Source organism: Streptomyces sp. NPDC045431, assembly GCF_040646655.1.
In the GTDB taxonomy this organism is placed as follows: Bacteria; Actinomycetota; Actinomycetes; order Streptomycetales; family Streptomycetaceae; genus Streptomyces.
The window spans coordinates 672,271-728,530 of record NZ_JBEZAQ010000002.1 but is presented as its reverse complement, the minus strand read 5'-3'; the positions used below and the strand labels follow the sequence as shown (position 1 = coordinate 728,530).

Here is a 56,260-nt window from a genome sequence, read left to right as displayed (position 1 = left end):
CGTTGGGCGCGGGTTGAAGACGCTGCGGTCGTGGGCGCCGGACCGCTATCCGGAACGCGTGCCCCTGGAGCTTCGTCGGCTGCTGGAGGTGCTGGGGTCGGCGGTGGACTGCATCCAGTACGAGCGTTTGCAGCGAAACAGCACGGAGGCGATGGCGTTGGTAGATCGGGCGGCCCGGTCGGCGATGCGTGGCCGAAAGGTGCGTGGTGACGTTTGTGAGACCACGTGCGCTGAGGTGGTTGAGACCTATCTACGCGGGCAGACGATCCGGTTTGGGTCCGTCGCGTAGGCCGGATGACTCGGTTTGTGTCAGATCCGTGAAGTCGCAGGTAGACCCGCCTCACGCCGACTTAGGTGACCCTAACCGTACGGTTAACGGAAGGTTAACTACCGGTGTTCAGGTGACGCTCGTCACAGCAACCATGAGGGGGCCTCACATGTCCCCGTCGTCACTTTCTGGTGGCTTGATCATGACCGTCAGTGGCATATGCCCACGTCAGCGGCTAGTTACCGGGGGTAGGCGGCAACCCTTCGTTGACTGAGCTGCCTTTGCTGGCGTGAGGGACAAGAAGATCCACAACATGGCCTACAAGTCGCCTGAGTGATTACATGTGGAGCGCGTCGTCCGGGGGGGTCACCCAGGGCGGAGCTGCATCGATTGCGCGGGGCCGACGAGGTCCGGAATTCGGGGAGAGTGCGCCATGGCAGTTGTGTCTGAGGTGAACAGGACCGGGCGGATACCGATCTTGGAACCCAAGGACCTCAGCCGGCTGGCGCCGTTCGTGCGCACGAAAGAGGACGTGCCGCATGAGGGTGCGCTTCCGGATCTTTACGGTGAGGAGGTCGAGCGGGCCCTTGAGGAGGCGATCGAGTCCGGCCGCCTCCGCTGGCTAGTGAACCTGAAGACTGGTGAGACCGTCCTCGGTGTCCGAACCGAACATTCGAACGTGTGATTGGTTTGTGACTCACTCCTTCTGCTTGTGGCACAAGTAGGCGCACAAGATGACCAACTCCTGGTTTATAGTTCCGAACATCGCTGCACAGATGCGGGTCCGCCAGGAGCGGGACAGATGGAGAGCAAGCCGCTTGAGCAGGTAGGGCGGCATCGGAAGGGGAGCGCCGTGGCTACCGAACAGCCTGGGCCAAGCTGTAACCGGCTAGTGGGCCATGACGACAACGGCCGGGAGATCGTCTGCGGGAAGCCTGTACCAGGCCACCCGCTTCATATCGAGATCAACGGGGCCAGGGCACTCGACCTGATCCTGTGTGCCGACCACAAGGCCGAGTGGTACGCCCACAATGAGCCGTTCTTCGGGCGTGCTCAGGCTGCCAAGGTTGCTCTCCAGAAGCTGTTCGAGGACCACCGTGGAGACCTCTTCACGACGGCGGAGATCCGCAACTACCTGCGGGACGTCCTGAAGAACCGGGATGAGCTGCTCAGGGATAAGGCTGAGCGTGACCTCGTGACGACTCTTCAGGACAAGGGCAAGCTCTCCTTCGCTGTCGAGGACCTCTTCAAGGAGGTGCGCCGCCGTGAGGAGGAGCTGGAGTCTCCTTCCGAGTGGGAGGAGGTCACCCCCTCCAAGGTGAGGAACTACCTCAATGCCGCGCTGGACAACAAGGACGAGCGTCTGTCGGGTGCGGAGTTCCGTCTGATTGCCGGCATGCCTCAGACGGGCATGCCGGGGCAGCCGCTGATGGAGCTGTATGCGCGGCTTCGTCGAGAAGACCTTGAGCGGTCGGACGCGGACGACACGGCGGTGAGCAAGTGACGGCGTTATTACGTCGCCGCGGGTGCGGCTCACCGGAACGAGGTTGAGCGAACTCAAGAGGGGCTGGTTACTCGGATTGCCGAGGCCGGCCCCTCTTGCCTTTCAGTGAGAGCAAGGAGCGCAGCGGATGAGTGAGTACTTCACGGAGCGGACTTCCGCGTTCGACAGGACGGTCCGCCACGGGGCGGATGCGTGGCACCGGTTGGACCGTGAGGAGACGGCTGCGCGCCGAGAGCGGAGTGGGCGGCGTCGGGCGGAGGCTCGCCGGCGGAACTCGTACAACGGTCCCGTGGTGACCGAGGTGAAGGTCTGGCCCGAGGTCATGAAGGCGGCCCTGAAGGCTGCTGGCGGGGATTCCAGCCGGCTGCGAATCGTCAGCGACACGGAGGTCTGGGTCGTCTGAGCTGGGTAAATATTTGAACGACAACTTGTGGAACAAGTTGTTCATCTAGTAGGCTCGGGGTGTCCCCGGAAGCGTTGGGCAACGCGGACGGGACACACTCCGGGCCTTCTTGCTTGGCGGGCACCAAGCGCTGAGGGCCTTCCTGACTCCACTGAAGGAAGGCGCAGATGGGCGCTCAGCTCGCTCTCGTCGAGAACGGCCAGATACAGCCGATCGCCGTTGCTGGTGCCTTCCTCCTGACGAAGAACGGCCGCACCCGCGAGGAGTACAGGCGCGACCTGCGCCACTACCTCACCTGGTGCTCCGAGTACCAGATGGACCCCTTCAACCAGAGGAGGGCCCAGATGGACGCCTTCAAGAACTGGCTCCTCGACCACTACAGCAACGGTGCGGTGAACCGTCACCTGTCTGTCGTGTCGGGCCTGTTCAAGTACGCCATGGCCGAGCTGGAGGACATCGTCTTCCGTAACCCGGCTGCCCTGGTCAAGCGTCAGCCCGTCTCGAACATCTCGCAGGCCACTGGCCTGACCTTCGAGGAGTCCGAGCAACTGCTGCGCGGAGCCGAGGCGTACAGCCTGCGGTGCTCGGCCGTGGTCCACGTCCTTCTGCTGACCGGTATGCGCGTCAGCGAGTTGGTCAACGCCAACATCGAGGACCTGGGCGAGGAGCGCGGCCACAAGGTCCTGCGCATCACCCGCAAGGGCGGTCGCTCGCAGACCATCGTCCTCCCGCCGAGCGCATGGACGGCCCTAATGGCGTACCTCGGCGACCGCACCAGTGGACCGCTGATCATCACCAGCACCGGCCGGCGGATCACCCGCCAGGGGATCTGGGACATGATCAAGCGCCTCTGCCGACGTGCTGGGATCCGGGCGATCCGTACACACGACCTCCGCCACACCTGCGCGACTCTCGCGTTGGAGAGCGGCAAGTCCCTGGAAACCGTGCAGGACCTGCTCGGTCACGCCGACCCGCGCACCACCCGCCGGTACGACCGCGCACGCAACAACCTCGACAACTCCCCGAGCTACGCACTCGACGAGCAGCTCCTCGCAGTTGCCGCCCGCCGTCAAGCAGAGGCAGCGCTGGACGAGGCAGTCGAGGTCCTGGTCGACGAGGCCCTCCGCGAGGTGCTGGCCACCGCGGAACTCGTCGCCGCCTGATCCGTGAGAGGAGAGAGCATGCCCGACGTTACACCGGACGCAATCCGGCTCTTCCGGGAGGAGTACCCCAGTTCGGGGAACTGCCCGGCCAAGGCGATCGACGATGCGTCCCAGCATCACGTCTGGGAGCGGACCCAGTACGGCAACGTCTCGTGCGCCGACTGCTTCGTCCCCCACCCCGAGGAGCCCTTGGAGCGGCTGAGCCACTCCGACTTGGATTTTCTCCAGAGCGTCTGTGACGCCATCGGGCCCCTGTACGGCGGGCGCTTCAACGCTGCTCGTGGGATGCAGGAGTTCCACGGCATCGAGCTGTTCGACGACGCGGAGGGGGAGGACCTCACCTTCTACCTCGTGGCCCGCAACGCCCTGCCGGCGCTGATCCACGCCTACCGCAACCTGCTTGCCGAAACGCAGCAGCGCGCTGACCAGACGGTCAGCCCAGCTCCTCTGCGGGAGGCCGCGTGATAGCCCTGCCGGACACCTTCATGGGCTTCGACCTGGAGACCACGGGCGTCTCTGTCGAGCAGGACCGCATTGTCACGGCCGCCATGGTCGAGGTCCTGCATGGCGCCCCTAGGCGCTCGCGCGAGTGGCTCGTCGACCCTGGCGTCGAGATCCCTGCGGAGGCCACCAAGGTCCACAAGATCACCACCGAGCGGGCGCGACGAGATGGCATGAACACCATCCGAGCCACCGCGCAGATCGCCGGCCAGATCTGGGGCGCGCTGTCCGCCGGCATACCCCTGGTCATCATGAACGCGCCCTACGACCTCACCCTCCTGGACCGCGAGTGTCGGCGCAATGACGTCACGCCCGTCACCGAGATGCTCGCCTCCGCCCCGGACGGGGTCGTCCTGGACCCTTACGTCCTGGACCGCAGGGTCGATCCGTTCCGGCCCGGCAAGCGGACGCTGGAGAGTCTCGCTGCCTACTACGGCGTGACCCTGAAGGGCGCTCACGAGGCCGGCGCCGACGCCCTGGCCGCCGTGCAGGTCACACAGGAGATCCTGCGCACAGCCGAGGACGAGCGGGCGTTCAACCGCAGCACTTACCACCACGAGGTCCACGGTCGCAGCCTCGGCGAGCTGTACGCCCAGCAGCGGCTGTGGTTCGCCGCCCAGTCCGCCGGCTACCAGGACTGGTTGCGCCGCACCAAGAACCCCTCGGCCGTCGTCAACGGCGAGTGGCCCATCATCCCCATGAAGGAGCCTGCACGTGCCTGACCCTGCCCAGCTCGACTTCCAGGGCGCGGTCGCCCAGTTCCACGAAGCGTTCGACGTCGTCAACGACATCGTCACCCCGGAGAAGTTCCGGGAGTTGTTGGAGCGCCGCGTCACGCTGATCAGTGAGGAGGCCAAGGAGGTCGCCGAGGCCATCGACGCCGTCCATCACGCGATCGGCAACACCGACTACACCGGTTACCCGGTGGGCTTGGTGGAGCACCTCGCTAAGGAGTTGGCCGACCTGCTGTACGTCATCTTCGGGACGGCGGACCTGCTCGGCATCCCCCTGGACAAGGCGTTCGCCGAGGTCCACGAGAGCAACATGTCGAAACTGGGGGAGGACGGACAGCCGGTTCTCCGCGAGGACGGGAAGGTTCTGAAGGGCCCCAACTACCGTGAGGCCGACATGACTGAAGTGGGCATCGACAGTCTTACGCACTACCTCGGCTTGCAAGTCGCCGTATAACACAATTCATAGGGCCCCACTTAGCATTGAGGACGTGAGTCCTTAACGCTGAAGGCGGTCCGAATGCTTCACAGTATGCTCGCAGAGGCGGCCTCAGGCGGCGGTGTCAATTTCGACAATCCGCTGATCCTGGGGCCGCTTGCTGCATTCGTCTTCGCTATCTTCGTCAGCGAAGTCGTCGTTCCCGGAAAGACGTATCGCCGGGAGGTCGACGAGAACGCGCGGCTGCGAGACCTTGTGGAGCAGGTCATCCCGCTCGCCGAGTCGATGACCGCGACCGCGCAGGAGATGGTAACGGCGACCTCCCGCGTCACCGACGTGATGGACAGAGTCGTCACCACGCTGGCCGACCCCCGCCGCGAAGGCTGAAAGGGGCGACCGTGGCCCTCTGGAACACCAAGCGTCCCCAGCACAACTCGATCGACCTCGCGGACGCCTCAGCGCGCATGACCAAGGCAGCCCTCGCACTGCGTCTCACCGCTGTCAAGGCCAGGCACGCCACCGCCGACGCACGGCGCTTCACCGACCGAGTCGAATCCCAGATCGTGAACCAGCAGGGAGCAGCATGACCACCCGTAAGACCACCAAGGCCGAGGAAGCGCCGCGCCACCACTGCGACAACCATCCCGAGCGCACGGCGGCCCTGAGCACCACCAGCGGCGGCGCACACAACCAGATCCACCTGTGCCAGGACTGCGCTCGCGCAGCCGGGAGGCTGTGATGCAGGTGTCCACGTGCGTCTGGTGGCAGGGCCGGCACGTCCAGGCCGGCCGCTTCTGCCCGCACAAGCCGGGCGTAGAAATCGACCCCGAGGGCGAGCAGCACCCCGTCGGGTGGACCGTACAGAAGCCTGGAGGCAAGAAGGATGCCTAACCGCGGGTGGAAGCCACCTCCGGTCAAGCCGCTGCCCGAGCCGGCACTAGGCGGCAACCGGTACTCCAAGCGCCAGGTCGACCGCCTCCAGGCGTACGACGAGCGGGACATGCGCCCCAAGACGCGAGCTGCGCTGGAGGAGTTCCGGGCGACCGGCAAGACCGACAAACTCCTGACCTTCCACACCTGGCCGAACCACACCATCAACCGCAACCGCCCCCGGACCGTTTCCGCCGGCTACGACTCGAAGTCTCACACCCTTCGCGTCGAATTCCGAAACGGTGAGGACGGGCGTGGAAAGCCCGGTGGGCCCGTTTACGAGTACTACCGCGTCAGTCCGAATACGTGGAAGAACGTGCGACGTACCGGGTCGGAAGGCAGGAACATCATCGACAAGGCCCTCCAGGGCCATCCCTACCGGCGGATCCGCTAACACATTCGGAAATCCGCCATTAGGGTGCGGCGCATGAAACTTCCATTCTTCGTGCGCCGCGTTCCCACCCTCAAGGGGTTCCCTTTCACCTACAGAACCTGGACTCAGGAGATGCGGGAGCCCTTTCGCCGGGGTGACACCCGAGTTGTCCGTCTTCCCTTCGGACAGGGGGTCGGCTTCGGCCGGTGGTCTGAGACGCTCCCGAGCGAGGACCACGCCCTGGTGGCGGTCCTCGGCAGTCCGAAGCCGTTCATCCCCGGCCGTGACGATGACTGACGAGGACCTGGCCCGCCGCCAGGTGGCACGCAGGAGTGAGGACGCCGACGAGGAGTGGGAGCTCCTGGAGATGCTGGGACTGGACCGATGAAGCTGAGACGACTGATCGAGCGGCTCTGGCCGGCACACCGGCTGCTGGAGAGAGCGGAGCGGCGGGTAAAGCTGCTGCCGCTCGTGGAGCTGCTGGACGCTGCCGACATCACGGGCTCGACGATCGCCGCGGCGCTGTACCGGCACCGTAAGCAGCCGAGCGACGATGCCGTCATGGAAGCCGTGGACGGCGTGGTCGCCCTGGCGGCCATCGTGCGCGAGCTGCAAGAGCGCCAGAAGGCGTGACAAAGCCCCAACCCAGCGCTGATGGGTTGGGGCTTTGTACTGAGCGGGCTAGCTGAGCGGGAAGGCCCAGGAGACACAGATGGCGTAGAAGAACAGGCTCGCCAGGACGATGCCGCCGGACAGCTTGATGAGGTGGATGCCACCCTGTGCGCGGCGCAGCGAGGCCTCGACCTCGCGGGCGTACGGGCCGACGCTGAAGCCGGCCCAGCGCATTCGCCGGGTGAGGCGGAAGGCGACTGCGGAGAACAGCCACATGGAGATAGCCATGGGGGCGAGGGAGTCGCGGAAGCTCCCCGAGTCGTGCCAGGTGAACCAGCCGACGTAGAGGGCCAGGAGCGTCCCACCCCACACCATCAGCCGGTACATGAACACCAGCCGGCGCTCGACGACGCGGCCGGCCGCGACCAGGTACGCCTGCCCGTCGGTGAGACCGTGGCCGGGGACAGAGCGGACCGCATCTGCCTCTCGCGTTACCCGCTGAGCCCAGTCGTCCTGTGCCCCCCAGTCAATTCCCATTCCAGCCCCCTGAAACGTGTGTGAAGTGTGAAGCAACTGTAGCGGCCAAAACGGCACAGTTGACCAGGCGTGCGTCGCCGATGCTGCCGCCAGTTCAGCAGCACTAACACAAATGGATGGCCCCTTTTTACCCTGATTGCATCAGTTTGAGCGATGCGGGGTAATTCATGGTGCTTAAGGTCGTAGGTGGAACAGACGTCGAGGACGGCGACGAGTTCCTGCTACCTGTCAATCCCGAGATATCCCAGGAGACCGTCGACCGCATCGTCGAAAAGATGCTCCTCGTCATTGACGAGCTTTCCGGGCACCCCCTGCGCGAATATCAAGTCCCCCTCGCGCGCCGCATCCTGGAATCGCTCATCCTCGGCGACACCGCCAAGATCACCGCCTGCTGGGCCCGCCAGTCCGGGAAGTCCGAGACCCTCGCGAACACCCTCGCAGCCGTCCTGATCATGTTCCCCCGCCTCGCCCCGATCTTCCCCGCTCTGCTCGGCAGGTTCAAAGAGGGCGTCTGGCTCGGGGCCTTCGCTCCGGTGGACGACATGGCGGACAACATCTACGGCCGCATCGTCAGCCGGCTGACATCCGAGCGCGCCCTGGAGCTGATGGCCGACCCCGAGATCGACGAGAAGGTCGTCGGCAAGGGCAAGGAACTGCGGCTGGTGAAGTGCGGCAGCCTCGTCCGCAAGCAAACTTGTCACCCCAGGGCCCAGATCGAAGGTCGCACCTACCACGTCGTCTTGATCGACGAGGCCCAGGTCGCCGACGAGAAGGTCGTCAACAAGTCGATCAGCCCGATGCTCGCGAGCACTCGCGGAACGATGATCCTCACGGGAACCCCCACGTACACCAAGGGGATCTTCTACAAGATCATCCAGCAGAACAAGCGGTTCGCGACCAGACGCGGTGCCCGGCCCAACCACTTCGAGGCCACCTGGAAGGATGTCGCCAGGGCCCATCCTGACTACGGCGTCTACATCCGCGGCGAGATGCTCACCATCGGTGAGGACTCCGACGAGTTCCGCCTCTCCTACCGCCTCCAGTGGCTCCTCGACCGAGGCATGTTCACCACCAGCGAGCGCATGGAGGAACTGGGGGACCGGTCTATGCAGACCGTGCCGGCCTGGAACAGGACCCCTGTCATCGTCGGCATCGACCCCGCCCGCAAGCAGGACTCCACGATCGTCACCGTCGTGTGGGTCAACTGGGACTACCCGGACGAATTTGGCCAGTACGAGCACCGGATTCTCAACTGGCTCGACCTGAGCGGACTGGGCTGGGAAGAGCAGTACTTCAGGATCGTCGACTTCCTGTCCAACTACAACGTCCTGGCCGTCGGCATCGACGCGGGCGGCATCGGTGACGTCGTGGCCAGCCGACTGCGCGTCCTCATGCCCGGCGTCGACATCATCGACTTGCCCTCCGACCGAGGCGCCCAGTCCAAGCGGTGGAAGCACTTGATGGAGCTGATGCGGACCGACAACATCTCCTGGCCGGCGCACTCCAAGGTCAAGCGGACCAAGGTATTTGCCCGCTTCCGTCAGCAGATGGAAGACGCTGAACTCGAATTCGCCGGCCCTAACGTCATCGTCCACGCCCCGGAGGAGACCGGCGCCCACGACGACTACGTCGACTCTCTCGCCAATGCGGTCTACATGACCGCCGACCTATCCATGCCCGAGGTCCACGAGGAGTCGAACTTCTTCTACTCCAGGGCCGCCTAGGAGCCAGCGTGACGATCGACCCCAACTACCACACCTACGACGCCAACGACCCGTACAACATCCCCGGCTGGACAGCCGTCAACCAGCTCCCCGGCCCCGGATACCCGCAGGAGAATCCGCCGGCTCCCTACCCCGAGAGCATCACTGTCCAGACGGTCGTCGCGACGTACATGGCGGAGGGCGGACAGCCGCTACCCGGCAGCGTGCTCATCCAGGCAGACCGCCGCTACCGGGACAAGGTCACGGGCGACTTGGTCGTCCCCAACACCCGCCGGCTGAAGGTCACCAACGGCGCCCTCACCGTCGGCCTGCCGGCCACCGACGATCCCGACCTCGACGAGCCCTTCCTCTACTCGGTGCATGAGGTCGTTCCAGGCGGACGCAAGTTCATGATCAGTGTCCCGCACGACGCCACCGGTCCCCTCACGCTCCACGACCTGGTCGTCGAGGCCGACTACAAGGAAATCCAGCCACCCCGGATCTACACCCTCAGCCACCGGCTCGGAGGCTACTAGGAGAAGCAGGAGGGCCCCCAACCCGTGTTGGTTGGGGGCCCTCGCATGCGTAAGCGAATCAGGCGCTCGGCAGCTCGTAGCTCTTCACTGCGCTGACGAAGGTCGTCCATGAGGAGACAGGGAAGACGAAGGCGCCCTTCTCGGGGGCTTTCGAGTCCCGGACTGCCAGCTCGGTGGCACCGACGGGCAGGGTCTCAACGCACTGGGCGTTGCCTCCCTCGCTGTAGCTCGACTTCGTCCAGCCAGTGGCCGGGAGGTCTTTGCGGATCATCTTTCCCTCTACTCCTCGTAGTCCCGCATCGCGTTGTTGATCAACTCAGCGGATTGGCGTGACGATAGGGCTGACGAGCGGATCTCGTCAAAGAGCTTGCGGTACACCTCGACATCAGCAGCATCCTGCATGTATAGAGCCTTCGACCAGGTGCTGACCTCCACGACATCCAGGGTGTTGGCGTCGTCGTTGACGAGCGTGCGGAAGCTGCCGTGCAATCCAGCGTAGACCGCCTGCTCGAACGGGACGACCTGGATCGTGACGTGCGGTTTTCGCGCCAGCTCAAGCAATTGGGCGAGCTGCTTTCGCATGACTGCTGCACCGCCTACAGGCCGGCGGATGACCCCCTCGTCGAGGATGCAGACCACCTGCGGAGGCCGCTCGCGTTCGAGGATCTTCTGCCGCTCCAGGCGAAGACCGACGTAATAGGCCACCTCCTCCTCGGTCAGCGACGGCTCAAGCCCTTCGATCATCGCGCTGGCATACTCCGCTATCTGGAGCAGGCCTGGCAGATGCATGGTCGCGAACGCCTCGACTCGGGTGCACGCCCTCTCCAGCTCCACCATCTCGCGCATGTCCGCGCGCAGGTCGTAGTCCGGTAGGTACTGAGTCTGCCCGCTCTCACGCAGGAGCGTGAGGAGGTCCTCGGTCACCTTCGGGTCGTCGACCTTGTACAGGTTCAGCAGGGCGAGCAGCTCCAGCCGGCGGAGCCTCACCTTCCCGCCCTCCAGCTTGGAGATCTTGCTCTGGGTGCCGTCGATCACGGCCGCGGCATCCTTCTGTCCCACGCCTGCGGCTTCCCGCAGCCGCTTCAACTCGGTGCCGAGCTTCTTCTGCCTCAGCGTTGGGCCTTGTCGAGTCGCCACATCCCCTCCTTGAGCAGGGCCAAGTCTGACGTACGGCAGTAGGCGCATGGAAGGTCCCCCCAGTTTGGCATATGTCAGCGGCACTAGGAATTTTGGCGACTGAGCATTTATTCCCTCAAGCATGTTGCGCCCAGGCATTCATTCAGTCCAGTCTGGGCACACAGCGACGCGACCCCGCACCGGAGAGTCAACTCCCGCTACGGGGGCGTGCCTTGGTGCCGACAGTTGATCTCTGGAGGCGGTGTGATTACCCGCATGCACGACGGCGACCGCGAGTGGCAGGTGCCTCTCGTCGTCCGTCCGCAGGACCTTCACCGAGTGCGTCGCATCGTCCGGGCCCACCTGCGGTTATGGGAACTGAACCCCCTGGTGGACGACTCCCTGAAGATCGTCACCGAGCTGCTCACGAACGTGCACCGACACGTGGACGGTCGAGCAGTCCTGATCCTGCGGGCAACCACCGACCTCCTGCTCATCACGGTGCACGACAACTCGACCGTCGTCCCGAAGGTCCGTCAGCCAGACTGGGACAGCAGCACCGGCCGCGGTATGTGGCTGGTCGACCAGCTCTCCTACTGGTGGAAAGCCGAGCCGACGAAAGACGGCAAGGACGTGCAGTGCGCACTCCGCGTTCCCGCGGCCGAAGACGAACGCCCAACCGACCGCCAGCCAGTGGGGTGCTCGGCATGATGACGCGACAGCCGGAGAAGTGGGAACCGCCGCTTACCGCAGGAGAGCTGAAGAACCTGCGGGACGCGGTACGCAGGTGGAGACCCTTCGACGGCACCGCACTCCTGGACGACATCAGTGACGTCATCGACGAGGTGCCGCCGGCCGAGGAGGACCTCGACGACCTGGCGCAGCGCCTCCGCGGCCACCTCATGCAGTTGGTCGACATTGCGAGCGCCAACGAAGCCGGGCAGAAGGACGAGACGGCGGCCAGCTTGATCGAGCAGGCCCGATCCGTACGTTCCGAAGAGCTGCCCGGCGACTACCGCACCGCTGTCGGACTGCTGCGGCGTATGGCCTGGTCCGCGAGCGAGTTACACGAGCGGCTGGGCGACATCCAGGCCTTGAAGAAATCGGCGTGACCGATAACAACCCCTATCCCCCCGTACGACCGAGAGAGAAGAATCCCTGCCGTGCGATCCGCGACCATGCCGCGCTTAGTCCCCTACATCACCCTGAGAGAGGGTGAGGAGAACGCTCCGGACAACCTGGTCATCGACCTGGACATCCCGAAGTGGCCCAGACTTCGGTACCTGGATGAGACGCCCTTGGACCGGGACCCGCGAGGCGTCTTGTGGGGGCGCTGCTCGCAGACGATCAGAAGCGCAACCAACATGCCTACGGGCCAGCCGCGATGGAAGTTCGTCCACCCGTCCCGCCAGCGGGAGACGATGCTGGAACTGCGGTGCCAGGTCTGCGTGCAGCCGGCAAAGACGCCCCTGGGGTGGATCTTCATGGCCGGCCCGCAGGAGCTGGGTAGCGAAAGCGACCTGGTCATCACCGTGCAGCCGCCCGTGTGTGCGAAGCACGTGCGTCCCGCTGCCCTGCTGTGCCCGCACCTCGACGGCCAGCCGCTGATCTTCCTCGCGCAGGCAGCCCCGCTGTACGGCGTGCACGGCACTCTGTACGGCTTCAGCGCTGAGCACGGTGTCCATGTCGTCGACACCCCGGAGCATCCGCTGCCGTACGGCCACCCGAACCTTCCGACCTTCCTGGCCTCCCAGTTGGTTCGGCGCCTGAAGGCCTTCCAGCTCATCACCCTGGATGAGCTGACGCAGGCGCTGGAGGCAGCGGCATAGACACCTGCCCGGCGGCCCGCATCGGGCAGAGGTCGTCGGGCAGGACCAGCCCCCGGCGCGGGCGGCGACCTACCACCCCTCCCCCACGGCAGGTAACCTCCCGCGCCGGGCCCGGACTCGCCGGATTGCCAACCCGAAGGACAGGTATCCGGCGAAGGGCGGGTCCGAGGAGTCGCCCCCGACTCCAACTCTGCGACGGGCCCGCCCACCCACCAAGCCCCGTCCCGATCGAGACGGGCACGTCCGTTCCACCACTGCGAGCGAGACACAAAGGAGAGGTATGTTCGTCCACACCGACCGCCTGCCCACCAGCACCGCGGTCCCACAGGGAACCATCACTCCGCGCCCGTGGGGCGTGAGCCGCATGGCGCCGTACCCGACGATGGCACCCGCATACGCCACCGTCACGATGGACCCGGAGACCCAGACCGCCGTGTTCTTCGACCGCGCCGGCCAGGTCATGGAGATGCCCGGCCATGGCACCAGCACGGGCACCACTCCCTCCACGGGCACCAGCCCCGACGGGCAGGGTCAGGGCAACACCGACAGCGACCAGGGGAGCGACTCCGACCAGTGAGTGATCCGCGTCCGGTGTTGGTCGTCACCAGCCTGCACGACCCCACCGCCGACGTGGTGATCCGCGAGCTGCACGACCGGGACATCCCGGTCGTGCGGCTCGACTCGGGGCAATTCCCCGCATCACTGTCGGTGGAGGCAGAGATCACCGAGCACGGCATCCAGGGCCGCCTCCACACGCCCTCGCGCTCCGCCGACCTGGCTCATGTGCGCGCCCTGTACTACCGCCGGCCGACCGGGTTCGCCTTTCCCCATCTAAGTGACCAGGACGAGCGGTTCGCCATCACTCAGGCCAGATACGGCCTCGGCGGCGTATTGGCGGCACTTCCCGGCTGTCTGTACGTGAATCACCCGCACCGCATCGGCGACGCCGAGTTCAAGCCGGCTGGCCTCGCCGCAGCAGTGGAGGCCGGCTTCCTGGTCCCACCCACGCTCATCACGTCCAGCCCCGACGCTGCCAAGGCCTTCGTCAAGCGACACGACTCGGTCATCTACAAGCCGCTCTGGAATCCCGTCTACCTGATGGACGGCGTGTCCTCCGTCGTGAAAATCGCCGAGGTGGGGACGGCAGACATCGACGAGAGCGTGGCCGGCACCGCGCATATGTTCCAGCGGCGCATCCGCAAGAGCGCCGACGTGCGGGTGACCGTCATCGGCGACAAGACGTTCTGCGTCCGCATCGACTCCGCACTCTTGGACTGGCGAACCGACTACAGCCAACTGCGGTACACCCCTGTAGAGCCGCCGCCGCAGATCGAGCCAGCCCTCCACCACTACATGCACCACTTCGGGCTCGTCTTCGGAGCTTTCGACTTCTGCATCGACGAAGACGGGCAATGGTGGTTCCTGGAGTGCAACCCCTCTGGTCAGTGGTACTGGCTGGAGCCCGAAACGGGTCTGCCGATGCGTGCAGCCCTGGTAGACCTCTTGGAGAGGAAGACGTGACCGACCAAGCGCAACTTCACCAGCAGCTCCTCGACACCCTGACGGCAGGCGGCGTCCTGCGCACGGAGCCGTGGAAGCGCGCCGCCGAGGCGGTGCGCCGGCACGAGTTCCTCCGGGGTGGGTTCTTTCGGCGAGTGGAGGGCGCGATGCCCGCAGCATGGGCTCCCGTCCTCGACAGTGATGCCGGCTGGCTCGAAGCCTGCTACCAGGACGAGTCGCTGATCACCCAGATCGCCGGAACCATCCTGCCGACCGACATCCGCGGCCAGATCATGCGGGAGCCCACCAGCTCCAGCACGCTCCCCTCCCTCGTCCTTCGCATGCTGGAAGACCTGGCCGTCGAGCCGGAGTCACAGGTCCTGGAAATCGGAACAGGCACCGGATACTCGACCGCCCTGCTCTGCTCCCGGCTCGACGAACAACAGGTCACCTCCATCGAGTTCGACGCGGACGTGGCGACGCGGGCGCGGACCGCCCTAGCCCGGCAGGACATGTTCCCGGTCATCGTCACTGGTGACGGTCTGCTCGGTTACGCCGACTCGGCACCTTACGACAGGATCATCGCCACCTGCGGACTTCGCACCGTACCCGCCGCGTGGATCGAGCAGACCAAGCCAGGCGGCCTGATTCTGGCGACCGTCGGCGGCTGGCTCGGTTCATCGGAGCTCACACGTCTCACGGTCCACGAAGACGGGACGGCGTCCGGGCCGCTGCTGAGCGGCGACGTCAGCTTCATGCTCGCGCGCCCGCACGCCGCTCCACCTCTCGGACTCCTTCCCGACCTGAACGAGGGGAAAGAACGGGAGGCCGTCATCGGCGCCGATGTCCTGACCGACTGGAGTACGCGGTTCGTCGTTCAGCTCGCCGTGCCCGGCGCACAGCGCCTGACGCTGGACCGGGAAGGCCACACCGAAGTCGTCCTGATCGACGTGGAATCGGGCTCCTGGGCTGCCGTGTATGAGGATGGTGGCCGGTGGATCGTGCGTCAGGACGGGCCGGACGCGCTCTGGGACTCCGTCGAGGCCCAGCTTGGCCGCTGGCACGCGGCCGGCACACCTGCGCTGGAAGAGTTCACCGTCACGGTCACGCCGGAGGGGCAGACCATTCAGTGGTGATCCCCTCAGTCAGCCCCGCTCGTCTGCTACCCGTGAGGTGGACGGGCGGGGCCTTGTGCCTACGGAAAAGCCCGTCCGGCCCCGATGGATGCACGATGGGGTTACCGTGGTCGCATGACTCAGGGGCCCCCGATGTGCTCGTACTGCGGATCACTGTCCGCCGCAATGGCTTGGTACAACCGCGCCCACCAGCACAAGATCTGGTCGAAGGCGAAGGGCAGCTACGTCGACTGCCCAGGGTCCGGGAAGCCGTTGAAGCGCAAGTACATGGGGAAGACCCCAGCCGAGCGGGATGCGGACGTTCAAGCGTGGCGGCGGGGTGGCTACCGAACCGTGCCGGGCGTACGAGCCCGTTCAGGACGTCCGCAGGCATAGAGAAGGCCCCCGTCGAATCGGGGGCCGTAGGGGTCGGCGAAGGGCCGGGCTGGTGCCGACCTTGAAGAGCACCACGCGGTATGTCATGGGCTGCTAACACATTTCCAGAAAGCCGATCACCCTTGATTCCGAGACGTCTCGCAAGGAATTGAGGAAGCATGGCAGGAAATCTCGCCCCGGACCCGCACTTCCCGGAGAAGGGCCACTACGACTACGGCGTCAAGAACGGCCACAACACGGCCCGCCGCGGTCGGCTCAGGTTCGAGGAAGGCATCGCCACCGACACGGACATCCCGACCGAGTTCGGGAAGGGTGTCATGCAGGGCTACCAGACCGCAGCCGGCCGGAACAACCACAACCTGAACGTCTTCGAGAAGCCGGCCGCCGAGACCATGCGCGAGCGAGCCCACGTCGGCTCCGCCGCCTGGCCCGAGGCCCCCGAGTTCCTCGGTGGTTTCGCGCACGGGGCCGGCCACGGTGCGGAACTGCGGTTCGAGCAGGTCGTCCGCGACGGCGGTCACCAGGAGCGCCCGAACTACGCCAAGACGTCGGACTGACCGCCGACCAGGGAAGACCCCTTTGGGAAACCAGAGGGGTCTTCCCTTTTCCCGCTAACACTCCCATCAGCCTCCATGTGAGGATTGGGCATAGCGCAATTCGTCATATCAACTCGTAGCACCGCGCCTCCCTACAGGTGCACCATTCGGTGCTTAGTCGAGGATGTGTCGGTTGTCCTTCGCCTTCTTTCCGCCGAATCAGCGCGCGGCCGGCTCGGACCTCACCATCTCCATCAGCCCCTTGGGCCTGGTGGAGCTGAGCGACGAGGAATTCGAAGTTCACGGACCCCGCCTGAATCGGTATGCCACTAACTTCGCGTTCTACCTCGGCCACCATTGGGCCTACCGCAGGGAAGCCGGCGAACCGCAGATCACCCTGAACTACGTGGCGACCTTCGCTCGATACATCAACAACTTCTGCTTCAGCAAGGGCGTCAAGTTCGCAGTATCGAAGCGCTACGAGCACGTTGTGCCGGCGCTCCTGAAGCGGGTCTGGGAAGTCGACAACGACAAGCAGTCCCTGCTGAACGCCATCGGTGAGCAGGGAGGCGTGACAGGCGACTCCTTCGTCAAGGTCGCCTACGAGCCGCAGTGGATCGACTCAGCCGGCGGTATCCATCCGGGCCGCGTCCGCATCCTCCCGCTGTCCTCCGCGCACTGCTTTCCGGAGTACCACCCGCACGACCGCGACCGGCTGATCCGGTTCAAACTGAAGTACAAGTTCTGGACCACGGGCGCCGATGGGGCTCGGACGGTGATGGCCTACACCGAGGTCATCACGGACACCGAGATCGAGGAGTACCTGAACGACGAGCTGATCGACGCCAGGCCTAACCCGCTCGGCATGATCCCTGTCGCTCACATCCGCAACATCTCCGTGTCCGGCTCGCCTTGGGGTTTGTCCGACATCGGCGACATCATCTCGATCAACCGCGAGCTGAACGAGAAGATGACCGATGTCTCGGACATCATCAACTACCACGCCTCTCCAACCACAATCATCCAGGGCGCCAAGGCGACCAACCTGGAGCGAGGCCCTCGAAAGATCTGGGGTGGACTGCCGGAAAAGGCGAAGGTCTACAACCTGGAGAACGGCGTCGACCTGAATGGTCCGATGGGATACATCCAGACGCTGAAGCTCGCGATGCATGAGATCACAGGCGTCCCGGAAAGCGCCCTGGGGCAGATGCAGCCGATTTCCAACACGTCGGGCGTGGCGCTGTCCATTCAGTGGTATCCGCTGATCAACAAGAACTCCCTGAAGCAACTCAACTATGGAGTCGGAATCAAGCGGATCAACGAGCTCGTATTGCGCACGTTGTTCTGTCATGAGCCCCAGACGCTGCTGTACGACCCCTACACCGACGGCATCAAGACCGAAGACGACCAGCCCGACATCATCGACGCCAACGACCCGGACGTCTACAACGTTGACTGCGTCTGGCCGAGCCCGCTCCCGGTTGACAATCTCGTCAAGCTCAACGAGATCCAGGCCAAGCTCGCCATCGGGCTTGAATCCAAGCGCAACGCCCTCGTTGAACTGGGTGAGGAATTCCCTGACGAGCGCCTGGAAGAGATGTTCAGTGAGCAGCGTCGGGACGTTATCGAGCAGGGAGCCTTGGAGCTTATCAAGGCGACCATTTCCTCTGCTATTCTCCAGGTGACTGGAATTGCTGCTGAGGAAAGTGGTAAGCCAGCCCCGTCAAGTGGGGGAAACCCGGATCAGCCCGGATCTCCCGCTGGCAATGCTCAGACCGGAGTTCTTCCCGGAGCAACCGGGATCGACCTCGGTGTGGACAACAAATCGTTGATCGACCAATTCGTGACCATGGCGTACGGCACAAAGCTGCCGCAGAGCCGGAACTCGGAGAACGCCAGTAACTAGGAGACGCGCTAATGACTGTTCCGGCTAACGCCCCCGCCCCTGCCCCCGATAACGGCCCCAGCGACCAGGTCATCACCATCCCGGTCGTCCCCGAGCCGCCGCAGGGCACCCCGCCTGAGGGACGCTTCACCGCCGAAGACCTGGAGAAGGTCCGGCGCGAGGAGCGCGAGAAGCTCTACGGCCGCCTGAGCCAGCAGGACGAGATCCTCAAGGCCACCAAGGATGAGCTGGAAGCCGTCCGTAAGGCCCGCGAGGAGAAGGAAGCCGCAGAGGCCTCCGCTCGCAAGGCCGCCGAGGACGAGGCAGAGGCGAAGCGCCAGGCGGAGCTGTCCGCCAAGAGCCTGCTCAAGGAGCGCGAGGAGGAGTGGGAGCGCCGGTTCACCGAGCTCCAGTCCAAGTATGAGACCGACCGCGAGCTCTTCGCCCGCGAGCAGGAGTACAACCGCCTCCAGAACGTTCGCGCCGAGATGCTCGCCCAGGCCGCTGACGACATCGCGCCCGAGCTGGTGGACCTGGTCCAGGGCAACTCCGAAGACGAGCTGCGCAACAGCGTCGAGCTGATGAAGCAGAAGTCCCAGGCCATCGTCGCCCAGATCCAGCAGACCCAGGTCGCCGCGCGTGCCCAGATGCGAGGCACCGCTCCTACCGGTTACGGCGTCGGTCCCGCCGACACGGACGCCGGCTACCGCCAGTACTCCGCTGGCGACATCAAGAACATGCCCATGTCCGAGTACGCGAAGCTCCGCGGCCAGCTCCTGCCGGCCGCCAACGCCTCCGCGCGTCAGGGCATGTTCGGCTAACCCGCCGCACAAGTAAGGGAAGCACAGCATGGCATCTGCCATCACCGGTACGCCGAATCTGTCGGCGTCTCCGACGAACTACTCCGGCACGAACAGCCAGCTCTCGCCGGCGATTCAGGAACTCTGGTCGAAGGAGATCCTGTTTCAGTCGATGCCGATTCTCCGGTCTCGGGCCGCCTGACCCAGTGATGGGTCAGTGAGAACCACGCTGTATCGGTGAACCCCTCCTCCTCGTAGCACTCATTCGTAGCACGGGGAATACCGAGGGAACCCACACCTGGGACTCCGTAGAGACTACACGCGAGGCACCTCCGATAGAACCAGCTCTTAGGTGAGTAGTGAGCTGGGGCTGGAGGTGAAGATATAGTCCGAGCTTGCGGGATGGAAAACCGTAAGAGCCAGGCAGAAATGACCTGGCCCCGCAGCCAGCGGGTAACAAGCGCGAATTGTCGAGCAGTTCGCAGTCAAGAAGACCGAGCTGGGGGTCTCTCCCGGTCTCACGATCCACTTCATGCGCTACGACAACCTGGGGTCGGCGAGCCAGCTCGTCGAAGGTGTCCGCATGGAGACGCACGCTCTCACGGCGTCGCAGTTCTCGATCACGGTCAGCGAGCACGGCTACGCCATCGCCGTCTCGGAGCTCCTGCTCAACTCGTCCTTCGACGACGTCCTCGCGTCCGGTTCCCGGCTCCTGGGCCGGAATATGGCCAAGTACCTCGACGAACAGGCGAGGGACACCCTGCTCCAGGCGACGTCCGTCCTGTACGGCTACGACAAGTTCGCCAGCCCCGGCACCCCGACCCGGATCTCGCCGTACGACAAGGGCGCTCCGTCCGCGAACCGTGCCGGCCTGACCGGCAACTACCGCTTCACCTCGGCGCTGGTCAAGGACATGGTCGAGACCCTCGCGACCCGAAACATCCCGCGACTCGGCGATGTCTACGTGTGCTTCGTCCACCCGCACCAGTCCCGCTGGCTGCGAGAGGACCCGACCTGGATCGAGTCCTCGAAGTACGCACAGCCGGGTGCGTTCAGCCTCGGCGAGATCGGCCGGATCGACGACGTGATCTTCATCGAGACCACCCAGGTCAAGAAGATCGGCAACGGCAACGGCACCACACCGGCGGACGTCTACCAGAGCATCTGCATCGGTGACAACGCCTTCGGGCACGCCATCTCCCTCCCGGTCGAGCTCCGCGACGGCGGTGTCCAGGACTTCGGCCGTGAGCACCTGCTGGCCTGGTACTCGATCTTCGGCCTCGGCCTGATCACCGACGCGTCTGTCGTCATCGCTGAGACCAACTGAGGTCTCACCGAACGCGAAGTTTGATCTTCGCAGTCACTCGCCACGGGCGGGCCTCAGTGCGGGGCCTGCCCGTGGAGATCGCACAAAACTTCCCTGAGTAGGAGAACCACATGGCGACTGCCCGCAAGCCTGCCGGCGACCTCACCGGCCGTACCGCCGAGAAGCTCGCCCGCGAGCGCGACACCGAGGCCAAGGAGCGTGCGAAGTCCATGGCGACGGCCACGATCGTCGCGGAGTCCGAGAAGTCGAACGTCGTCGTCGACCTGGTCGACGGCCCTACGCCCGAGGTCGAGGAACAGCCGGTCGTCGTCGAGGAGTCGGATCGCGTCATCCGCGTCAACGCCGACCTCAAGGACGTCGTGATCGGCCAGGGCAACTACTACGACTTCGAGGTCGGTGTGCAGTACCGGGTGCCGGCGTTCGTCGCCAACCACCTGGAGGAGAAGGGCCTGATCTGGCACTGAGCCAGCACACGCCTGCGGGGGAGAGGGATCCACTCCCTCTCCCCCTTTTTCTCTTCTCTTCCCTGGAGACATCAGTGAGTGACATCCAGTTCGGACAGCAATACGTCCTGACGACTGAAGGCGGGTACGGCGCGGGGGTCGGCTCCGTACCGCAGGGCGCCGTGGTGACTCCCGTCGTGGAAGTCGCTCCGGGCACAGCCGGCGTCGGCTACTCGACCGAAAACGTGGTGCTCTGCACGTACACAGACGCGCTCACCTTCCCCGGTACCACCATCGACCGCACTCTGGCCATCAGCCTGACCGCGTTCAACGAGTCCTTCACACTCGAAGCCGAACTGCCGCCGGCGGCGCCGCCCGAGAACCCGGACCCCGAGACGGCCAACCCGACGCCGCCGGGTGGTGAGTGATGCCTGGATACCTCACCCGATACGCCGGCAAGGCCCTGCTGACCCTAATGACCGGAGGCGGTGAGAACGGTGCCTCGGGTACCGACCCTGTGGCGGACCGCGTCCTCAAGGCGCACCTGATCCGCCACATGGCCGAACCGACCATCGGCGTCTGGGCACCCAAGGCGTATCTGCTCTCACTCCTGGACCAGGTCGACGCCCAAGGAACCGCAGCGGTGCGCGCCGAGATCCAGGCTCGGCCGGCGGACCCGAGCGGCTCGCTGTATCTGGCTCTGTGCACCTCCGACCCAGGCAACGTGGCAACCGACCTGCCCAGTGAGATGACCGCGGTCGGCTACCAGCGACAGCCCGTGAGCCTGTCGGCCCCGAAGAACGGGTCAACCTTCGTCGTGGAGCCTGCCACGCCGGCTCAGGTGTCACTGTCCAGCAGCGTGGTCTTCGGTCCCTTCACCGCTGCGACAGGATCCGGCGCGTCAGTAACGCACATGGCTCTCGTCACGGCCGCCACCGGCAGCGACATCGCCGTACTCGCCGTATGGCCGCTGGACGCTCCGGTGACTGCTGCACAGGGGGACTCCCTGCTGGTGTCCGCCAGCACCCTCACGATCAAGGTGGACTGATGCCGGGATACCTCACCCAGATCGCGGAGCGCGCGGCGCTCCAGTACGTGACGGCAACGGCGAGTTCGTCCGATGTCCCATCCAACACGCTCCTGAGGACCTACATGCTGCGGCTCTACCAGCAGCAGGGACTGTCGGGCCTCGCCGGGTATCTGCCAGTCGCCTTCCTCAACGCATTTGCGACACAGGCCAAAACAGACACCAACGGATCCTGGCTGACTGGCCTCATCAACGGTCGCACAGACGGTACGGGCACGCTGTACCTAGCCCTGCTGACGAACGATCCGGGTCGCCAGGCGTCGCTGCCAGACATGACGAATGTCGAGATCACCGCCCCCGGTTACAGCCGACAGGCCATTTCTTTCTCTGCGGCCACCTCGCCGGCTGGCGGGGGTTCGGGCACACAAAACTCTGCACCTGCTTTCTTTGGGCCCTTCACGGCCAGCGGAGGAATGGGGGCTGTGGCGACGCACGCGGCACTGGTGACAGTCCCCACCGGCTCGGGCGGAGCGGTTAGCGCCGTCTGGCAGCTCGACACACCCGTCTCCGCTACACAGAACGAGAACCTCATGCTGAGCGTCAACGGCTTGGCGGTTGGGCTGGACTCATGGCAGAACTGACCAGGCTGCTCGCCCGTATACGCTCGGAGCTGGGCGACTTCGGCACGAGCTTCCGCGACGTGTTGTCCGGGACGGGCGAGTTGACCGACTACGACCTGAGCACGGTCAATGTCACCCTGAGCCGCGTCAGCGTGCTGAACGGTGGGACGTTGACCGACCTGACGGCTGGCACCGACTACCGCGTGGACGGTCGCGAGGGACGCGTCACGCTCCTCGGGAGCCGCGCTCCGCTCCCGCTCGGTCAGGTCCTCATCGTTGAGGGTGCGGCTGCCGGCATGTTCACCGACGAGGAGCTCACCCAGCACCTGCGTGACGCCGAGCTCCAGCACTGCCACAACAGGCACGTTACGGTCAGGTACCGCAGCAAAAACGGGTTCATCCGCTACGCCGATGAGCCGCTCACGCTGGAAAACCTGCCCGACGTCGAGGAGCTGCCAGTCATCCTGCTTACAGTCATCAACGCCCTCTGGGCGGTGGCGACGGACGCTTCGTCGGACGTGAACATTTCCACAGGCGAGGGCACTCACGTTGACCGCGGACAGCGGTACACCCAGGTCCTTCACCAGATATCGGTCCTCACCGATCGGTACGAGGAACTGTGCCGACAGTTGAACATCGGACTCTTCCGTATCGAGATGGCGACGCTGCGCCGTGTATCTCGCACCACCGGCCGCTACGTGCCGATCTACGTCGACCGCGAGTTCGACGATCACGCTTACCCCGAGCGCGTCCTGCCGCAGATCGACAAGCACGACGTCGACCCGTCCGGCATCCCGAATCCGACCTATTCAGGGTGGGCTGCGTGAGCCGAGCCGACTGGAAACGGGGACGGTTCAGCGCGACCGAGGAGACCGAGCGCATCGACCGCGGCCTACGGGCCTGGCAGCGACACATGGGAGACGTCATTTCCTGGTGGCGCTTCTCCCACTTGCGCTCGGTCTCCCACGACATCTACGACGAGGGAGACGAAGGCGGCCTGGCCTACGACGGACCCTGGCCGGTGCCTGTGCTGCACGCCACCCACGCCGAGAAGGGCGACCAGGAGAGCGACCGCGGTTTCTACACCGTCGACACCTTGGAAGTCACCGCCAGCTTCGACCAGGTCCAGAAGACCGGCATCACCCAGGCCGACATCCACCACGACCGCTACCTCCGGGACCGCGTCGCCTACGACGGCAGGCTCTTCCGGATCACCCAGATGAGTATCCTCGGCCAGATCCGTCGCGCAGACGTACTCGTCTCGATCGCGGCCGTCGAGGTCAAGCCCGACGAGATCACCGCGGACAGTGTTTTCGCCCAGTACATCCCCGAGCAGGGAGCCGGCGAACGCTGAGCGGGCACACCAAGGAGCACGATGGCCCCCTATTCCTACCCGGACGCCTTCGTTCAGGAGCAACTGACCACCTTCGAGGACACCACCTCCCTGTCCGCCGCTGACCTGCTCACTGTGGGCCTGGCAGATGCCCGATACCAACGGCTCGGCCAGGCGGTGCATCTGTCCATACCGCTCAGCAGCGGGCCCGCTCTCACCGTGCAGCAGGACACCGACTCCCAGCCGCGCGTCGCCGTAAGCCCCGACGGGGATATCGCCTTCGGTGACGGCACCTCCGATCCGGACGTCGTGCTGCGACGAGTCGGGCCGAACACGCTCGCCGTAGTCGAGGGAACTCTGTCCCAGGGCGGCCAAGCCGTCCTCGACGCCTCGAAGGTCGGGGCCGCCAACGGCGTAGCCGCACTCGACGCCAACGGCCAGGTGCCCAGCGCCCAGCTTCCCCCGACCAATGTCGGACTCAGCCAGGCACAGGCAGACGCGCGATACATCCTCCAGACTGCGGCCGGCGCCGCGTCCGGTGTCGCCACACTCAACGCGTCCAGCAAGATCCCCACCACCCAAGTTCCGGACCTATCGGGAACCTACGTCGCGACCAGCACCCGCGGTGCGGCTTCCGGCGTCGCCACGCTCGACTCCGCCTCCAAGGTGCCCGTCTCCCAGATTCCGGACCTCGCCAACACCTACGTCACAGCCAGCACCAACCTCGACAACCAGTACGGTCCTGGCGACCACGGCATGTTCACCTGGTCATGCGGCCTGGAGCACCTCCGAAGCAGCGGTCAGCCCGAAGCCGGCGGCGTCCGCATGATCAAGGTCCGCCTCAAGCGGCCGGTGACCGTCGGCTGGATCTGGATGCACCTGACAGCCAGCGGCACCTCCCTCACGGCCAACCAGTGCTTCGCCGGCCTCTACACGACCGCCGGTACCCGCGTTGCTGTCACGGTGGACCAGTCCACGGCCTGGTCCACGATCGGCGAAAAGAAGATGTCGCTGACGACCCCGTACAACGCAGCAGCCGGTGACTACTTCATCGCTTTCGTGGCGAACGGGACGACCATCCCTCAGTTCACGGCTGCCAGCAACAACTCATCCTCGGGCCTCAACATGGGCGTTACCGGAGCTTCGCTCCGATTCGCCAACGGACCGACGGGGCAAGCATCACTCCCTGCGTCCATCAATATGGCATCCATTTCACCCGGATCCGCCTCCTATTTCGTGGCCCTATCCTAAAGGGCTCGGCTGTAACAGTTTTTCTTGATTGCTGTCATTCTGATCGCGGAGGCTCGATGTCGTAGTTAGCGGAAGGCGCGCAATGCCCTGGATAGAGAATGAGGATGCCGCGATCAAGGCGAAGCTCCAGGGTATTTCCGTCAACGACACGAACGCTCCTGCCGGCGGCCTACCAGTCGACGTCCGATTCCGGCTCCCCGAGAACGAGTTGGCCGCTGCCACCTTCCCGCTCATACTCATCGAGCGCACGCGTGCCGAGCCCGACCACCAGGCGGAACACCGGGGAACGGTTGTACTCGGCTACACCCCCGAAGGTCAGGACAGCGCCTCCGCGTACCTGGCGACCGATCCCATCCCGTACCTGATCGAGTACCAGGTCACCGTCTACGCAAGGAAACAGCGGCACGCGGCGAACATCGCGCACACGCTGTCCGGGAGGGATTACCTCCATCCCCGGTGGGCCTACCTGGAAGTGCCCGAAGACGGAACTGTCCGGCGTCTCGAAGTCGCCGGGGGGCCAGAGTTTCACGACGGCCGCGACGCACAGGGAAAGCGACTCTGGCAGGTCGATTACCTGATCCATGTCAGCGCTGAGCTGCTCGACGAGATCGCAGCAATCAAGCCCGTCCAGACGGTCGAACTCAGCACTCATCCCCTCGGCCACTAGGCCCCGAAGGAGCTTTACAAAATGGCGACTTTCCTGCGCCCCGGCATCTACGTGGACGAGACGCTGGATGCGATCTCCAATCCCGTGGTCCAGACCCCCGGCGAGGCAATCGCTGCCTTCGTCGGAAGCCACAACTTCGGACCGGCGGTCCCCACCCTGGTCACGTCCTGGAGCCAGTTCGAGCAGGTGTACGGCGGCTGGGGCAACGGCACCGACCTGCTGCCCTACGCCGTCTACTCGTTCTTCAACAACGGCGGGGGAAAGGCGTACGTCGCACGAGCCGTTCCCGCTGACTCGGTGGCCGCCACGGTCACGCTCAACGACCGCCAGGCCACGCCCGAACCTGTCCTGAAGTTCACGGCAAAGGCGGCCGGAGCCTTCGGCAACCAGATCTACATCGACATCACCAACTCCAACACGGGTGCCGGCCGATTCAACTGCGCCATCAAGGTCGGCGGCACGACCGACGCGTACATCTCCGACCGCTACAACGACGTCTCACTGGACCCGGCGGACGCCCGCAACCTGGTCGCGATGGTCAACTCGCCGGTCAACGGCTCCGCCTTCGTAACCTCCCAGTACGTCGCCACCGACCCCTACAGCGCGAACATCACTCCCGCGCTCCAGAACGCAACCCCCATGACCGGCGGCATCGACGGTGTTGCCGCGCCGGACCTTGTCGCCGCGACTAGGCAACTCGAAGCAACCGGCGAGATCGTCAACGTCAACCTCCCCGGCGTCTCCGACACCACGATCCTCAACTCCGTCATCACCTGGGCCGAGGAGTACGGCTACGCCTTCGTCGTCGTGGACGCCCCGAAGACCGCCTCCCTCGACCCAGCGGCCGCGGTCACCGAGTACGCCAAGCTCTCCCCGGCCGCCAACAGCGGCTCCACGCCTGCCCCGCTGCGCTCCACCTCCTACGCCGCCGTCTACGGTCCCTGGCTTCTCGCTGCCGACCCCTCCTCGGTCGCACCGGGCGCCACGCGCCTGCTGCCTCCGGGCGGCGCAGTCCTGGGCAAGTACAGCGAGACCGACGTTCTCTACGGCCAGCAGCAGTCCGCTGCCGGCACGCTGAGTCGGCTCGTCGGGGTGTACTCCACCGAGCTGCGCTTCTCCAACAGCCAGCTCGACAACCTCAACGCCTGGGGCATCAACGTGATCCGGCAGGTCCCGCAAGCCGGCATCTGCATCATGGGTGCGCGCACCCTCAAGAGCGGATACCCGGACCGGTACATCGCCGTCCGCCGGCTGCTCACGTACACGCGGAAGATCCTGGTCGATCTGACCCGGTCGGCTGTCTTCGCGCCGAACACGCCCGAGCTGTGGCACTCCATCGCGGCGAACGTCACCCAGCAGCTCACCGCCATGGCGCAGGCCGGCATGTTCGCATCCGCCAGCCCCGATCAGGCGTTCGTCGTCATCTGTGACGACACCAACAACACGACGACGACCGTGGACAACGGTGAGGTGCACATCGATGTCGGCGTCGCCGTGGCACGGCCGGCCGAGTACATCGCCATCCACATCAGCCAATTCGACGGCGGCGCCACGGTCACCGAATCCGCGTGAGTAATCGGGGCCGGACTGGATGCAGCCGGTCCGGCCCCATCGGAAACAGCCTGAACCACCACTCGGGACTCAATTGGTAGGAACACCCGGTGCACTTCGTGCTACGGGAGTAGTGAATGGCAACCCTCAAGACGGTGACCCAGAGCCAGAGCCTGGCCAGCCGACAGACCGACCCTTTGCGGTCTTTCAAGTTCCACGTCCAGATCAGCCAGGTCGGAAAGCTCGCCTCGGCCTATCCAAAGCTCGGCTTCATGACTGTCTCCGGGCTCTCCGTGACCACTGACGTCATCGCTTACCGGGCTGGTGGGATGAACACCACCACGCAGAAAATGCCTGGTCAGAGTGATTTCAGTCCCGTCACCCTCTCCAAGGGGATGATGCCCGGCGACCAGAACCTCGTGAACTGGATGTACCAGCTTTTCGACGTCATGCAGGGCAACGGATCCGGCAGCGATACGGGCACCGAATTCCGGGCCACGATCGACATCATGCTGATTGACCACCCCGTCACGAAGAGCAAGGCCGCCGTGAAGGCAGTGTGGCGGCTCTACAACGCCTGGCCCACGTCGGTCGCATTCGGCGACCTCGACGCTGGCAGTAACACGTTTGCCGTCTCCCAGCTCACATTTGCGCACGAGGGCTGGGACTTCAAGGTGGCCGACAAGTACGGCCCGAGCAGTTATGCGCAGATCAAGTAAGAATCGACACGAGGACACAACTCATGACCGATATGCATTACGACTGGACCTTCGACTCTCCCGACGGCGGCCAGCAGGTCGACGTCCTGGCCGACACCCAGGGCGCGACCGCCGCCATCCAGTCGCTCCTGTCCGACTCCGCCGGAGAACCGCCAGCCATTCCGGAGCCGGCTGACTGCCTGGTGACTCTGCCCGCCGGACTCGTCCGCGACGACGTCATCCTCACCGAGGCCGAAGTCCGGGAACTCACCGGGGCCGACGAGGAGGCACTCGCCCGCGTGCGGGCCAACCCGCTGCGCCTCCTGGAAACACTGCTGGAACTCGGCACCGTGCGCATCGGCGACGTGCCAGCCACCTCCGACGTCCTCCCTCAGCTCCTGCTGGGAGATCGCGATGCCCTGGTCATCGCCATCCGGCGCGTGACCTTCGGGGACGAGATGGAGTTCGACCAGATCAACTGCCCGAACTGCGACGAAGACTTCTCAGCCACCATCTCTCTCGGTGCGATCCAATCCCAGACCGCGCCCATCGGCCGACTCACCGTGCCCCTCCGCAAGGGTGGCTGCGCAATCGTCCGGTACCCGACGGGGGCGGACCAGGCGGCCATGCTGTCCAACGCGAAGGCAACCAACGCCGAGCACAACAGCACCCTGCTGTCCCGCTGCCTGGTCGAGATACGCGACGCCGAAGGCAAGGTCACGCCAGGTAGCGCGGAGGTGGTCGCGTCCCTCGGCATGAGTGACATCCGCACCATCCTGAAGCAGCTCGCCGCTACCCAGCCGGGCCCCCGCCTGCTGGAGACGACGATCGAGCACGAGGAGTGCGGGGGTGAGGTCCCGCTCCCGCTCAGCGTGGCCGACATCTTTCGCGATTTCTGATGCCCGAGCAGCACGGGCCGACTACACGACGCTCGCCTACACCCACCCGGAGTGGCAACTCAGCGAGATCAGACAACTGACGGTCCAGGAGCGCTGGTATTGGCGCGACCTGGCCGTATGGGTCAAGAAGAGAAGGGAGGCGGCTTCCAGTGGCTGAGAACGATGCCAGCCGGGGCCAGGAGCCCGACTTCACGGGCCGCCTCCTCGGCACCAACGGGATGCAGCGGGCAGCCGACAAGGTAGCCCGCGACATTGACAAGTTCGGCGCCCAGATCGCCGCGCTCAACCGCGCCCTTCAAGGAGCGATCAACACCGCTTCCCAGGGTGCTGCCTACCGCGGTCAGCCGACTCTCGCGTTCCCGCCGGCCAACCAGGGCACGCGACTCTCCCCGGCCCCCGTCCAACATCCGCCGGCTAACACCGCGACCACGGTCGGCGGGTCGGCCACCACATTCACCCACCCCGTAACCGGCCGCATCTACAGCGGGCCGATGGCGTCTCGCCTCTCGGACCGGTACGACGCGCAGGTCGGCCGTTCGAATATGCAGGCCCAGGCGTCATACGCGCAAGCACAGGCCCAACAGCAACTTCGTAGCTCGCAGGAGATTGCGCGTCAGCAGTCGGCGCTCCGCCAGCAGCAGCTTCACGACTCCCAGATGCGGCGTGAGGCTCAGCGGCGTGCCCAGATGGATGCCCAGCGGGAGCAGCAGGCTGCCGCCGCCCAGGCCCGCTACCAGGCGCAGCAGAATGCCGCAGGGGCAAGGTCAGGGATCAACCCTGACCTACAGGCTCGCTTCAGCGCTGCATCCCCGGAGCGTCGAGCGCAGGCCCGGCAGACCCGCGTGGACGCCTACTACGGCCCACTTTTCGATGAAGCGATCCGCCGCCAGAATGCGGCGAGCGTGCCGACGTGGGGTATGCGGGTCGGACAGCGGATGTGGGCGTACAACCGCACCACAGGCCTTTCGAGTGCCACCGTCGCGGGCAGCGGCTTCTACGTCACCCGCAACAACACCGTCTTCCAGATGGGCGGCGGTGGGGGTGGTCGTGGCGGCCAAGGAGGCAGCGGCGGGGGCAACGTCACCGTCCCGCCTTCTGGCGGCTTCAACCCGACAGTTCCTGCTTCCAACAGCAGCCCGACGCCTCCTGGCGGACAGGTAGCGGACTTCGGTGGCATGGCCGGCGGCGCCTACAAGGAGCTTGTTAAGTACGGCGACCGCATGCGCCCGCAGATGGAGGAGATGGACCGGTACACCAACTGGGCTGCCATCGCCTCAGGTGGTACACCGGCCGGGTACGACAAGTGGGGTTGGAAGAACAAGATCCGCACTTCGTCCTACGGCACCGTCGTGGGCAAGTCGACCGAGGACGTATCCAACGCGCAGTTCCTCCTCGACAAGAACTTTGGTCTCACCTTCGGCACCACCGCGCAGGCTGCCGCCCGCGACAACGCTTTCGGCGCCGCGTACGTGGCTGGCCTCGATGCCGAGACCGGCGCCAAGCTCTACTCCAGCACGTACAACCCCCAGGCGTCGCTGGCCGCTCAGCGGCTCGGCTTCGGGCGAACGATCGGCCGCGGCGGCGAAGCCATGGGAATGGGGACGCTGGCGGACAACGTCATGCGGCGAACCTTCGGATCGACGTCCATCAGCGCGAAGAAGTTCGCGGCTGCCACAGCCAGCGGCCAGGCACTTGACTGGAACCTGGATCAACTCGGAAAGGCATCCGGGTGGGACGACGCCACAGTCGACAACTTGAAGGAGTACATGCGGGGCCGCAACACGCTGCTCCAGAAGTCAGGTCTGTCGTCGGCGGAAGCCGACCAGCTCATCGCGGACGCATCGCACAGCGGCAAGAAGGGCGACGCGGCCCGGAAGACGCTGACCAAGTACGGCGTCTCCGAAAGCCTGGGACAGGCAAGGAAGACCTTCGAAGCCCAGGAACGCCAGCATGACGCGAACATGGGCAGTTCCTTCGCCCCCGCCATGGAGAACGCCACCAAGGCTGTCCAGAAGTTCGAGTCGGCGATCAACCACATCCTGGAGTTGCCCGGCATCCGGCAGCTCGTCGGCGGTGGCGGAGCATGGGCTTCGGTCACCAAAGACCAGGTAAGCACGCTTAAAAGCGTCTGGGACTTCGGTAAGCGTCTCCTGCCGATCAACATCGGTGGTGGAGCCGGCGAGCCAACGTCCAACAGCGGCGGAGGCGACAAGAGCGACAAGCCGAGCAGCGCCAAGGCAGGCAGCGTGACCACCGGCAACGCCGCCAAGGCCATACAGACTGCCCTGGCTCAGGTCGGCGACCCCTACGTCTGGGGAGCCACAGGACCGGACGCTTTCGACTGCTCGGGCCTGACCTCGTTCGCATACCGACAAGCCGGCATCGAGATCCCACGCACCTCCCAGCAGCAGATGAAGGTCGGCGTCCGCGTGGACAAGGACGCCATCCAGCCCGGTGACCTCCTTTTCCCCAATCCCGGCCACGTCATGATGGCGCTGGGTGGCGGCAAACTGGTCGAAGCGCCGCGCACTGGTCTCGACGTCCGCGTTCGCACCTTCAACCTGGGCGAGATCAAGGAGGTCCGCCGCGTCGCAAGCTCCGTCGGTGCACTCAGCGAGTACAACACCGACAAGAAGCAGGACGACGACGAAGCCGGCGCCGGAAACGCTGGCTGGTGGGGCGGCACGGGACAAGCGTTCAGCCAGGAGGAAGTCGACGCCCTGTCGGCGTTCCTGTCCGGCGGCGGCGCCTACTCCATGGGTACGCGCTCGCAGGGTACGGACGAGTCCAGCAACAGCGCCGAAGACGTCACCACCAACGCCAAGAGCGCGCCAGCCGATCCCAAGGGCAACGCGAAGCTGGGCAAGAAGATGGCCGCAGACACGTACGGATGGACCGGCCCCCAGTGGGACGCGCTGTACCAACTGTGGCAGCACGAGTCCAACTGGAACCACAAGGCGGGGAACCCTTCCTCGGGAGCCTACGGCATCCCCCAGGCTCTTCCGGCATCCAAGATGGCGTCTGAGGGAGCGGACTACCGTACCAACCCTGCAACCCAGATCAAGTGGGGTCTTAAGTACATCAAGGATCGCTACAAGACCCCTGCGAAGGCGTGGGCCTTCTGGCAGAACCCCACGGTGCACGTGCCCGGCGCCTCGAAGAACTGGTACGCCGCGGGTGCTTGGGACATCCCTGAGGACCAGGACGCCGTCGTCCACAAGGGCGAAATGATCATTCCTGCCGCCAAGGCAGAAACGATTCGTCAAGCCCTGATCAAGGACTCCGTCAACGTCGTCTCGCCGGCTGGAGCTACCGCTTCGGCCGCCGCAGGAGGCGTGCAGTCCGGCGGGGGTGTCTCCCTCTCCTTCGCTAAGGGCGCGATCCAGATCAACGTCAACGGTGCAATGTCCGACAGGGCCGCCTCCGACGCCGCCAAGCGTGTCGTGAACTACATCGCTGCCGACGAACGCATCAAGAACCTCGGAGTGGGTGTCTGATGGGCACTGTTTCCAACCCCAAGTTCGACTCGCGGATGACCGCGATCCCGCAACTCGGACTTCTCAGCCGAACTGCTGGCCAGAGCCCAGGCGGGGCACCACTCGGGGTGTACTGGCGAGGTTCCATAGTTCGCGACAACGATTCGAGCGCGGTGCACGCCCACCCCAAGTCCAGTACCGCGACTTACCGGGTCGACTTCCTCTTCAACCCCTCGACCATCACCGTGTCGCACGAGAGCGGGCCGATGCTGACGGCTGACCAGCGGTCCACCGACGGCCAGTACGTGAATGCTGGTGGCATCGGCCAGGTCACCTTCAGTCTTCTCTATGACCGTACGTACGAGATGATCTCCAACAGGTCAGGAAACGAAGCCACCAAGCGCGGTGTGCTTGCCGATATGGACGCCTTTTACCGGGTGACTGGGGTGCACGACGTAACCGCGAAGGGTGTGAACGCCAGGCAGTTCAACCCCATGCAGTCTTACAACTGCAATTTCTACTTCGGTGGAGTGGGTAGTAACTCTCTCGCCTACTACGGTTACATATCGACGTTGTCGATCCAGTACACGCATTTCACGCGCGAGATGATTCCACAGCGGTGCGCCGTCAACGTCACCGTTGAAATGACGCAGAAGGGAACGGTGCAGTGATTTCAGCGAACTCCCGTTTCGTCGGCTCCGCAACAGTCATTGCTACCAATAGTGACGGCAAGTCCCGTAAGGTGATCCTTCCGAAGGAGGCAGGAATCTTTTCCGCCTCGGTTCGGATCTACACCTGGGTCGAAGGCGACCGAGTTGATGTGGTCGCGCACAGAAATTACGGCGACGCATCGCAATGGTGGCGTATCGCGGACGTCAACCCCAGCGTTATGAACTGGACGGAAATACCGGCCGGCACGAGAATAAGGATCCCGATTGTCCAGTAGGCAGCCGATACTCTCCCTGGAGACGCCGGCCCTCACAGGGCGGAAATGGGTGACGGACGCCGTCATCACCCAGGGCGAATCGCTGCACGAGGTCGCCGAGATCACCGTCATCCACGAGGTAACGCGTGGGGCGGCGAGCGGGTCGGGTTGGAACCTGATCTCCGCCGGCGTGCTGTCCGAGGGGCAGCCCCTCGCGCTGCGCTACGGGATCGCCGCCCGTTCCAAGATCTGGCACGGATACATCACCGCCGTGTCGGTGCGCGGCGACGAGATACCGCAAACCTCTCTCCGGACCGTCCAAGTTCCCGTCGTGTACACCTGCGTCGGGCCGACCCGCCCCATGCAGTCACAGGCCAACCGGCTGTGGTCGTCGACCACAGCCTCGTTCGTCGCCCGGAAGCTCGCCCGCGGAACCGGACTGCGTCCCCAAGTACAGCGCAGCAGCCGCCTGTTCGGCACCATCCCGCAGCAGGCCAAGAGCGACTTCGCGCTCCTTCGGGACCTGGCCGACGAGGTCGGGTACCGGCTGACCACCCACGGCACCACCCTCGCCTTCACCCACCCCCTGGTGTCACTGCGTGAAGCCGACGAGGAACGTCCCTCGTTCCGCCTTGCGAAGGACGCCACGGACACTGTGAAGACGTGGGAGTCCACCGCTGGTCAACTGGACCCGCTGGGCGGCCGACACACCCGCCGGGAGGGTTACTCCTTCAACATCAACACGGGTGCACTTGTTCGCCATGTGGCTGCCGGCACTCAGGATTCGGTCATCACCCAGTACAGCACCGGGCGCCCCTTCACCTCGCAAGCCGAGGCCGTAGAGATTCTCAACGCCGAAGCGCGCCGCGATGCCTTGTGGGTCCACGCGACGGCGACCGTTGTCGGGGACGCTCGTGTGCGCACCGGTACGGAACTGGAGATGACGGGCGGGGCTCTCGGTCCCGACGATCCAGGCCTCTGGATGGTCCGCTCAGCGACTCACCGGATCTCCGTAGTCCCTGACCAGCCGGCCGCTGGCCGCTACTGGCTCGACGTGACCCTTGGGCGGAACCGCATCGGGGGCTTGGACCTGATCTCCAAGGACGAGGTGGTCGACACCATCCAGGACGGAACAGCACTGATCGATGGGCGCTGGTGCGCTCAGCACATAGGAAGGGCATGACCGTGGCGCTGACTGCCGCCGGCAGTGACGTCTACGCCGCTGTCGTCACGCACACCGTCGACCCCGAGGGCCGTGGTCGGGTACGGCTGCGCATCCCGCAGGTGTCCGGAGACGCGATTACCGACTGGGCCTATCCTTCTGGGGCGATCGGGCACAAGGTCGTCGTGGGGGAGCGGGTGTGGGCCACCTTCGACGGTAGCGGCAGCCGGCTGGTGTACTGGATAGCCACCAGCGCGGATGACCAGTCCGAGTTCGACGTCATCGAGCCATTGCAGACCTGGCAAACCGCCGGACCCGACCTCACTCAGCCCGCCAACGTGTGGAACCAGTTCCCCGAGAGCGTGTGGCCGACGATCACCTTCACCGCCCCCAACAGCGGCAAGGCGTTCATCACCATCTCCGGCAGGATCTACAACAACACCGGTGCCACATCGAGCACGCTCGGCACGGCAGCGTGCCTGCTGGGCTGGGACGTCTACGACTCTGTCCTGGCGACATCCGACGGCATTTCGTCGAACATCAAGGCCCTGTCCGCTGCCGGAGGCCAGCTCAACAGCCAGGGCGACAGCGGCGGATCCCGGCTGTCCAGCTCACGGCGCACCCTCGTCGAGGGCCTCATACCTGGTCGGACCTACAACGTGCGGCCTGTGTGGTTCGTGACGAGCCCGATCGACGCGTCCAAGATCTACATGCAGGACGGGCAGCTCCTGGTCGAACCGGTCGCCAGGACGGCGCACCCGCCTGCATGCACCTACCAGAACATCGTGCCGCAGTACGTCGCCAATGACACGTGGACGGACTACGACCCAGCAGTGTGGGCCCCGATCACCTTCACGGTGCCGCCGAGCGGGAAGGCGTACATCTCCGTCAGCGGCATGTGCTCCAACTCCGCAAACGAGACAGCGTCCGTTGCCTGGATGGGCTACCGCCTGACTGGCGCCTACACCACCGACTCCAACACGCAGGGCGAGTTCCTGGCTCTGTCATCGAGCGGTGAGTACCACCGCGTCTTCGCCACGCGACGAGTCCTTTTCGAAGACCTTCCGCCAGGACAGCGCGTGACCGTCGTTCCGCAGTGGCGAGTGAGTGCTACCGAGGTGACCAACGTTGGACTGCGAGCCGGCCAGCTCATCGTGGAGCCGATCGGGGAGACCAGCGCACCATACGTCCCAACGAGCACCAAGCAGATAGCCGATCCGCCCTTCGACGTGGTCGCTGTGACTGCCCCGTTCACCGAAGCGGCATGGCCATCGCTCACTTTCATCGCCGGAGCATCCGGGAAGGCGTTCGTCACGGTCTCTGCCGCGGTGTCGAACGACAACAGCCCGGCAGCGACCTCCGCGTGCTCATGGACGCTTGTCGGACCCAGCGACGACGTCTCCACTGCCCGGAAGGAGGTAGCCGCCGCCGGGACGAACCGCCGCGTCCACGCCTGCCGCCGTGTGCTCCTGGACGACCTTAAGCCCGGAGCCCAGTACACGCTGGTGCCGACGTGGCGAGTCTCCAGCGTCACCCAGACCGGCGGAGTCTTCAACGCCAAGGTCCGGGGCGGACAGCTCTCCGTAGAGCCAGTTCCACCCGCCACGCAGCAGGCGACCACGCCCGTTGCCCGACAGCTCATCGTGCCGCAGGCCCAGAACGACGCCTGGCGGGCAGCCATCCCGCCGGAAGACGGAACGCTGATCCTCAAACGCAGGGGGCAGGCTGGCTACCTCGAAGTCGCCACTGGCGGCACGTGGGTGCCAATCAACGAAAGGCACTACGCCCACTGCGAGGTGAACAACCTCGGAGCGCTGACCGGCGGGGCGTACAAAGCCGTGCCCTTCACGAGTTGCGCCGTCCAGACCGACGACAGCATGTGGCTGACGACCCTTCCCAGCAGAATCACGATCAGGACAGCGGGCCTCTACCGCATAACGGCCAATTGCACATGGCCCGGCAGCCAGACTGATGCCCGTGCAGCGATCGGGGTGAACAGCCTCACCTCACCCAAATATCAACTCGACCTCGTCTCGCAGGCCAACGGACTGGTCGGCAGCAGCGGAACACGAATCGCCTACCTCGGCGTCAGCGACTACGTGGCCTTCCTGTTGTACTCAACCGCCACCACTGCGTCCTTCAGCACCACGGCCTGCGCCCTGAGCGTCGAGTGGATCGGTCCGTGACGCACGTAATCACTGGAGTGTCCAATGGCTGACACCTATCGAAGCTACGCGGAACTGGCCGCAGCAAAGACCCTCGGCGTCGACTACCGCATCTCCGCACGAGCCGTGGCCGGCGCACGAGGCGCGCACATCGCCATACATGGTGGCGGCATAGAGTCTCCCACCACGCAACTGGCGGACTACTGCGCAGCGACGAGCGGGTCCTCCTACTACTCGTTCCAAGGCGTGATGAGTAGCGGAAACAGCGCGCTGCACATCACCTCAACGCGGTTCGACGAGCCGACCGTCTTCCAGATTCAGCGGGGAGTCGAGTGGACGGTCTCCTGGCACGGGACCAGCGGCAGCGATCAGCTCACCTACATCGGCGGGCTCGACACTGAGTTGGGCGAGGAGATCCGAAGCCGTCTGACGGCGGCTGGATTTCTCGTAGCGGAATCGGTGCCCACGGAGATCGATGGCGACGACCCCCTCAACATCGCCAACCGAAATAGGACCGGCCGAGGCGTCCAACTGGAGCTCAGCCGGGGACTGCGCGAATCGTTCTATGCCGGCGGCAACCTGACGCTGGCCTCCATAGCCGTCGCAGAAAACCGAACCGACGCTTTCTATGCGTTCGCGACGGCGGTCCTCAACGCTGTGGCAGCCACTTGGCCGGAGTCGCGACCACAGACACCCACGGCCATTCATCCCGTGGCCGGCCCGGAAACCGCCTTCAGCACGGCCGGCTATCCGGGGGCCGGAAGCGTCCAGATGCGCATGCCATTCCAACTCGACGCCATGGGCAGGGTGGCCGTCCTCACCGACAGCGACCACATGATGGTGCAGCGAGCACGTGCTGTTGTGGCCACCGTGCCCGGCGAGTATGTCGGTGAACCGGCCTTCGGCTCCGACATCTCCTCCGCATTGTTCCGGCCCAGCGACCCCATCGCCCCGATGATCATCACCGATGCCGTGCGGACGGCCATGACGCGTTGGGAGCCCGACACCGTCGTCACCGCCATCACCCCCGTGGTCCACGATGACCAGGAAGGCATTGTGGACGTCGAGGTGGACGTCGCTCAGGCCAGCACACCAGCAGTGGAAGCCGACCACGTCGAGACCGTGAGCATCCTTCCCGGCGGCCGGGTGGTCGGCGGCTCCCTCTAACGCTTCAACCTATGATCCTCATAAACTGATCTCCATACGGTGCACGAATTGGGAACCATCCTGTCCCATTTCAGGAGTAACGCACCGTGGCGGATCTAACTTCGAGTTCACCGGCTATCGACTACACCTCGAAAGACTTCGAGGGGTTCCGGCAGGCAATGCTTGCGCATGCCGCCCGCGTATACCCGGAGTGGTCCGGGCGGAATACGGCAGACTTCGGTGTCCTGCTCGTAAACCTGTTCGCGTACATGGGTGACATTCTCAGCTACTACCAGGACGCCGCCGCGCGAGAGGCATTCCTGGAGACGGCCACGCTCCGGTCCAGCGTCCTCGCCCACGCAGCGACGCTCGGTTACAGCCCGGCGTCGGCGGCCCCGTCGACCGGGACCGTCACCTTTCTCACGGAGACCAGTCAGCCCACGGACGTGATCCTGCCGGCCGGGACCCAGGTCACCACCGCCTTCATCCCGGCGATCGACGCGCCCCTCACCTTCGAACTGGATGAGGACGTCACGGTGCCGGCACGAGGCGGCAGCATCACCGCGCGCGTCACCGAGGGGGCCGCGGCCGGGACGCAGCCACTGACCCTGAACACCGGCACAGGGACGGAGACGATCGTCTTCGTCGACAGCCTCGGCACCTCCAGCGGCACCGAGAACCAGTCGTTCACTCTGCCGTCCTCTCCGGCCCTGGTGGACAGCGTCCGCATCTTCGTGGGAGCCGACGCCCCAGTGGAGTGGCATGCGACAAGCGACATGCTCACCGCATCTCCCACCGACCAGGTCTTCACGCTCACCGTGTCTGACAGCGGCACCGTCACCGTCGCCTTCGGCGACGGCACCCTCGGCGCCATACCCAGCCTGGACCTGCCTATCTACGCCTCGTACCGCGTCGGAGGGGGCGAGCGCGGGAACATCGGCGCCAACCAGGTAATCGACATCTCCCAAGGAGTAGCCGGCGTGTTCATCGCCAGCTCCTCCGCCATGACCGGTGGCCGGGAAATCGAGAGCACCGAATCCATCCGTGCCAACGCACCCAAGGCCTACCGCACCCAGGACCGCGCGGTCACTCTGAGGGACTTCGAGGACCTGGCGCTCGCCGTACCCGGCAACGCCAAGGCCAAGGCCACCGGCAACCACCACTCGTCCATCACCATCAGCATCATCGGCGCCGACAACGCCACCCCGTCCGAAGACCAGATCACCGCCACCGTTCGCTACATCCAGGACCGCACCCTGACGGGCGTATACGTCCACGTCGCTCCCGGCACGCTTGTCGGCGTCAACCTCGGCAACTCAGCATCCCCGGTCGTGCTCGGCATCTATCCGAATTTCCGGGCCTCGGAAGTCGTACTGTCCGCTCAGAAGGCTATCCAGGACCTCCTCTCCAGCCAGCGCAGCAGTTTCGGTCAGCGGATCCCGGCCTCCCGCATCTACGCGCTCTTCGACGCCATCCCTGGCGTGGAGTACGTGACCATCCCGCTCCTTGCCCGTGCAGACGGGCCGCAGAACGGCACCCAGGACATCATCTGCCGCGACTGGGAGATCCCTGTGGCCGGCCAGATCTTCATCACCGCTGACGGCGGCCAGTAAGGACTCCAGATGACCAAGGTCTACCCCAACGCAATCCGCAACTTCCCGACGCACAAGGATGGCCGGGACTTCGTCCTCGCTGCGGATGTGAACGAGATCCAGGACGAGTTGACGGGCGTGGAGACGGTACTCGGCACCAAGCCCCAGATCTATACGAATGCAGCAGGCAAGAAGTCCGAGTACAAGGACGTCGTTACCCGGCTCGACGCCATGCAGCGCTACGACGACGAGGTAGCCGAAACAGTCAACGCCCTCGTCGACGCCAGCCAGACCGGCTGGAACCTGCCGGTGGGCACGGTCCGCTCCACTGGCAGCACCATCCGGCCGACCGTACACAACCTGAGCATCCAGGAGTCCGACTGGCAGCCGGTCCTGTGGAACCGCAGGATCACCGACATGCCTCACCCCGTCCGGATCTTCCCGTGGCACACCAGCCCCACCATCACCTGCCCCAAGACAGGCTGGTGGATCATCACCATGCGGGTGCTCTCCTCCATCCCTTCCGGCCCCACCAGCCTGGACCACATGTGCTTCGCCCGCATGTACCTGTCCGACCATGACACCGATGTGGCCACAGGCGCCTCCACCAACCCCCGCGGCACCCGCGGCTGGCACCGCGCTGATCTCACTTACGCCGGCGAATGGTTCGCGGGGGAGCGGCTCCAGCTCCAGATCCGCCACATGGACTCCATGAAGGTGAACAACCGCGCGAAGCACCCCAACCCCGTCGGCAACATCACCTCGTACGCCTGGTGCGGACTGACCTACATCCGCGCCCTCCCCAACGCGTTCACCAGCCGACCGATCGAGGACGTCGACCCGGCACTGCCGGCCTGAGCACGGCCCACCCCCAGGAGACCCACCTATGGCCGTGTACGGCTACGACTACTACGGCAAGTCGCTGTACGGAGCGGAAACCGCAGTCCAGTACAGCGTCGAGCCCGTCACCGCGACCTCCATCGCACCCGGCCACATCCAGCTCAGTTGGGGCGCCGCCACGCAAAACGCATGGAGCACGATGCGGCTCGTCCGCAACCCCTTCGGAGTTCCCGCGCACGGCGACGACGGCACGGTCCTAGCCGAGATCCCACAAAGCGCCCCTGGCAGAACCTGGGATGACATTGGCCTCCCGAAGGGCCGGATCTTCTACTACGGACTTTTCCTCGGGGTCAGCACCTGGTCGAGCACGACCGCTTACCAGTCCGGCGACGTCGTCGCTCACAACGGCATCAACTATGGAGCCGTCGCCGCCAGCACCGGCACCACACCGGGCAGCAACTCCAGCTACTGGCAGCCGACCACTGCCAGCGAACCGTGGATCCGAGCCGGCTCGGCTGCTGGCCTGTCCGTAGCTGACCACGGCTACGCCATGCGCCTGTACCAGTCGATTCCCAGGCCCTACCGACTGGACACGACCGAAGTCACCGGCTACGAGGACGGAGTCACCAACCCCGACCTCTACAAGTTCCTGACGATCTTCGGGCACCAACTCGACACCCTCGCCACCCAGGCCGACATCCTGCGGGATCTCCGCCACATCGACACGGCGCCGAACTACGCCGTCACGAGCCTGGCCCACCAGTTCGGTGTCCTCACCGAAGTGAGCGACGAGCCCATCCGCCGCCGGGTACACGCCACGAAGGCAGTCAAGCTGGCCAGGAACCGGGGCACCGACGCTGGCCTCGCCAACCTCATCAACACCCTGACCGGTTGGGACGTCGAGGTTGAAGGCAGTACCAACCTGATGCTCAACCAGGACCAGGCCAACTGGGCGAGCCCCAACTACCCCGCCTGGGACAAAGACGTCACCTACCTCGGCGGAGAAGTCGTCAACCACAACGGTGCCCTCTGGACTGCGACCAAGTCCGTCAGCGCCATCACGCGCGCCGACACCATGACCGTCACCGCCAGTTCCGGCACCGTCACCAAGAACCCGCCCGCCTCCGGGGACACTGGACCAACGCCGATGGTCTACAACACCACCCCCTACATGATCTTGAGCGGACCGGTCAACAGCTACGTGACGGTCTCTTTCACCGTGGCGGCATCAGGCACCTACGACCTTTCCGTCAGCGCAGCAGACGGAACCGCCTACGGCATCACCACGTACTCCATCGACGGTGTACAGAGCAGCATCGGCAAGGTCGACCACTACATCCCGCCCATGCGCACCATCCCCATGACGCGCTCCTCCACCCGCTACCTCGGCCGATACACGATGACAGCCGGCACCCACACCTTCACGATGAAGGTCGTCGGCAAGAACGCCGCAGCCACTGATTACAAGGCTGGCCTGTACCGCCTGTCCGTCACCGGCACGGCCGACCCCTCGCGCGGTCAGGAACCTGTGAACGGCAGCGGATGGTGGACAAAGGTCACGGCCGCCACCGGCATCGACGTCACCAGCAGACTGACGAACCCCATCACCCGAGGCCCCTCCACATGGAGCCTGCGCAACATGACGACCGGCTCGTACCCTGCCGGACTCAGCGTTTGCGCAGGCATCGCCGCTGTCACGGGCACCGACACCAACAACAACGCCGGCACGGTCACGAACACAGGAGGGACGACTGCAAACCTCGGCGTCCGTTCGGTCGGCACCCCCACAGCCCCGGCCTGGTCGTCCACCACCACGTACGTGCTCGACAACCTCGTGCGCGACACCAACGGAACTGTCTGGCGGGCGCTCGCGGCCAGCCGAGGCGTTACCCCTGGCACGGACCGCGATGTGTGGGAGGTGGCCGACATTCAGGGGAGTGACCCACTGCCGCTTGCCGCCATGGTCCGCCAGTGGGGGGCTCCACTGAACAGGACACCGCAGTGGAGCCCTCAGGTCGAGTACGCAGCCGGCGACCGGGTAGCACACAACAACTTCGCTTACACCGCGAGGACTACGTCACGAAATCGTGAGCCGGACGGAGACGCCGCGGACAACACCTACTGGAAGTTCGACGGCCCGGCACAGCGGTCGTGGACTGCCTCCGCGTACACCAAGCTCCTGTCGGGAACGACCAGCACCGTTGCGAAGCTCTTCCTCGACTGGTATGACCCGCAGGGAAATCTCATCACCACCGTGACAGGTGCAAGTCCGTCGGGATTCTTCCAACGATTCGATGAACCGACCACGACCTTGAGCGGAGACCGTAACTTCTCGACGGACTGGATGTGGGACACCGGCAACGGTGCCTGGTCGACGAGCGGCACCTGGGTCGTCTCCAACGGCGTTCTCTCCCCGATCACGCCCAGCACCACGCCATACACCCGGTGGGCACTGAACACCATTCCGTGGGGGCTCCCGATCGGAGACCTGCGTTTCTACATCACGTTCATGACCCGTCCCCGCCTGGGTGCGGGGGCGGAGCAAGGGATCGTCTTCCGCTCCGACAGCACCGCCGCCAACTTCTGGATGGCCTCGCGCACGCGGCTGACCAAGAACGTCAACGGAGTCGTCACCGTGATGGCCACCTGGCCGGAGATTCCGGATGGCGGGCGTATCTACGTCCACCACGCCGCGGGCCTCATTGAGGTCTACCGGTATGTCGGTCCCGGCATCGCCCCCGTCAAAATCGCCTCGGTTGCCCAGGCCACACCGGATGGTGGCGGCTTCGGTCTCATGGAACGGAGCCTGTGATGGCGACTCTGCTGATCTCCAGCCAGCCGGCACAGGCCGCCGCTTCCACGCACGGCAGCGACCCCCTCATCCAGTACCCGATCACCATCGGTGGCAGCGCGACCAGCACCTCCAGCGGCAACGCGGTCATCACAACGCTGCGCCCGGCCGGCGGGTTCGCGGACCTGGGCGTTGCCGCGGTCACTGTTGCGGACCCGGCCATCTCCTACGTTGCCGGGTCGGAAACTCCCAATACCCTGAACTCGACCTGGCAGCGCATGAGCCTCACTGCCACGGCGCCGATCGATTACGAGCGCGGGGAAGCCGGAAAGCTGTGGAACGGCGCCGCGTACGCGAGTGTCGGACTGCGCTGGGACGGTTTGCCGGCCAGCAGCACCGTGGCGTTCGATCGGGTCCAATTCGCCAGGACGGCCTCAGGCAATTTGCTTGGGCGCTCGGCTGCCTTCCACGACGACCACATGTGCTACGAGTCCGGAGCCGGCACAATCACCACCCGCACTCGTGAGCGGGCGATGGTGGGCGAGTACAGCGCCAAATGTGTCCTCTCCTACATACCCGGAGGTGCCGACGGCTGGCAACTGGTACCACACACCGATGCTCTGGCCTCCCTGAAGGCCGGCGGGGGCCGCGTCACCGGCCGGGTGTCGGTGTCCACCGACGTCCCTCGGCGCTGGCGTGTCCGCATCCGCGGGTACGACTCGAACTACAGCCTGGTCTACGACGGGCTCTCCTCGGCGCCGGACAACACCTCGCAGGCCAACGGTGTGTGGTCCACGGCTCAGTTCAGCGCCACGATGCCGAGTACCGCCCGATACGCGGCTGTCGCGCCATACGTGTACTTCGACAGTGCCACCCCGCAGCCGGGCTGGTACTTCTACTCCGACGCCCATTACGTGTCCTACGACAGCTCTGACCCGAATTTCCGTGTTCCGGAGTGGCGGGCGCCGCGAAATCTAACCATTCGTGTCAAGCCTAAGCGGGTCAATCTCGTGAACAATCCTGGCCTCAACACGGCGAGCTCGGGATGGGGCTACTTCGGGGCTTCCGGAGTGTCGGGGCAGCTAACCTGGGACAGCTCCACTGGAAGAGGGAAAGCGGGGTCTCTCAAGTTCCATCTCGCCAATGGCAACAGCCCCACTGTCTCGATAGTTGGGATCGCCGCCGCATCCGGGGTCAACCCCGGCACCAAGGGTGGTGACATGTTGCGGACAGGGGTTCCGCACACCATTTCGGCCTGGGTGAAGGTACCTACTGGCTACCCGCCAGTGAGTGCGGCTGCCTGGGACCCGCTTGCTGCGGTGTACAGGTTCGGCCCGGATTCCAACTGGATCAAGGCCAACCGCCCTGAGCTGGTCCAAGGCGAGTGGGTCCGCGTCTACTACACGTGGACCCCGCCAGCGACCAGTACCCGCCAGTTCTACGGCGGAGTCCTTGTGCCCGCGGCCACTTATACAGCCAGCAGTAATGGGCTCTCTTTCTGGATGGACGATGTCCTTCTGGAGGAAACAGACGAATTGCGCGACTACTTCGATGGGTCGGACATCTCCGCAGATTATCTGTGGCAGGGCACCTCAAACATGTCGAAGAGTCTCTATTTCCCCGGAAGGGCAAGGCACGCGCAACGACTTACTGAAATTCTCCGGGACAATGTGCCGTGGGGAACAACATTCGATCTCGTCTTCTCCTAGGAATCCCGGAGTGTCAATGGACAAGGTAAGCATTGTCAACCTACTGGTCGGCGCCGTCCTTCCGCTGCTCGTGGCCTTCGTCTCGAAGGAGACCTGGGCCGGCTGGGTCAAGGGCCTACTGCTCGCGGCGCTCTCCGCAGCCGGCGGTCTGGGGGCGGAGTACGTCTCCAACCCGGACGCCTTCAGTCTGAACGTCGCCGGCTGGAGCGCTGCCTCCGCCTTCGTCCTCGGTGTCGCCGCCCACTACGGCATCTACAAGGGCACGACCGTCCAGGAGCTGCTCGCCAAGGCCCTGTACAAGGCTCCGGCCCCGGCAGGCATGTCCGGCTGATTGTGCGGCATTCGAGGCTCGGCCCGTCCCTGTGGGGACGGGCCTTCGTTTTGTTGGTCAACTTGTTGCACAACTTGTACGTTAAGATGTTCCACAAGTCATGATCTCTGGCGCGTCCCGTCAGGACGACGCGGCGTGCCCGTACAAGGAGCACATTTGGCCATCCACATCGCAGTCGCCGGGGCCGGTCTGGTCGACAAGAGCACCGTCACGGAACTCCTCGACGACTGGCTCGGCATCGACGCCAACGGCAAGCCCACCACCGACGAAGAGGTCCTCCTCGTCCTCCCGGCCGCCGCGGAACACGTCACCCCCGCCATCAAGGCCGTCTACAACTGGTCTGGTGAAGTCGACCCCGAGATCCCATACACCGCGGTCGTGGGCCAGACCCTCGACAAGGCGTCCAAGGTCATTCGCGACAACGCTGAATCGGCAGTCGCCGCACGGGACGAGGAGCTCTACACCGTCCTCGGGCGCACGCTCGCCGAGCGCTTCACCGGCGACCGTTACCTGCTCGTGGCTGGCGACGAGGGCGACGACGAACTGCGGGACCTGGTCGAGTACGCCCACGAAGAGGACATCACCGTCCTCGACCTGCGCGACGCCCTGAAGCAGATCAACCCGCCCGAGCCCGAGGCGGCCGACGAAGACGGGGGCGCCGAGGAAGAGCCCGAGTCCGACGAGGAGCCGTGCAAGGGTGGCACTCAGACCCTCGTCCCGCTCCCCGAGCAGCCGCCGGCCGACGAGCCGGAGGGGACGCTGGAGGACGAGGTCGCCGCCGCCCACCGCGAGACCGTCACCATCGAGCGCCACGAGCGACCGAACGAGGACGTGATCGAAGTCCTGGAAGCGGTCGTCAGGCACCTGCGACTCGTCGACGAGTCGAACGCGGCTGCCAACCTCGCCGAGATCCGCTACCGCCCCATCACTGCGCTGGCCATGAAGGGTCTGGACAAGGCCAAGGAGCGCGCCGTGCAGGCGGCCGAGCCCGTCAATGTGGCCGAGGCAGAGGAGCAGCCGGCGAAGCGGGGCACCGGCAGGGTCCGCAAGGAGTGGCTCAACCCCAAGACGGAGAAGTGGGAGCCCCTGCGAGGCCGGCCGCGCAAGGGAGTCGAAATCCGCGAGGTCGCTGCCTGACACAGCACACCAGCGGGGCGGTCACAAGCCGCCCCGCTTTCCCACGCCCCCGCTTCCCGAGGTGACCCTATGAGCCACGAGGACTTCCCCACCGGCACGCTCCAGGGCTGGGCCAACGCGCCCGTCAGCGTCCCGCGCGAAATCGCCACCGATCACCGCCTCACCACCGGAGCCCGAGGCCTGTACCTGTACCTGCTGACCCGCGAAGAGGGCGCCGAAATGACGCCAGCGGCCCTCGCCTCAGAACTGCCCGACAGCCTGCCGAAGATCAACGGCTGGTGGGTCGAGCTGCGCTCTGCCGGCCTCATCACCGCTGCGGGTGGCCAGTGACCGACGAACCCCAGGACCGCCTCCAGGCGCACGAGCTGTGGGTCCAGACCCCGCACGTCTTCATCCTCGACCACAGGATTTCCGACGCCGCCTTCCGGCTCGGCTGCCTCCTGGCCAAGTACGCCGGCCGCAACGGCTGCGCCTTCCCCAAGCAGAAGACCCTGGCCAAGGACCTCGGCTGGTCCCTGCGCACCGTCTCCCGCCGGGTCGCCGAACTGTGCGACAGCGGCTGGCTACGCTCCGAGCGGCGCTACCCCGGAGGCCCCTGCAACTACTACCTGGCCACGCCCGAGGAGATGGGTTACGCCAAATCTGGCGTAGGGGTCACGACAGAAGTGGCGCAACAAGAAGGAGATTCAAAGAATCTCCTTCCTTCGGAAGGGCCGCACGCTACGCGCACGGCGCCCCGGAGGGCCTCCCGGCGAGCCGAGGAGCAGCGGCGGGCGGCCGAGGAGGATGCCTACGACCCGGCCAAGGCCATGGGCCTGTGGGACGACGAGAAGGTCTCCCAGGAGGACGGCGAGCAGCCCCGTGGCGGCTGGGGAGCCGGCAGGCGTGAAACCGCCTCCAGTAGCCGCCGGCCGGGCCCTGACACCGGTCCTGGGCTGGCCCGGCACTGGCGGGAGACCGTCGGGGCGCAGCCGTGGGCGTTCGGCCTGGAGAGCAACGTCCGTGCCCTCGCCAGTCACTTCGTGAAGCTCAAGCAGGCCGGTCTGACGCCGGACGAGCTGCGGGAAATGAGCGCGCTGTACGCGACCACGGAGGGCCTTCGGAACCCCCGCGCGCTCGCATGGCAGGACTTCATTGGCAAGCGGGCGCTGCTGATCGATGCGGTCCGCAAGGGGCGCGAAGCGAAGGCGGCCAAGGAGCGCCCGGACGAGGTCTACGACGGCTGGGAGGGGCCCGAGCAGGTCCAGCCGGCTACCGACTGGACCTGGTGACTCTCAACTTGTTGCTTAAGTTGTTCCACAACTTGTGGTTCAATGAGGTCTCCGAGCGATCAAGGAGGGGACCGTGCAGACCGCCGAGGCACAGACCAGGGACGAGAGCCTGGTCTGGCGCACCGCCCGCATCCCGGTGAAGCACTGGGGCCGCGGCATCGAGGACATCGATCAGATGCACCCCGAAGTTCAGCGGACCGTTGAGCACTTCATTGCCACCTGGCGCCAGCGCTACGTCCCGCTGGACGCGACGATGGCCCAGCTCCCCGAGGACCGCAGCCTCGTCGGCAAGGGCCTGCTGCTCTTCGGCAACGCCGGCACGGGCAAGACGACGACAGCGTCTGCCGTCGCGACCACCATTCGGCGCCGGTTCGGAGCGGTCGTCTTCTTCGTCCCCTTCGCCGACTACGTTCAGGCCCTGATCGACCACCGCAACTGGCGGGACCTCTACCAGGCCACGGGAGACGAGTTCGCCCGCGAGAAGTTCATGGCACTCCAGAAGCTCCTGGACAAGGTGCTGACCTGCCCCCTGGTCGTCCTGGACGACATGGGCAAGGAGCACCACACCAGCTCCGGATTCGCCGCAGACGTCTTCGACGCCCTCATCCGCGGCCGACACCGCAACGGCCGCCCAACCATCCTGACCAGCAACAACAAGCCGGGGGACTGGGACAAGACCTACAACCTCTCCATGCAGTCTTTCCTCACGGAAGCCTGCGAGGTCGTCCCCATGGCCGGGAGGGACCACCGCCGTGGCGCATAAGCACGTCGTCATGTTCAGCAGCGGAGCTGGCTCCTGGGCAGCGGCGCGGCGCGTAGTCGAGCAGCACGGGAACGAGAACCTCTACCTCGTCTTCTCCGACGTCAAGGGAGACAACCCCAGCCCCCACGCCGGCGAGGACAAGGACAACTACCGCTTCCTACGCCAGGCGGCCTGGGACCTCGGCGGCCAACTGGTGTGGCTGAACGAGGGACGCGACATCTGGCAGGTCTTCCGGGACGACCGCTTCCTGGGCAACACCCGACTCGCCAACTGCTCCAAGTTCCTCAAGCAGAGACCGGCGCGCGAGTGGCTGGAGTCCAACTGCGACCCGACAGAGACGACCGTCTACGTCGGCATCGACTGGAGCGAGGCACATCGCCTGCCGGCCATCGAACGGTCCTACCAGCCCTACAAAGCCGTCGCCCCGCTCTGCGAGCCGCCCTACCTCGACAAGGAAGAGATTCTGGAGCAGCTCCGGGAGCGCGGTATCAAGCCGCCCCGCCTCTACGACATGGCCTTCGCCCACGCCAACTGCGGCGGCTTCTGCGTTCGTTCAGGCCATGCCCAGTTCAAGAACCTGCTGAAGGTCATGCCCGAGCGCTACGCCTACCACGAGCAGCAGGAGCATGACCTACGCAACTACCTCGGCAAGGACGTCGCCATCCTCCGGGACCGACGTGGCGGGACCACCAAGCCCATGACGCTGAGGGACTTCCGCGAGCGCGTCGAGTCCGAGCAGATCAACGTCGACCCGTACGACATCGGCGGCTGCGGCTGCTTCGTCGAGGAAGAGAACGCCGCGTGACCCACGCCTGCACCTACGAGCACAGCTTCGAACTGCCGGCCTGGCTGCCGCGCCACCAGATCCGACGCATCGAGCGCTCCGGCCTCACGGTGATCCTCGCCCAGATGCGCGCGGACGGCGTCGAGCCCGACTGGAGCACCTTCCGCCTCCACGTCGAGTGGCCCCGGCGCACCGGCAAGACCGTCCTGATCAACACCATCATCGCGGCCCTGAAGGGGGGAAACGAGTGACGACGACCCTGTCGCACGAGCACAAGCTGCTCTGCAAGGTCATCCAGACCGGGGACATCTCGACGGTTCTCAACGCCAAGATCAAGCCGAGGCACATCACCAACGGCGAGATCCGGCGGGTGTTCGAGGACATGATCGCCTACAACGCCGAGTACGGCGTGGCGCCCACCCTCGACGCCGTCCGCGCCGACCACCCGACCTTCGAGGTCGCCCAGGTCGACGAGCCACTCGACTACCTCATCGACCGCATCCGCGACCGGCGTCGCACCGCGCTGACCGAGCGGGGCTTGAACGCGGCCGTCGAAGCGCTGGTCTCCCAGGGCGACACCGACCACGCCCTCGACATCGTCCGCGCCCTCATCAGCAAGGTCGCCGAAGACACCCCGGTCGGCCAGGACTTCAACTGGGCCCGCACGGTCGACGACCGACTCGCCACCTACCGCTCCTACGCTGAGCGGGAGGAAGGCGAGCTGATAGGCCTTCCGACCGGCTTCCCCTCGCTCGACAAGCTCACGCTCGGCCTCCAGGCAGGCCAGATGGTCACCCTCACCGGTCTGGAGAAGTCCAACAAGACGACGACCCTTCTGGCCATCACCCGTGCCATGCACGCCGTCGGAGCACGCCCGCTGCTCTTCTCCTTCGAGATGTCCGCCATGGAGATCTCCGAGCGCCTGGACGCCTTCCTCGCCGGCATCAGCCAGCGCAAGCTCCGAGCCGGCGAACTCAACGAGCTGGAGTGGAAGCGGCTGGAGAAGGCCATGCGGAAGCTCGACGGGATGGGCGACTACATCATTGCCGAGGACCCTTCCGCCCGGATGACCCTCGACAACGTCCAGGCCAAGATCGACGAGTACAAGCCCGACGCGGTCATCATCGACGGTGCCTATTTCTTCGTCGACTCGATCTCCGGCGAGCAGCAGACCCCGCTGGCCATGACCAACATCAGCCGCGGCATCAAGCGCATGGCGGCCCGCAATGGCCTCCCCTTCGTCGTCACCACCCAGGCCCTGCGTAGCAAGCTGGGCTCCAACGGCCTGAACTCCGGGTCCATGGGCTACACCTCGGCCTTCGCCCAGGACGCCACCCTTGCACTCGGTGTCGAGCAGACCGACGACCCGATGTTCTACAAGCTCAAGGTCCTGGCCGGCCGCAACGTTCCCAAGGACGAGTGGTTCGTGAAGCTCGACTGGGAGTCCGGCTCCCTGATCGAGCAGGACGGCGACCCCTTCGGAGAGGAGGTGGAAGACGATGTCCCGGCGTACGCGGGCTGGTAACGAGGACCTCTTCGACGCCCCCATCCCCGGCGACGTCCTCTCGGCGCTCGGGAAGCTGGGCATCGAGATCGTGGGGGAAGACTCGGAGAACTGGCGCATCCCCTGCCCGGCACACTTGCGCCGGAAGGGAAGAGAAGACCGGAACCCTTCCTGCTACGTACACAAGGACACCGGACTCTTCTTCTGCTTCTCCTGCGACTTCCGGGGCCCCTTCGTCCGCATCGCCGAGGAGGTCCGCGGGGAGGGCGCCGACGACGCGGCACAGTGGGTGAGCGAGCAAGGCGTCATCGACCGTGCCGTGCGCCTGCTGGCAGGCGAGACGTACGCCAGGAAGCGGGAGACGGAAGAGGTCACCGAGTCGCACCTGGCGCTCTTCACCGAGCCGCCGGCCAAGGCCCTCGCTTCCAAGGGCATCACCGCCGAAGCAGCGCGCCGCTTCGAGATCCTGTGGGACCCCAAGCGGAAGTACTGGATCTTCCCCGTCCGTGACGAGCACGGAAGGCTTCTGGGGTGGCAGGAGAAGGGGAAGGGCCACTTCCTGAACCACCCTGAGGGCATGCAGAAGGGCGACTCGCTCTTCGGCCTCCAGGCCCTCGAAGGGGAGGAAGGCGTCCTCGTCGAGTCGCCCATCGACACCGCCGTCCTGTGGACGGCCGGCATAGCCGGCGGCCTCGCCTCCTACGGCGCCATCCTCACGCCGAAGCAGTTCCGCATCCTCGGCGGTCGGCTCAGCCGACTGGTCGACGCTCACGACAACGACCACGACGGCAAGCGCGAGCGCAGGAAGGTGTTCGACCACTTCCACGGCACCGGACTGCTCGTGCGCTACTTCGACTACGGCGACCTGTCCGTGAAGGACCCCGGCGAGATGACGCCCGAGCAGAATCGGGCCGCGTACGAGAGCGCCTACCACCCCATGATGCGCCGCCTGTCGGCCTTCGGGAGGCGCTGATGTTCACCGGAGTGCTGCATCCCTACCAGGCCGACGACGTCGACCGCATCGTCGAGCGCGGCTCCATGCTCGCCGCGTACGGGATGGGAACCGGCAAGACCGTCATGGCCATCGCCGCGGCCGAGATGCTCATGGACAGCGACAAGCACATCACCTGCATGGTCGTCGTGCCGGCCGCGCTCAAGTGGCAGTGGGCTGAGCGCATCGCCCAGTTCACCGACGTCGACACCAAGCAGAGGAAGGTCGGCAAGGCGCACATCGTTGTGCCGGCCGACCACCACTGCACGGTCATCGACGGGACACCGGAACAGAAGCGGAAGCAGTTCGCCTTCATCCGCGAGCACCAGCCGGACTACATCGTTACCGCCTACGAGAACCTCGTCCACGACTGGACGGAGGTGCGGAAGATCAAGCCCGGCATCGTCGTCGCCGACGAGGCCTCCCTGATCAAGACCTTCAACGCCGAGCGCACCCGGAAGATCAAGCGGATCAAGTCCGGCCACCGCATCGGCCTGACCGGAACGGTGATGGACAACGGCAGCCCGGAGGAGCTGTTCTCCATCTTCCAGTGGGTCGATCCGGAAGTCCTGGGGCCGTGGGAATACTTCGACCCCGCATTCATCGTCCGCAGCAAGGGGAAGGGAAGGACCGGCTTCCCTGTCGCCTACAAGAACCTTCCCCTTCTGCACCAGAAGGTCGCCACGGCGATGGTCCGCAAGACGCGAGAGGACCCTGAGGTCGCGAAGTACATGCCGCAGGTCGAGCGCAGCAGCCGGCTCATCGACCTCGACCGGGACACCGCCAGGGTCTACCGCCGCATCGCCAAGGACACCCTGTTCGAGATGTCCAAGGCGGCGGGCCACGGCTCCGGCAGCATCGACCTGGCCGCGCTCTACTCGGGCAAGGCCAAGCCGACCGAGGACACCGCCCAGGGGCGCGTGATGGGACGGCTCCTGGCCCTCCACATGCTGGTGAACCACCCCGGTCTCATCCGCGACAGCGCCGAGCGCTACCTGGCCGGCAAGGGCGGCAGCAGGTACTGCCTGTCGCTGGTGGAATCCGGGGCCCTCGACGGCCTAGACCACTCGCCCAAGCTGGAGGAACTCACCCGTCTTCTGCGGAAGGAATTGATGCGGGACCCGGAGCTGAAGATCGTGGTCTTCTCGTTCTTCAAGGGCATGCTCAAGTTGGTCGCCGAGGCAATGCCGCAGTACCGGTCGGTGGCCTTCACCGGCGACCACAGCGCACTCAAGAAGGCGGAAGCCAAGGCGCTCTTCTCCTACGAGAAGGATGTCCGGCTCTTCCTGGCGTCCGGTGCCGGTGGGTACGGGCTCGACCTACCGGAAGCCCGCATTCTCATCAACTACGACCAGAGGGACAGCGCGGGCGCCCAGGACCAGCAGGACACGCGCCACGTGCGAGCCTCCAGCCAGCACGACACCGTCCAGATCATCGACTTCATGGCGGCTGGCACCGTCGAAGAGCGACGCAGCCAGCGTCGCCAGTTCAAGACCAGGACCACCTCCGCCATCCTCGACGGCCGCGGGGCCGACGCCGACGGCCGGGTGGTCAACGACGTGGAGAGCCTCAGGGGGAACCTGGAGCGCTCCCTGCGTCAGCTCTCGTCGGCTGCCTGAGCGTCCAGGGCAGCCTGAGCCCGCTGGTACCACTCGGCCGGCACCAGGACAGCCACTTGCTTCCCGTGCCGCGTGATGACCGTGATCTGGTCATCCTCCACCGCGGCGTCGATGTGGTCTCGCAGCCTGTCGCGCGCCTGCTGCACACCAACGGTCTCGATCTTCGCCATGTCGGTAGCGTACCGGCCTGGCAGTTCTGTAAGGTCTGTAAGGTCTGGCAGTTGATCAGCCTCGCAGACGCACGTACACCAAAACGAAAGACGGCCCTGGGCGTGCACCCAGAGCCGTCGGACAGGAGCCGTGACTCCCATGAGAAACCCTATCCGCAAGCGGCAGGCCAAGGCCTCGATCGACCACAACGCCCGTATCCCTGGCGAGCGCTTCACTATCTGGTTCGTCATGACCGGTGCCGTCGCCGCCATCCTCCTCGCCTTCGGCTTCGACTTCGGCAACGTCTGGGCGCTCGCGGCACGGCTCGGTGTGCCGGCCGAGGTCCAGCCGCTGACCGCGCCGGCCGTGACCATCAGCTACCTCGCCCTCATGGTTGGCCAGCAGTACCTCGCCCTGCGTGGCTGGACGAACGTCGAACTGCGCAAGCCCCGCCTGTGGCTGCTGCTTATCGGCATCATGACCTACGCCCTCAACTGCGGAGACGCCTTCATGCGTGAGGCCTACGGGGAGGCCGCCTTCGACGCCGTCATGCCGACCCTGTTGCTGATGTGGGGCGAACTGGCCCCCTGGCTGATGCGCCAGGTGAACACCGCCCGCGAGCGTGCCGCCGAGGCCGCCGAGGCCGCCGAGGCCGCCGAGCCGGCGATCGTCGAGGACGGCCGTCTCGACGGCATCGAGCGCGTCGTGGAGGAGCTGCTCGCGGAACTCATGGCCCAGGACGTGGAGCAGGAGGCCCGTGTCAGCAAGCCGCGAGGTCGGCGGGAGTCCAAGCTGCGCCCTACCGCGCGCGAGTTCATCTGGAAGTGGCTGGACGACGGGAAGATCTACGGCGACCACCCGGCTGCCGCCTGGCACAAGGAGTTGGTGGCCGCGATGGGTGAGGGCGAGGCGCCCACGATCGAGCGCTGCCGGCAGATCATGCGGGGCGAGTTCCCGAAGATCAAGGAGAAGTGGGAGGCGGCGCAGAAGGCCAAGCTGGAGGCGGACGAGCGGATTGAGGAGATCGAGGAGTCACTGAGCGCCTGACTCGCACGGAGCCCCGGTGGGCGAACGAGCCACCGGGGCTCTCTGCTGCCCAACAACAAGACGGACAACTTGTTCTTCAACTTGTTCCACAAGGGTGTTAGTCTGTGATCAGTCGCCAGGGCGAGCCTCCGAACAGCGGCGGTCCGCGTTACCGCGCAGTCAGCCGCCCTGGCGACTGTTCCCTACACGTACTTGAGGAGACTGGCGTGGATTTCTCTGACGCCCCGGCAGAGTCGGTTCTGACCGCGAACACGCCGGAATCCGCATTCGGACGCAAGGCCGCCCAGTGGGCCCTGATCAAGCACCGCGTCGACACCCAGACCACGCTGCTCAACAAGCTCCGTGACGAGATGGCCGTGGACCTGCGCGAGGTCGGGATCCAGGACGAGAAGGGCAGCTACATCATTGAGCTGCCGCGCCCCCTGCGGGTCGGCGAGAAGTCCTTCAAGGGCATGAAGCTAGAGCGGTACACCAGCCAAGGCCTGGACGAGGACGAAGCCGAGGACATCGCCCGCGTCCTCGACAACGAGGCAACCGCCAACGGTGCCGACGCCGTCGTCTACGAGCGGCTCTTCCCCATGGTCCGCCAGTTCGACCCCCAGGAGGCATACGTCCTCTACCAGGAGGGTCTCCTGACGGACGAGCACATGGAGCGCATCTTCCCCGAGAAGGAAGGCTTTCGGTTCAAGCGGGTGGACGCATGAGGGACTGGGACAGCGAGTTCGCCACGATCGCCGGCCCTCCACCGACGCAGTTCTACCCCGGCTCCACCCGCCGCATCTCGCGCCGACCGGTGCGGACACAGACCGACGTCCCGGCCGTCCACCAGGACACCTACGTCGATCAGGACCGCTGGGACGCCAAGCCCCAGGTCAAGCCCTTCGCCGGCGGCTACCGCGAGTTCTTCGGGATCGGAGACCTCGCCAAGGCCCTGCACCGCGACGCCGTGACGATGCGCAAGTGGGAGGCGAACGGAGTCATCCCCAAGGCCACCTACCTCATCAGCGGCAAGACCGCGAACGGCAACCGCCGCCTCTACACCCGCGAGCAGATCGAAATCATCGTCCGCATCGCGCACGAGGAGGGTCTGTTCGACGGCGACCCCCGCGGCATCCGCATTACCGACACGAACTTCACCCAGCGGGTCAAGGACGCATTCGAGCAGATCAGGCAGAAGGAGACGGCGGCGTGAAGCCGGTTCTGGAGTACGAGAAGACGGTCACCGAACGCTTCAACCTCGGCTCCTACGAGCACATCGAGGTAACCGCCCGGGTCAAGTCCAACGATCCGCGGGTCCTGGACGACGCCATCGACGAACTGCTCGCACGCGAACGGCAGATGGCCGCCGACCTCACCACCGAGGACAACTCCTTCGCGCACGTCCACCCCGCCATCACCGACGACGAGGACTGATATGGCCCGAGGCACCATCGACGACATCTTCGACGAGGAGGAAACCACCTCCCGCCGGCCCGGACGTAGCCGGCGCAGCGCGCTCGACGAGGACGACGCCCCGAAGACGCGACGCGGCCGAAAGGCTCAGGGCCGTGACGTGTTCGACGAGGATGACGACACCCTCCGCAGGGGCAAGGAGCGCACCAATACCGCGCGCAAGCAGGGCGCCGCGTCGGGCTGGGACGCCTTCGACGAGGTCGCCGGCAGCGGTGGCCAGGACTTCGAGGCCAAGAACGAGATGCGCCTGGAGATCACCAAGGATCCCCAACTCATCCGACTCATGCAGCCCGAGCCGTTCGACTCCTACGAGTACCACTACGTCCGCGAGATCACCTCCGGCAAGCGTTCCTTCCGAGGGCTCGCGCCAGCCGAGGACTGCCCGCTCTGCGACGACCTCGACCACTACGGCCGCAAGGTCGCCGCCTTCAACGTGGCCGTGTGGGACGAGGACGACGAGAAGTGGGTCCACAAGGTGTGGGAGGTTGGCATCCGCGCCGCCCGCACCCTCCAGGCCATCGCCAAGGACCCCAAGAAGGTCGGCAAGGAGCACGTCGGCGACCTCACCTCGCCGCAGCTCTACATCGCCGTCCACAAGACCGGCAAGGGCACCAAGACCGAGTACCACGTCGAGGCAGTCAAGGCCCGCGATGTCGAGTCCGACTGGGACGCCGACGAGCTGACCGACGAGGACTACGAGCGACTGTCCAAG

At 65.4% G+C, this 56,260-nt stretch carries 65 protein-coding genes and 2 pseudogenes (2 of these 67 running past the window's edge); 63 read left to right on the top strand and 4 right to left on the bottom strand.

Annotated elements, in window-relative coordinates; all coding sequences use genetic code 11:
• From AB0A69_RS08020 to AB0A69_RS07960, 13 genes are all read left to right on the top strand, one after another.
• On the top strand, positions 1–289 hold the 3' portion of the coding sequence (locus AB0A69_RS08020; protein ID WP_361416615.1) for a hypothetical protein. It extends 185 nt beyond the left edge of the window; 289 of the gene's 474 nt are visible here — the last part of the coding sequence; the start codon falls outside the window, past its left edge; the stop codon is at positions 287–289.
• Between the two features lie 412 nt (positions 290–701).
• Positions 702–953 (top strand): hypothetical protein, encoded by a 252-nt coding sequence (locus AB0A69_RS08015; protein WP_361416612.1) that lies wholly within the window; start codon positions 702–704, stop codon positions 951–953.
• Positions 954–1,070: 117 nt separating this feature from the next.
• On the top strand, positions 1,071–1,772 hold the full coding sequence (locus tag AB0A69_RS08010; RefSeq protein WP_361416609.1) for a hypothetical protein: 702 nt from the start codon (positions 1,071–1,073) through the stop codon (positions 1,770–1,772).
• 570 nt (positions 1,773–2,342) lie between these two features.
• Entirely contained in the window at positions 2,343–3,338 is a 996-nt protein-coding gene (locus tag AB0A69_RS08005; RefSeq protein ID WP_361416606.1) for a tyrosine-type recombinase/integrase, read from the top strand.
• An 18-nt stretch (positions 3,339–3,356) separates the two neighbouring features.
• Positions 3,357–3,803, top strand: coding sequence for a hypothetical protein (locus AB0A69_RS08000; protein ID WP_361416604.1), 447 nt, complete (start codon positions 3,357–3,359; stop codon positions 3,801–3,803).
• The gene (locus AB0A69_RS07995; protein WP_361416601.1) at positions 3,800–4,561 is read left to right on the top strand and encodes an exonuclease domain-containing protein; all 762 of its coding nucleotides are present in this window, start codon (positions 3,800–3,802) and stop codon (positions 4,559–4,561) included. The genes AB0A69_RS08000 and AB0A69_RS07995 overlap by 4 nt, the downstream gene beginning before the upstream one ends.
• Positions 4,554–5,027, top strand: a complete 474-nt coding sequence (locus AB0A69_RS07990; RefSeq protein WP_361416598.1) for a MazG nucleotide pyrophosphohydrolase domain-containing protein — start codon at positions 4,554–4,556, stop codon at positions 5,025–5,027. The genes AB0A69_RS07995 and AB0A69_RS07990 overlap by 8 nt, the downstream gene beginning before the upstream one ends.
• 75 nt (positions 5,028–5,102) lie before the next feature.
• Positions 5,103–5,396, top strand: a complete 294-nt coding sequence (locus tag AB0A69_RS07985; RefSeq protein WP_361416595.1) for a hypothetical protein — start codon at positions 5,103–5,105, stop codon at positions 5,394–5,396.
• Positions 5,397–5,407: 11 nt separating this feature from the next.
• Positions 5,408–5,596 carry a hypothetical protein gene (locus tag AB0A69_RS07980; protein ID WP_361416592.1) on the top strand — a complete coding sequence of 63 codons (189 nt, stop codon included), beginning with the start codon at positions 5,408–5,410 and terminating at the stop codon, positions 5,594–5,596.
• The gene (locus tag AB0A69_RS07975) at positions 5,593–5,748 is read left to right on the top strand and encodes a hypothetical protein (protein ID WP_361416588.1); all 156 of its coding nucleotides are present in this window, start codon (positions 5,593–5,595) and stop codon (positions 5,746–5,748) included. Before AB0A69_RS07980 ends, AB0A69_RS07975 begins: the two co-directional genes overlap by 4 nt.
• Positions 5,748–5,900, top strand: a complete 153-nt coding sequence (locus AB0A69_RS07970; protein ID WP_361416585.1) for a hypothetical protein — start codon at positions 5,748–5,750, stop codon at positions 5,898–5,900. The genes AB0A69_RS07975 and AB0A69_RS07970 overlap by 1 nt, the downstream gene beginning before the upstream one ends.
• Complete coding sequence (locus AB0A69_RS07965; protein ID WP_361416582.1) at positions 5,893–6,333, top strand: KTSC domain-containing protein; 441 nt, start codon at positions 5,893–5,895, stop codon at positions 6,331–6,333. Before AB0A69_RS07970 ends, AB0A69_RS07965 begins: the two co-directional genes overlap by 8 nt.
• A 363-nt stretch (positions 6,334–6,696) precedes the next feature.
• On the top strand, positions 6,697–6,945 hold the full coding sequence (locus AB0A69_RS07960) for a hypothetical protein (RefSeq protein ID WP_361416578.1): 249 nt from the start codon (positions 6,697–6,699) through the stop codon (positions 6,943–6,945).
• A gap of 48 nt (positions 6,946–6,993) precedes the next feature.
• On the opposite strand, the gene AB0A69_RS07955 is transcribed toward AB0A69_RS07960, so the two are convergent.
• On the bottom strand, positions 6,994–7,461 hold the full coding sequence (locus tag AB0A69_RS07955; protein WP_361416575.1) for a hypothetical protein: 468 nt from the start codon (positions 7,459–7,461) through the stop codon (positions 6,994–6,996).
• Between the two features lie 167 nt (positions 7,462–7,628).
• Here AB0A69_RS07955 and AB0A69_RS07950 point away from each other — a divergent pair, with 167 nt between their 5' ends.
• Together AB0A69_RS07950 and AB0A69_RS07945 are read left to right on the top strand one after the other, a co-directional pair.
• Positions 7,629–9,185: a hypothetical protein gene (locus AB0A69_RS07950; RefSeq protein ID WP_361416572.1), complete on the top strand. Its 1,557-nt coding sequence runs from the start codon at positions 7,629–7,631 to the stop codon at positions 9,183–9,185.
• An 8-nt stretch (positions 9,186–9,193) separates the two neighbouring features.
• Complete coding sequence (locus AB0A69_RS07945) at positions 9,194–9,700, top strand: hypothetical protein (RefSeq protein ID WP_361416569.1); 507 nt, start codon at positions 9,194–9,196, stop codon at positions 9,698–9,700.
• 58 nt (positions 9,701–9,758) lie between these two features.
• On the opposite strand, the gene AB0A69_RS07940 is transcribed toward AB0A69_RS07945, so the two are convergent.
• A complete protein-coding gene (locus AB0A69_RS07940) occupies positions 9,759–9,971 on the bottom strand; it encodes a DUF397 domain-containing protein (RefSeq protein WP_361416566.1) in 213 nt (70 codons plus the stop codon).
• A gap of 8 nt (positions 9,972–9,979) precedes the next feature.
• A complete protein-coding gene (locus AB0A69_RS07935; protein ID WP_361416563.1) occupies positions 9,980–10,837 on the bottom strand; it encodes a helix-turn-helix transcriptional regulator in 858 nt (285 codons plus the stop codon).
• A gap of 255 nt (positions 10,838–11,092) precedes the next feature.
• Here AB0A69_RS07935 and AB0A69_RS07930 point away from each other — a divergent pair, with 255 nt between their 5' ends.
• The 43 genes and pseudogenes from AB0A69_RS07930 (at position 11,093) to AB0A69_RS07720 (ending at position 52,899) form a co-directional block, all read left to right on the top strand.
• The gene (locus tag AB0A69_RS07930) at positions 11,093–11,527 is read left to right on the top strand and encodes an ATP-binding protein (RefSeq protein WP_361416560.1); all 435 of its coding nucleotides are present in this window, start codon (positions 11,093–11,095) and stop codon (positions 11,525–11,527) included.
• Positions 11,524–11,928 (top strand): DUF6415 family natural product biosynthesis protein, encoded by a 405-nt coding sequence (locus tag AB0A69_RS07925; RefSeq protein WP_361416557.1) that lies wholly within the window; start codon positions 11,524–11,526, stop codon positions 11,926–11,928. The genes AB0A69_RS07930 and AB0A69_RS07925 overlap by 4 nt, the downstream gene beginning before the upstream one ends.
• A gap of 51 nt (positions 11,929–11,979) precedes the next feature.
• Positions 11,980–12,645 carry a hypothetical protein gene (locus AB0A69_RS07920; RefSeq protein ID WP_361416554.1) on the top strand — a complete coding sequence of 222 codons (666 nt, stop codon included), beginning with the start codon at positions 11,980–11,982 and terminating at the stop codon, positions 12,643–12,645.
• A 280-nt stretch (positions 12,646–12,925) separates the two neighbouring features.
• Positions 12,926–13,222 (top strand): putative ATP-grasp-modified RiPP, encoded by a 297-nt coding sequence (gene tgmA, locus AB0A69_RS07915; protein ID WP_361416551.1) that lies wholly within the window; start codon positions 12,926–12,928, stop codon positions 13,220–13,222.
• A complete protein-coding gene (gene tgmB, locus AB0A69_RS07910) occupies positions 13,219–14,166 on the top strand; it encodes an ATP-grasp ribosomal peptide maturase (protein WP_361416548.1) in 948 nt (315 codons plus the stop codon). The genes tgmA and tgmB overlap by 4 nt, the downstream gene beginning before the upstream one ends.
• Positions 14,163–15,281, top strand: coding sequence for an ATP-grasp peptide maturase system methyltransferase (gene tgmC / locus AB0A69_RS07905; protein ID WP_361416545.1), 1,119 nt, complete (start codon positions 14,163–14,165; stop codon positions 15,279–15,281). Before tgmB ends, tgmC begins: the two co-directional genes overlap by 4 nt.
• 533 nt (positions 15,282–15,814) lie before the next feature.
• On the top strand, positions 15,815–16,213 hold the full coding sequence (locus tag AB0A69_RS07900) for a hypothetical protein (RefSeq protein WP_361416542.1): 399 nt from the start codon (positions 15,815–15,817) through the stop codon (positions 16,211–16,213).
• A gap of 172 nt (positions 16,214–16,385) precedes the next feature.
• On the top strand, positions 16,386–18,098 hold the full coding sequence (locus AB0A69_RS07895) for a phage portal protein (RefSeq protein ID WP_361416539.1): 1,713 nt from the start codon (positions 16,386–16,388) through the stop codon (positions 18,096–18,098).
• 11 nt (positions 18,099–18,109) lie between these two features.
• Positions 18,110–18,898 carry a hypothetical protein gene (locus AB0A69_RS07890; RefSeq protein WP_361416536.1) on the top strand — a complete coding sequence of 263 codons (789 nt, stop codon included), beginning with the start codon at positions 18,110–18,112 and terminating at the stop codon, positions 18,896–18,898.
• A 28-nt stretch (positions 18,899–18,926) separates the two neighbouring features.
• Positions 18,927–19,079 (top strand): hypothetical protein, encoded by a 153-nt coding sequence (locus AB0A69_RS07885; protein WP_361416533.1) that lies wholly within the window; start codon positions 18,927–18,929, stop codon positions 19,077–19,079.
• Positions 19,080–19,343: 264 nt separating this feature from the next.
• Positions 19,344–20,204, top strand: coding sequence for a N4-gp56 family major capsid protein (locus AB0A69_RS07880; RefSeq protein ID WP_361416876.1), 861 nt, complete (start codon positions 19,344–19,346; stop codon positions 20,202–20,204).
• A 110-nt stretch (positions 20,205–20,314) separates the two neighbouring features.
• Complete coding sequence (locus AB0A69_RS07875) at positions 20,315–20,668, top strand: hypothetical protein (protein WP_361416530.1); 354 nt, start codon at positions 20,315–20,317, stop codon at positions 20,666–20,668.
• Positions 20,669–20,742: 74 nt separating this feature from the next.
• Positions 20,743–21,075 carry a hypothetical protein gene (locus AB0A69_RS07870; RefSeq protein ID WP_361416528.1) on the top strand — a complete coding sequence of 111 codons (333 nt, stop codon included), beginning with the start codon at positions 20,743–20,745 and terminating at the stop codon, positions 21,073–21,075.
• Between the two features lie 89 nt (positions 21,076–21,164).
• Entirely contained in the window at positions 21,165–21,695 is a 531-nt protein-coding gene (locus tag AB0A69_RS07865; RefSeq protein WP_361416526.1) for a hypothetical protein, read from the top strand.
• The gene (locus tag AB0A69_RS07860; protein ID WP_361416523.1) at positions 21,695–22,315 is read left to right on the top strand and encodes a hypothetical protein; all 621 of its coding nucleotides are present in this window, start codon (positions 21,695–21,697) and stop codon (positions 22,313–22,315) included. Before AB0A69_RS07865 ends, AB0A69_RS07860 begins: the two co-directional genes overlap by 1 nt.
• Positions 22,303–23,121 carry a hypothetical protein gene (locus AB0A69_RS07855; protein ID WP_361416519.1) on the top strand — a complete coding sequence of 273 codons (819 nt, stop codon included), beginning with the start codon at positions 22,303–22,305 and terminating at the stop codon, positions 23,119–23,121. Before AB0A69_RS07860 ends, AB0A69_RS07855 begins: the two co-directional genes overlap by 13 nt.
• Entirely contained in the window at positions 23,118–23,648 is a 531-nt protein-coding gene (locus AB0A69_RS07850; protein WP_361416516.1) for a hypothetical protein, read from the top strand. The genes AB0A69_RS07855 and AB0A69_RS07850 overlap by 4 nt, the downstream gene beginning before the upstream one ends.
• Before the next feature lie 21 nt (positions 23,649–23,669).
• Positions 23,670–24,878 carry a hypothetical protein gene (locus AB0A69_RS07845; RefSeq protein WP_361416513.1) on the top strand — a complete coding sequence of 403 codons (1,209 nt, stop codon included), beginning with the start codon at positions 23,670–23,672 and terminating at the stop codon, positions 24,876–24,878.
• 82 nt (positions 24,879–24,960) lie between these two features.
• Positions 24,961–25,545, top strand: a complete 585-nt coding sequence (locus AB0A69_RS07840) for a hypothetical protein (protein WP_361416510.1) — start codon at positions 24,961–24,963, stop codon at positions 25,543–25,545.
• Between the two features lie 21 nt (positions 25,546–25,566).
• Positions 25,567–27,117, top strand: coding sequence for a hypothetical protein (locus AB0A69_RS07835; RefSeq protein ID WP_361416508.1), 1,551 nt, complete (start codon positions 25,567–25,569; stop codon positions 27,115–27,117).
• Positions 27,118–27,233: 116 nt separating this feature from the next.
• Positions 27,234–27,815, top strand: a complete 582-nt coding sequence (locus AB0A69_RS07830) for a phage tail protein (RefSeq protein ID WP_361416505.1) — start codon at positions 27,234–27,236, stop codon at positions 27,813–27,815.
• A 23-nt stretch (positions 27,816–27,838) separates the two neighbouring features.
• Positions 27,839–28,693, top strand: a complete 855-nt coding sequence (locus tag AB0A69_RS07825) for a hypothetical protein (RefSeq protein WP_361416502.1) — start codon at positions 27,839–27,841, stop codon at positions 28,691–28,693.
• A gap of 218 nt (positions 28,694–28,911) precedes the next feature.
• A pseudogene (locus tag AB0A69_RS07820) lies at positions 28,912–31,242 on the top strand (C40 family peptidase); the annotation flags it as partial.
• 207 nt (positions 31,243–31,449) lie between these two features.
• Positions 31,450–31,821, top strand: a pseudogene (locus tag AB0A69_RS07815) (transglycosylase SLT domain-containing protein); the annotation flags it as partial.
• A gap of 368 nt (positions 31,822–32,189) precedes the next feature.
• Positions 32,190–32,840, top strand: a complete 651-nt coding sequence (locus AB0A69_RS07810) for a hypothetical protein (protein WP_361416499.1) — start codon at positions 32,190–32,192, stop codon at positions 32,838–32,840.
• A complete protein-coding gene (locus tag AB0A69_RS07805; RefSeq protein WP_361416496.1) occupies positions 32,837–33,115 on the top strand; it encodes a tail protein X in 279 nt (92 codons plus the stop codon). The genes AB0A69_RS07810 and AB0A69_RS07805 overlap by 4 nt, the downstream gene beginning before the upstream one ends.
• A gap of 49 nt (positions 33,116–33,164) precedes the next feature.
• Positions 33,165–34,277, top strand: coding sequence for a hypothetical protein (locus AB0A69_RS07800; RefSeq protein WP_361416493.1), 1,113 nt, complete (start codon positions 33,165–33,167; stop codon positions 34,275–34,277).
• Positions 34,274–36,442, top strand: coding sequence for a hypothetical protein (locus AB0A69_RS07795; protein WP_361416490.1), 2,169 nt, complete (start codon positions 34,274–34,276; stop codon positions 36,440–36,442). Before AB0A69_RS07800 ends, AB0A69_RS07795 begins: the two co-directional genes overlap by 4 nt.
• A gap of 24 nt (positions 36,443–36,466) precedes the next feature.
• On the top strand, positions 36,467–37,588 hold the full coding sequence (locus AB0A69_RS07790; protein ID WP_361416487.1) for a poly-gamma-glutamate hydrolase family protein: 1,122 nt from the start codon (positions 36,467–36,469) through the stop codon (positions 37,586–37,588).
• 86 nt (positions 37,589–37,674) lie between these two features.
• Positions 37,675–39,180, top strand: a complete 1,506-nt coding sequence (locus AB0A69_RS07785; protein WP_361416483.1) for a baseplate J/gp47 family protein — start codon at positions 37,675–37,677, stop codon at positions 39,178–39,180.
• 9 nt (positions 39,181–39,189) lie between these two features.
• Complete coding sequence (locus tag AB0A69_RS07780; RefSeq protein WP_361416480.1) at positions 39,190–40,017, top strand: hypothetical protein; 828 nt, start codon at positions 39,190–39,192, stop codon at positions 40,015–40,017.
• Positions 40,018–40,045: 28 nt separating this feature from the next.
• A complete protein-coding gene (locus tag AB0A69_RS07775; RefSeq protein ID WP_361416477.1) occupies positions 40,046–42,811 on the top strand; it encodes a phage tail protein in 2,766 nt (921 codons plus the stop codon).
• Positions 42,811–44,499, top strand: a complete 1,689-nt coding sequence (locus tag AB0A69_RS07770; protein WP_361416474.1) for a hypothetical protein — start codon at positions 42,811–42,813, stop codon at positions 44,497–44,499. Before AB0A69_RS07775 ends, AB0A69_RS07770 begins: the two co-directional genes overlap by 1 nt.
• A gap of 16 nt (positions 44,500–44,515) precedes the next feature.
• Positions 44,516–44,830: a hypothetical protein gene (locus AB0A69_RS07765; RefSeq protein WP_361416471.1), complete on the top strand. Its 315-nt coding sequence runs from the start codon at positions 44,516–44,518 to the stop codon at positions 44,828–44,830.
• Positions 44,831–44,986: 156 nt separating this feature from the next.
• Positions 44,987–45,967 carry a hypothetical protein gene (locus AB0A69_RS07760; protein WP_361416468.1) on the top strand — a complete coding sequence of 327 codons (981 nt, stop codon included), beginning with the start codon at positions 44,987–44,989 and terminating at the stop codon, positions 45,965–45,967.
• Between the two features lie 69 nt (positions 45,968–46,036).
• On the top strand, positions 46,037–46,297 hold the full coding sequence (locus AB0A69_RS07755; protein ID WP_361416465.1) for a hypothetical protein: 261 nt from the start codon (positions 46,037–46,039) through the stop codon (positions 46,295–46,297).
• Entirely contained in the window at positions 46,294–47,238 is a 945-nt protein-coding gene (locus AB0A69_RS07750; protein WP_361416462.1) for a helix-turn-helix domain-containing protein, read from the top strand. The genes AB0A69_RS07755 and AB0A69_RS07750 overlap by 4 nt, the downstream gene beginning before the upstream one ends.
• 73 nt (positions 47,239–47,311) lie before the next feature.
• Positions 47,312–48,001 (top strand): ATP-binding protein, encoded by a 690-nt coding sequence (locus tag AB0A69_RS07745; protein ID WP_361416459.1) that lies wholly within the window; start codon positions 47,312–47,314, stop codon positions 47,999–48,001.
• Positions 47,991–48,806 (top strand): hypothetical protein, encoded by an 816-nt coding sequence (locus AB0A69_RS07740; RefSeq protein WP_361416456.1) that lies wholly within the window; start codon positions 47,991–47,993, stop codon positions 48,804–48,806. The genes AB0A69_RS07745 and AB0A69_RS07740 overlap by 11 nt, the downstream gene beginning before the upstream one ends.
• Positions 48,803–49,036, top strand: coding sequence for a hypothetical protein (locus tag AB0A69_RS07735; RefSeq protein WP_361416453.1), 234 nt, complete (start codon positions 48,803–48,805; stop codon positions 49,034–49,036). Before AB0A69_RS07740 ends, AB0A69_RS07735 begins: the two co-directional genes overlap by 4 nt.
• Positions 49,033–50,310 (top strand): DnaB-like helicase C-terminal domain-containing protein, encoded by a 1,278-nt coding sequence (locus tag AB0A69_RS07730; RefSeq protein ID WP_361416450.1) that lies wholly within the window; start codon positions 49,033–49,035, stop codon positions 50,308–50,310. Before AB0A69_RS07735 ends, AB0A69_RS07730 begins: the two co-directional genes overlap by 4 nt.
• Positions 50,285–51,262 carry a toprim domain-containing protein gene (locus tag AB0A69_RS07725; RefSeq protein WP_361416447.1) on the top strand — a complete coding sequence of 326 codons (978 nt, stop codon included), beginning with the start codon at positions 50,285–50,287 and terminating at the stop codon, positions 51,260–51,262. Before AB0A69_RS07730 ends, AB0A69_RS07725 begins: the two co-directional genes overlap by 26 nt.
• Positions 51,262–52,899, top strand: coding sequence for a DEAD/DEAH box helicase (locus AB0A69_RS07720; RefSeq protein WP_361416444.1), 1,638 nt, complete (start codon positions 51,262–51,264; stop codon positions 52,897–52,899). The genes AB0A69_RS07725 and AB0A69_RS07720 overlap by 1 nt, the downstream gene beginning before the upstream one ends.
• On the opposite strand, the gene AB0A69_RS07715 is transcribed toward AB0A69_RS07720, so the two are convergent.
• A complete protein-coding gene (locus tag AB0A69_RS07715) occupies positions 52,878–53,069 on the bottom strand; it encodes a type II toxin-antitoxin system Phd/YefM family antitoxin (RefSeq protein ID WP_361416441.1) in 192 nt (63 codons plus the stop codon). The genes AB0A69_RS07720 and AB0A69_RS07715 overlap by 22 nt on opposite strands.
• 139 nt (positions 53,070–53,208) lie before the next feature.
• On the opposite strand from AB0A69_RS07715, the gene AB0A69_RS07710 reads away from it, so the two are divergent.
• The 5 genes from AB0A69_RS07710 to AB0A69_RS07690 form a co-directional block, all read left to right on the top strand.
• On the top strand, positions 53,209–54,096 hold the full coding sequence (locus AB0A69_RS07710; RefSeq protein WP_361416438.1) for a hypothetical protein: 888 nt from the start codon (positions 53,209–53,211) through the stop codon (positions 54,094–54,096).
• Positions 54,097–54,302: 206 nt separating this feature from the next.
• A complete protein-coding gene (locus AB0A69_RS07705; protein ID WP_361416435.1) occupies positions 54,303–54,800 on the top strand; it encodes a hypothetical protein in 498 nt (165 codons plus the stop codon).
• Positions 54,797–55,288: a hypothetical protein gene (locus tag AB0A69_RS07700; RefSeq protein WP_361416432.1), complete on the top strand. Its 492-nt coding sequence runs from the start codon at positions 54,797–54,799 to the stop codon at positions 55,286–55,288. The genes AB0A69_RS07705 and AB0A69_RS07700 overlap by 4 nt, the downstream gene beginning before the upstream one ends.
• Complete coding sequence (locus AB0A69_RS07695) at positions 55,285–55,509, top strand: hypothetical protein (RefSeq protein WP_361416429.1); 225 nt, start codon at positions 55,285–55,287, stop codon at positions 55,507–55,509. The genes AB0A69_RS07700 and AB0A69_RS07695 overlap by 4 nt, the downstream gene beginning before the upstream one ends.
• A gap of 1 nt (position 55,510) precedes the next feature.
• A protein-coding gene (locus tag AB0A69_RS07690) for a hypothetical protein (protein ID WP_361416426.1) crosses the window boundary here: on the top strand, positions 55,511–56,260 show its 5' portion. It continues 105 nt past the right edge of the window; the window shows 750 of its 855 coding nt (coding positions 1–750); the start codon lies at positions 55,511–55,513; its stop codon lies beyond the right edge, outside the window.

Bases quoted from the DNA above. Each gene is read 5' to 3' on its own strand.
- AB0A69_RS08015 (WP_361416612.1), top strand. From the start codon at position 702: ATGGCAGTTGTGTCTGAGGTGAACAGGACCGGGCGGATACCGATCTTG.
- AB0A69_RS08010 (WP_361416609.1), top strand. From the start codon at position 1,071: ATGGAGAGCAAGCCGCTTGAGCAGGTAGGGCGGCATCGGAAGGGGAGC.
- AB0A69_RS08005 (WP_361416606.1), top strand. From the start codon at position 2,343: ATGGGCGCTCAGCTCGCTCTCGTCGAGAACGGCCAGATACAGCCGATC.
- AB0A69_RS08000 (WP_361416604.1), top strand. From the start codon at position 3,357: ATGCCCGACGTTACACCGGACGCAATCCGGCTCTTCCGGGAGGAGTAC.
- AB0A69_RS07985 (WP_361416595.1), top strand. From the start codon at position 5,103: ATGCTCGCAGAGGCGGCCTCAGGCGGCGGTGTCAATTTCGACAATCCG.
- AB0A69_RS07975 (WP_361416588.1), top strand. From the start codon at position 5,593: ATGACCACCCGTAAGACCACCAAGGCCGAGGAAGCGCCGCGCCACCAC.
- AB0A69_RS07970 (WP_361416585.1), top strand. From the start codon at position 5,748: ATGCAGGTGTCCACGTGCGTCTGGTGGCAGGGCCGGCACGTCCAGGCC.
- AB0A69_RS07965 (WP_361416582.1), top strand. From the start codon at position 5,893: ATGCCTAACCGCGGGTGGAAGCCACCTCCGGTCAAGCCGCTGCCCGAG.
- AB0A69_RS07960 (WP_361416578.1), top strand. From the start codon at position 6,697: ATGAAGCTGAGACGACTGATCGAGCGGCTCTGGCCGGCACACCGGCTG.
- AB0A69_RS07955 (WP_361416575.1), bottom strand. From the start codon at position 7,461: ATGGGAATTGACTGGGGGGCACAGGACGACTGGGCTCAGCGGGTAACG.
- AB0A69_RS07950 (WP_361416572.1), top strand. From the start codon at position 7,629: ATGGTGCTTAAGGTCGTAGGTGGAACAGACGTCGAGGACGGCGACGAG.
- AB0A69_RS07940 (WP_361416566.1), bottom strand. From the start codon at position 9,971: ATGATCCGCAAAGACCTCCCGGCCACTGGCTGGACGAAGTCGAGCTAC.
- AB0A69_RS07930 (WP_361416560.1), top strand. From the start codon at position 11,093: ATGCACGACGGCGACCGCGAGTGGCAGGTGCCTCTCGTCGTCCGTCCG.
- AB0A69_RS07925 (WP_361416557.1), top strand. From the start codon at position 11,524: ATGATGACGCGACAGCCGGAGAAGTGGGAACCGCCGCTTACCGCAGGA.
- tgmA (WP_361416551.1), top strand. From the start codon at position 12,926: ATGTTCGTCCACACCGACCGCCTGCCCACCAGCACCGCGGTCCCACAG.
- AB0A69_RS07900 (WP_361416542.1), top strand. From the start codon at position 15,815: ATGGCAGGAAATCTCGCCCCGGACCCGCACTTCCCGGAGAAGGGCCAC.
- AB0A69_RS07890 (WP_361416536.1), top strand. From the start codon at position 18,110: ATGACTGTTCCGGCTAACGCCCCCGCCCCTGCCCCCGATAACGGCCCC.
- AB0A69_RS07885 (WP_361416533.1), top strand. From the start codon at position 18,927: ATGGCATCTGCCATCACCGGTACGCCGAATCTGTCGGCGTCTCCGACG.
- AB0A69_RS07875 (WP_361416530.1), top strand. From the start codon at position 20,315: ATGGCGACTGCCCGCAAGCCTGCCGGCGACCTCACCGGCCGTACCGCC.
- AB0A69_RS07860 (WP_361416523.1), top strand. From the start codon at position 21,695: ATGCCGGGATACCTCACCCAGATCGCGGAGCGCGCGGCGCTCCAGTAC.
- AB0A69_RS07855 (WP_361416519.1), top strand. From the start codon at position 22,303: ATGGCAGAACTGACCAGGCTGCTCGCCCGTATACGCTCGGAGCTGGGC.
- AB0A69_RS07845 (WP_361416513.1), top strand. From the start codon at position 23,670: ATGGCCCCCTATTCCTACCCGGACGCCTTCGTTCAGGAGCAACTGACC.
- AB0A69_RS07840 (WP_361416510.1), top strand. From the start codon at position 24,961: ATGCCCTGGATAGAGAATGAGGATGCCGCGATCAAGGCGAAGCTCCAG.
- AB0A69_RS07835 (WP_361416508.1), top strand. From the start codon at position 25,567: ATGGCGACTTTCCTGCGCCCCGGCATCTACGTGGACGAGACGCTGGAT.
- AB0A69_RS07830 (WP_361416505.1), top strand. From the start codon at position 27,234: ATGGCAACCCTCAAGACGGTGACCCAGAGCCAGAGCCTGGCCAGCCGA.
- AB0A69_RS07825 (WP_361416502.1), top strand. From the start codon at position 27,839: ATGACCGATATGCATTACGACTGGACCTTCGACTCTCCCGACGGCGGC.
- AB0A69_RS07810 (WP_361416499.1), top strand. From the start codon at position 32,190: ATGGGCACTGTTTCCAACCCCAAGTTCGACTCGCGGATGACCGCGATC.
- AB0A69_RS07795 (WP_361416490.1), top strand. From the start codon at position 34,274: ATGACCGTGGCGCTGACTGCCGCCGGCAGTGACGTCTACGCCGCTGTC.
- AB0A69_RS07790 (WP_361416487.1), top strand. From the start codon at position 36,467: ATGGCTGACACCTATCGAAGCTACGCGGAACTGGCCGCAGCAAAGACC.
- AB0A69_RS07780 (WP_361416480.1), top strand. From the start codon at position 39,190: ATGACCAAGGTCTACCCCAACGCAATCCGCAACTTCCCGACGCACAAG.
- AB0A69_RS07775 (WP_361416477.1), top strand. From the start codon at position 40,046: ATGGCCGTGTACGGCTACGACTACTACGGCAAGTCGCTGTACGGAGCG.
- AB0A69_RS07770 (WP_361416474.1), top strand. From the start codon at position 42,811: ATGGCGACTCTGCTGATCTCCAGCCAGCCGGCACAGGCCGCCGCTTCC.
- AB0A69_RS07765 (WP_361416471.1), top strand. From the start codon at position 44,516: ATGGACAAGGTAAGCATTGTCAACCTACTGGTCGGCGCCGTCCTTCCG.
- AB0A69_RS07755 (WP_361416465.1), top strand. From the start codon at position 46,037: ATGAGCCACGAGGACTTCCCCACCGGCACGCTCCAGGGCTGGGCCAAC.
- AB0A69_RS07725 (WP_361416447.1), top strand. From the start codon at position 50,285: ATGTCCCGGCGTACGCGGGCTGGTAACGAGGACCTCTTCGACGCCCCC.
- AB0A69_RS07720 (WP_361416444.1), top strand. From the start codon at position 51,262: ATGTTCACCGGAGTGCTGCATCCCTACCAGGCCGACGACGTCGACCGC.
- AB0A69_RS07715 (WP_361416441.1), bottom strand. From the start codon at position 53,069: ATGGCGAAGATCGAGACCGTTGGTGTGCAGCAGGCGCGCGACAGGCTG.
- AB0A69_RS07710 (WP_361416438.1), top strand. From the start codon at position 53,209: ATGAGAAACCCTATCCGCAAGCGGCAGGCCAAGGCCTCGATCGACCAC.
- AB0A69_RS07700 (WP_361416432.1), top strand. From the start codon at position 54,797: ATGAGGGACTGGGACAGCGAGTTCGCCACGATCGCCGGCCCTCCACCG.